56 protein-coding genes (2 of these 56 cut by a window edge) are annotated in these 54,143 nt (G+C 71.1%); 34 read left to right on the top strand and 22 right to left on the bottom strand.

The annotated features are described in order from the left end of the window. The 12 genes from glyA to ACIGEZ_RS21485 all read left to right on the top strand — a co-directional run. A protein-coding gene (glyA, locus tag ACIGEZ_RS21430; protein WP_399833346.1) for a serine hydroxymethyltransferase crosses the window boundary here: on the top strand, positions 1–1,094 show its 3' portion. Its footprint begins 172 nt before the window's first position; the window shows 1,094 of its 1,266 coding nt (coding positions 173–1,266); the start codon falls outside the window, past its left edge; it ends in the stop codon at positions 1,092–1,094. A gap of 107 nt (positions 1,095–1,201) precedes the next feature. Then, a complete protein-coding gene (locus ACIGEZ_RS21435; protein ID WP_399833348.1) occupies positions 1,202–2,548 on the top strand; it encodes an MraY family glycosyltransferase in 1,347 nt (448 codons plus the stop codon). A 262-nt stretch (positions 2,549–2,810) separates the two neighbouring features. Next, positions 2,811–3,224 carry a hypothetical protein gene (locus tag ACIGEZ_RS21440; RefSeq protein ID WP_399833350.1) on the top strand — a complete coding sequence of 138 codons (414 nt, stop codon included), beginning with the start codon at positions 2,811–2,813 and terminating at the stop codon, positions 3,222–3,224. A gap of 225 nt (positions 3,225–3,449) precedes the next feature. Beyond that, a complete protein-coding gene (gene atpB, locus ACIGEZ_RS21445; RefSeq protein ID WP_399833352.1) occupies positions 3,450–4,259 on the top strand; it encodes a F0F1 ATP synthase subunit A in 810 nt (269 codons plus the stop codon). Positions 4,260–4,348: 89 nt separating this feature from the next. Then, positions 4,349–4,582, top strand: a complete 234-nt coding sequence (atpE, locus tag ACIGEZ_RS21450) for an ATP synthase F0 subunit C (protein WP_010474382.1) — start codon at positions 4,349–4,351, stop codon at positions 4,580–4,582. Between the two features lie 41 nt (positions 4,583–4,623). Then, on the top strand, positions 4,624–5,169 hold the full coding sequence (locus ACIGEZ_RS21455; protein ID WP_399833354.1) for a F0F1 ATP synthase subunit B: 546 nt from the start codon (positions 4,624–4,626) through the stop codon (positions 5,167–5,169). Continuing rightward, positions 5,166–5,981 (top strand): F0F1 ATP synthase subunit delta, encoded by an 816-nt coding sequence (locus ACIGEZ_RS21460; protein ID WP_399833356.1) that lies wholly within the window; start codon positions 5,166–5,168, stop codon positions 5,979–5,981. The genes ACIGEZ_RS21455 and ACIGEZ_RS21460 overlap by 4 nt, the downstream gene beginning before the upstream one ends. Positions 5,982–6,112: 131 nt before the next feature. After that, positions 6,113–7,711 (top strand): F0F1 ATP synthase subunit alpha, encoded by a 1,599-nt coding sequence (atpA, locus tag ACIGEZ_RS21465; protein ID WP_399833358.1) that lies wholly within the window; start codon positions 6,113–6,115, stop codon positions 7,709–7,711. A gap of 20 nt (positions 7,712–7,731) precedes the next feature. After that, the gene (locus ACIGEZ_RS21470) at positions 7,732–8,649 is read left to right on the top strand and encodes a F0F1 ATP synthase subunit gamma (protein ID WP_399833360.1); all 918 of its coding nucleotides are present in this window, start codon (positions 7,732–7,734) and stop codon (positions 8,647–8,649) included. Further along, positions 8,649–10,088: a F0F1 ATP synthase subunit beta gene (gene atpD, locus ACIGEZ_RS21475; RefSeq protein ID WP_399833362.1), complete on the top strand. Its 1,440-nt coding sequence runs from the start codon at positions 8,649–8,651 to the stop codon at positions 10,086–10,088. Before ACIGEZ_RS21470 ends, atpD begins: the two co-directional genes overlap by 1 nt. Before the next feature lie 112 nt (positions 10,089–10,200). Then, complete coding sequence (locus ACIGEZ_RS21480; protein ID WP_399833364.1) at positions 10,201–10,575, top strand: F0F1 ATP synthase subunit epsilon; 375 nt, start codon at positions 10,201–10,203, stop codon at positions 10,573–10,575. A 143-nt stretch (positions 10,576–10,718) separates the two neighbouring features. Further along, the gene (locus ACIGEZ_RS21485; protein ID WP_399833366.1) at positions 10,719–11,165 is read left to right on the top strand and encodes a DUF2550 domain-containing protein; all 447 of its coding nucleotides are present in this window, start codon (positions 10,719–10,721) and stop codon (positions 11,163–11,165) included. 64 nt (positions 11,166–11,229) lie between these two features. Here ACIGEZ_RS21485 and ACIGEZ_RS21490 read toward each other — a convergent pair whose 3' ends face one another. The 3 genes from ACIGEZ_RS21490 to ACIGEZ_RS21500 all read right to left on the bottom strand — a co-directional run bounded on the left by ACIGEZ_RS21490 (position 11,230) and on the right by ACIGEZ_RS21500 (position 15,050). Then, entirely contained in the window at positions 11,230–13,080 is a 1,851-nt protein-coding gene (locus tag ACIGEZ_RS21490) for a glycosyl hydrolase family 18 protein (RefSeq protein ID WP_399833368.1), read from the bottom strand. 123 nt (positions 13,081–13,203) lie between these two features. Beyond that, on the bottom strand, positions 13,204–13,857 hold the full coding sequence (locus ACIGEZ_RS21495) for a response regulator (RefSeq protein WP_399833370.1): 654 nt from the start codon (positions 13,855–13,857) through the stop codon (positions 13,204–13,206). Beyond that, positions 13,854–15,050 (bottom strand): sensor histidine kinase, encoded by a 1,197-nt coding sequence (locus tag ACIGEZ_RS21500; RefSeq protein WP_399833372.1) that lies wholly within the window; start codon positions 15,048–15,050, stop codon positions 13,854–13,856. Before ACIGEZ_RS21500 ends, ACIGEZ_RS21495 begins: the two co-directional genes overlap by 4 nt. A 151-nt stretch (positions 15,051–15,201) precedes the next feature. Here ACIGEZ_RS21500 and ACIGEZ_RS21505 point away from each other — a divergent pair, with 151 nt between their 5' ends. Next, positions 15,202–15,828, top strand: a complete 627-nt coding sequence (locus tag ACIGEZ_RS21505; RefSeq protein ID WP_399833374.1) for a hypothetical protein — start codon at positions 15,202–15,204, stop codon at positions 15,826–15,828. Here ACIGEZ_RS21505 and ACIGEZ_RS21510 read toward each other — a convergent pair. From ACIGEZ_RS21510 to ACIGEZ_RS21520, 3 genes are read right to left on the bottom strand one after another with little or no spacing between them, the layout of a single operon-like run. Further along, entirely contained in the window at positions 15,748–16,320 is a 573-nt protein-coding gene (locus tag ACIGEZ_RS21510; protein WP_399833376.1) for a cob(I)yrinic acid a,c-diamide adenosyltransferase, read from the bottom strand. The genes ACIGEZ_RS21505 and ACIGEZ_RS21510 overlap by 81 nt on opposite strands. A gap of 13 nt (positions 16,321–16,333) precedes the next feature. Then, positions 16,334–17,083 carry an ABC transporter permease gene (locus ACIGEZ_RS21515; RefSeq protein WP_399833378.1) on the bottom strand — a complete coding sequence of 250 codons (750 nt, stop codon included), beginning with the start codon at positions 17,081–17,083 and terminating at the stop codon, positions 16,334–16,336. 25 nt (positions 17,084–17,108) lie between these two features. Beyond that, positions 17,109–17,882 carry an ABC transporter ATP-binding protein gene (locus ACIGEZ_RS21520; RefSeq protein ID WP_399833380.1) on the bottom strand — a complete coding sequence of 258 codons (774 nt, stop codon included), beginning with the start codon at positions 17,880–17,882 and terminating at the stop codon, positions 17,109–17,111. Positions 17,883–17,953: 71 nt separating this feature from the next. Here ACIGEZ_RS21520 and ACIGEZ_RS21525 point away from each other — a divergent pair, with 71 nt between their 5' ends. From ACIGEZ_RS21525 to ACIGEZ_RS21540, 4 genes are all read left to right on the top strand, one after another. Continuing rightward, entirely contained in the window at positions 17,954–18,592 is a 639-nt protein-coding gene (locus tag ACIGEZ_RS21525; protein WP_399833382.1) for a TetR/AcrR family transcriptional regulator, read from the top strand. Between the two features lie 168 nt (positions 18,593–18,760). Next, entirely contained in the window at positions 18,761–19,609 is an 849-nt protein-coding gene (locus ACIGEZ_RS21530) for a 3-hydroxyacyl-CoA dehydrogenase family protein (protein WP_399833384.1), read from the top strand. A 150-nt stretch (positions 19,610–19,759) separates the two neighbouring features. Further along, positions 19,760–20,083: an STAS domain-containing protein gene (locus ACIGEZ_RS21535; protein WP_352076221.1), complete on the top strand. Its 324-nt coding sequence runs from the start codon at positions 19,760–19,762 to the stop codon at positions 20,081–20,083. A gap of 223 nt (positions 20,084–20,306) precedes the next feature. After that, the gene (locus ACIGEZ_RS21540) at positions 20,307–22,877 is read left to right on the top strand and encodes an ATP-binding protein (protein WP_399833386.1); all 2,571 of its coding nucleotides are present in this window, start codon (positions 20,307–20,309) and stop codon (positions 22,875–22,877) included. A 62-nt stretch (positions 22,878–22,939) separates the two neighbouring features. Here ACIGEZ_RS21540 and nucS read toward each other — a convergent pair whose 3' ends face one another. Next, positions 22,940–23,620, bottom strand: a complete 681-nt coding sequence (gene nucS / locus ACIGEZ_RS21545) for an endonuclease NucS (protein WP_399833388.1) — start codon at positions 23,618–23,620, stop codon at positions 22,940–22,942. 241 nt (positions 23,621–23,861) lie between these two features. Here nucS and ACIGEZ_RS21550 point away from each other — a divergent pair, with 241 nt between their 5' ends. Further along, positions 23,862–24,254, top strand: coding sequence for an SCO5389 family protein (locus tag ACIGEZ_RS21550; RefSeq protein ID WP_132913375.1), 393 nt, complete (start codon positions 23,862–23,864; stop codon positions 24,252–24,254). 79 nt (positions 24,255–24,333) lie between these two features. Here the strand turns inward: ACIGEZ_RS21550 and ACIGEZ_RS21555 are convergent, their stop codons facing one another. Then, the gene (locus ACIGEZ_RS21555) at positions 24,334–25,368 is read right to left on the bottom strand and encodes an LLM class flavin-dependent oxidoreductase (RefSeq protein ID WP_399833390.1); all 1,035 of its coding nucleotides are present in this window, start codon (positions 25,366–25,368) and stop codon (positions 24,334–24,336) included. A gap of 212 nt (positions 25,369–25,580) precedes the next feature. Here ACIGEZ_RS21555 and ACIGEZ_RS21560 point away from each other — a divergent pair, with 212 nt between their 5' ends. Then, positions 25,581–25,907, top strand: a complete 327-nt coding sequence (locus ACIGEZ_RS21560) for an ATP/GTP-binding protein (protein ID WP_399833392.1) — start codon at positions 25,581–25,583, stop codon at positions 25,905–25,907. Positions 25,908–25,949: 42 nt separating this feature from the next. Here ACIGEZ_RS21560 and ACIGEZ_RS21565 read toward each other — a convergent pair whose 3' ends face one another. The 7 genes from ACIGEZ_RS21565 to mce all read right to left on the bottom strand — a co-directional run bounded on the left by ACIGEZ_RS21565 (position 25,950) and on the right by mce (position 35,881). Next, positions 25,950–26,759 (bottom strand): ABC transporter permease subunit, encoded by an 810-nt coding sequence (locus tag ACIGEZ_RS21565; RefSeq protein ID WP_399833394.1) that lies wholly within the window; start codon positions 26,757–26,759, stop codon positions 25,950–25,952. After that, positions 26,756–27,874 (bottom strand): ATP-binding cassette domain-containing protein, encoded by a 1,119-nt coding sequence (locus ACIGEZ_RS21570; protein WP_399833396.1) that lies wholly within the window; start codon positions 27,872–27,874, stop codon positions 26,756–26,758. Before ACIGEZ_RS21570 ends, ACIGEZ_RS21565 begins: the two co-directional genes overlap by 4 nt. Positions 27,875–28,062: 188 nt before the next feature. Beyond that, a complete protein-coding gene (locus ACIGEZ_RS21575) occupies positions 28,063–28,842 on the bottom strand; it encodes an ABC transporter permease (RefSeq protein ID WP_399833398.1) in 780 nt (259 codons plus the stop codon). Between the two features lie 3 nt (positions 28,843–28,845). Next, the gene (locus ACIGEZ_RS21580) at positions 28,846–29,817 is read right to left on the bottom strand and encodes an ABC transporter ATP-binding protein (protein ID WP_399833400.1); all 972 of its coding nucleotides are present in this window, start codon (positions 29,815–29,817) and stop codon (positions 28,846–28,848) included. A 75-nt stretch (positions 29,818–29,892) separates the two neighbouring features. Continuing rightward, complete coding sequence (locus tag ACIGEZ_RS21585; RefSeq protein WP_362524032.1) at positions 29,893–30,828, bottom strand: cellulose-binding protein; 936 nt, start codon at positions 30,826–30,828, stop codon at positions 29,893–29,895. 114 nt (positions 30,829–30,942) lie between these two features. Then, complete coding sequence (scy, locus tag ACIGEZ_RS21590) at positions 30,943–35,214, bottom strand: polarized growth protein Scy (protein WP_399833403.1); 4,272 nt, start codon at positions 35,212–35,214, stop codon at positions 30,943–30,945. Between the two features lie 214 nt (positions 35,215–35,428). Further along, the gene (gene mce / locus ACIGEZ_RS21595; RefSeq protein WP_399833405.1) at positions 35,429–35,881 is read right to left on the bottom strand and encodes a methylmalonyl-CoA epimerase; all 453 of its coding nucleotides are present in this window, start codon (positions 35,879–35,881) and stop codon (positions 35,429–35,431) included. Positions 35,882–36,018: 137 nt separating this feature from the next. Between mce and ACIGEZ_RS21600 the strand changes: the two genes are divergently transcribed. After that, on the top strand, positions 36,019–37,221 hold the full coding sequence (locus ACIGEZ_RS21600; protein ID WP_399833407.1) for an acetyl-CoA C-acetyltransferase: 1,203 nt from the start codon (positions 36,019–36,021) through the stop codon (positions 37,219–37,221). 24 nt (positions 37,222–37,245) lie between these two features. Beyond that, positions 37,246–38,202, top strand: a complete 957-nt coding sequence (meaB, locus tag ACIGEZ_RS21605) for a methylmalonyl Co-A mutase-associated GTPase MeaB (protein ID WP_399833409.1) — start codon at positions 37,246–37,248, stop codon at positions 38,200–38,202. A gap of 89 nt (positions 38,203–38,291) precedes the next feature. On the opposite strand, the gene ACIGEZ_RS21610 is transcribed toward meaB, so the two are convergent. From ACIGEZ_RS21610 to ACIGEZ_RS21625, 4 genes are all read right to left on the bottom strand, one after another. Then, positions 38,292–38,768: a MarR family winged helix-turn-helix transcriptional regulator gene (locus tag ACIGEZ_RS21610; RefSeq protein WP_399833411.1), complete on the bottom strand. Its 477-nt coding sequence runs from the start codon at positions 38,766–38,768 to the stop codon at positions 38,292–38,294. Between the two features lie 132 nt (positions 38,769–38,900). Then, positions 38,901–39,689: an AIM24 family protein gene (locus ACIGEZ_RS21615; RefSeq protein WP_399833737.1), complete on the bottom strand. Its 789-nt coding sequence runs from the start codon at positions 39,687–39,689 to the stop codon at positions 38,901–38,903. A gap of 8 nt (positions 39,690–39,697) precedes the next feature. Then, positions 39,698–40,348 (bottom strand): AIM24 family protein, encoded by a 651-nt coding sequence (locus tag ACIGEZ_RS21620; protein WP_399833413.1) that lies wholly within the window; start codon positions 40,346–40,348, stop codon positions 39,698–39,700. Beyond that, positions 40,348–40,980, bottom strand: a complete 633-nt coding sequence (locus tag ACIGEZ_RS21625; RefSeq protein ID WP_399833739.1) for an AIM24 family protein — start codon at positions 40,978–40,980, stop codon at positions 40,348–40,350. Before ACIGEZ_RS21625 ends, ACIGEZ_RS21620 begins: the two co-directional genes overlap by 1 nt. 113 nt (positions 40,981–41,093) lie before the next feature. On the opposite strand from ACIGEZ_RS21625, the gene ACIGEZ_RS21630 reads away from it, so the two are divergent. The 5 genes from ACIGEZ_RS21630 to ACIGEZ_RS21650 all read left to right on the top strand — a co-directional run bounded on the left by ACIGEZ_RS21630 (position 41,094) and on the right by ACIGEZ_RS21650 (position 43,883). Beyond that, positions 41,094–41,438 carry a DUF3817 domain-containing protein gene (locus tag ACIGEZ_RS21630; protein ID WP_399833415.1) on the top strand — a complete coding sequence of 115 codons (345 nt, stop codon included), beginning with the start codon at positions 41,094–41,096 and terminating at the stop codon, positions 41,436–41,438. Further along, complete coding sequence (locus ACIGEZ_RS21635) at positions 41,435–41,728, top strand: MTH1187 family thiamine-binding protein (RefSeq protein ID WP_399833417.1); 294 nt, start codon at positions 41,435–41,437, stop codon at positions 41,726–41,728. The genes ACIGEZ_RS21630 and ACIGEZ_RS21635 overlap by 4 nt, the downstream gene beginning before the upstream one ends. 153 nt (positions 41,729–41,881) lie before the next feature. Continuing rightward, positions 41,882–42,568 (top strand): hypothetical protein, encoded by a 687-nt coding sequence (locus ACIGEZ_RS21640; RefSeq protein WP_399833419.1) that lies wholly within the window; start codon positions 41,882–41,884, stop codon positions 42,566–42,568. Further along, complete coding sequence (locus tag ACIGEZ_RS21645) at positions 42,565–43,248, top strand: DUF4166 domain-containing protein (protein WP_399833421.1); 684 nt, start codon at positions 42,565–42,567, stop codon at positions 43,246–43,248. The genes ACIGEZ_RS21640 and ACIGEZ_RS21645 overlap by 4 nt, the downstream gene beginning before the upstream one ends. After that, positions 43,245–43,883, top strand: coding sequence for a TetR/AcrR family transcriptional regulator (locus ACIGEZ_RS21650; RefSeq protein ID WP_399833423.1), 639 nt, complete (start codon positions 43,245–43,247; stop codon positions 43,881–43,883). Before ACIGEZ_RS21645 ends, ACIGEZ_RS21650 begins: the two co-directional genes overlap by 4 nt. On the opposite strand, the gene ACIGEZ_RS21655 is transcribed toward ACIGEZ_RS21650, so the two are convergent. Then, positions 43,880–44,884 carry a DUF5937 family protein gene (locus ACIGEZ_RS21655; protein WP_399833425.1) on the bottom strand — a complete coding sequence of 335 codons (1,005 nt, stop codon included), beginning with the start codon at positions 44,882–44,884 and terminating at the stop codon, positions 43,880–43,882. The genes ACIGEZ_RS21650 and ACIGEZ_RS21655 overlap by 4 nt on opposite strands. An 80-nt stretch (positions 44,885–44,964) precedes the next feature. Between ACIGEZ_RS21655 and ACIGEZ_RS21660 the strand changes: the two genes are divergently transcribed. The 4 genes from ACIGEZ_RS21660 to ACIGEZ_RS21675 all read left to right on the top strand — a co-directional run bounded on the left by ACIGEZ_RS21660 (position 44,965) and on the right by ACIGEZ_RS21675 (position 49,037). After that, positions 44,965–46,335, top strand: coding sequence for an MFS transporter (locus ACIGEZ_RS21660; RefSeq protein WP_399833427.1), 1,371 nt, complete (start codon positions 44,965–44,967; stop codon positions 46,333–46,335). A gap of 9 nt (positions 46,336–46,344) precedes the next feature. Next, positions 46,345–46,854 carry a MarR family winged helix-turn-helix transcriptional regulator gene (locus tag ACIGEZ_RS21665; protein WP_399833429.1) on the top strand — a complete coding sequence of 170 codons (510 nt, stop codon included), beginning with the start codon at positions 46,345–46,347 and terminating at the stop codon, positions 46,852–46,854. A 66-nt stretch (positions 46,855–46,920) separates the two neighbouring features. Continuing rightward, on the top strand, positions 46,921–47,253 hold the full coding sequence (locus ACIGEZ_RS21670) for a DUF3817 domain-containing protein (RefSeq protein WP_399833431.1): 333 nt from the start codon (positions 46,921–46,923) through the stop codon (positions 47,251–47,253). 83 nt (positions 47,254–47,336) lie between these two features. Next, on the top strand, positions 47,337–49,037 hold the full coding sequence (locus ACIGEZ_RS21675) for a methylmalonyl-CoA mutase (protein WP_399833433.1): 1,701 nt from the start codon (positions 47,337–47,339) through the stop codon (positions 49,035–49,037). A gap of 21 nt (positions 49,038–49,058) precedes the next feature. Here the strand turns inward: ACIGEZ_RS21675 and ACIGEZ_RS21680 are convergent, their stop codons facing one another. Next, the gene (locus tag ACIGEZ_RS21680; protein WP_399833435.1) at positions 49,059–50,099 is read right to left on the bottom strand and encodes a GlxA family transcriptional regulator; all 1,041 of its coding nucleotides are present in this window, start codon (positions 50,097–50,099) and stop codon (positions 49,059–49,061) included. 52 nt (positions 50,100–50,151) lie between these two features. Here ACIGEZ_RS21680 and ACIGEZ_RS21685 point away from each other — a divergent pair, with 52 nt between their 5' ends. Then, a complete protein-coding gene (locus ACIGEZ_RS21685; protein WP_399833437.1) occupies positions 50,152–50,547 on the top strand; it encodes a cupin domain-containing protein in 396 nt (131 codons plus the stop codon). Between the two features lie 39 nt (positions 50,548–50,586). Here the strand turns inward: ACIGEZ_RS21685 and ACIGEZ_RS21690 are convergent, their stop codons facing one another. Then, positions 50,587–51,213, bottom strand: a complete 627-nt coding sequence (locus ACIGEZ_RS21690; RefSeq protein WP_399833439.1) for a TetR/AcrR family transcriptional regulator — start codon at positions 51,211–51,213, stop codon at positions 50,587–50,589. A gap of 264 nt (positions 51,214–51,477) precedes the next feature. Here ACIGEZ_RS21690 and ACIGEZ_RS21695 point away from each other — a divergent pair, with 264 nt between their 5' ends. From ACIGEZ_RS21695 to ACIGEZ_RS21705, 3 genes are all read left to right on the top strand, one after another. Next, positions 51,478–52,443: a tetratricopeptide repeat protein gene (locus ACIGEZ_RS21695; RefSeq protein WP_399833441.1), complete on the top strand. Its 966-nt coding sequence runs from the start codon at positions 51,478–51,480 to the stop codon at positions 52,441–52,443. A 592-nt stretch (positions 52,444–53,035) separates the two neighbouring features. Continuing rightward, the gene (locus ACIGEZ_RS21700; RefSeq protein WP_399833443.1) at positions 53,036–53,689 is read left to right on the top strand and encodes a DUF6230 family protein; all 654 of its coding nucleotides are present in this window, start codon (positions 53,036–53,038) and stop codon (positions 53,687–53,689) included. 125 nt (positions 53,690–53,814) lie between these two features. After that, a protein-coding gene (locus ACIGEZ_RS21705) for a DUF6114 domain-containing protein (RefSeq protein ID WP_399833445.1) crosses the window boundary here: on the top strand, positions 53,815–54,143 show its 5' portion. It continues 256 nt past the right edge of the window; 329 of the gene's 585 nt are visible here — the first part of the coding sequence; the start codon lies at positions 53,815–53,817; the stop codon falls past the right edge of the window.

Raw genomic sequence — 54,143 nt, forward strand, 5'->3', positions numbered from 1 at the left:
CCCTCGGCTCGCAGCTCGCCAACAAGTACGCCGAGGGCTATCCCGGCGCCCGTCACCACGGCGGCTGCGAGTACGCCGACGCCGTGGAGCGCATCGCCGTCGACCGGGCCACCTCGCTGTTCGGGGCCGAGCACGCGAACGTGCAGGCCCACTCGGGGTCCTCCGCCGTGCTCGCCGCGTACGCCGCGCTGCTGCGGCCCGGTGACACCGTGTTGGCCATGGGCCTCGCGTACGGCGGGCACCTCACGCACGGCTCGCCCGCGAACTTCTCCGGCCGCTGGTTCGACTTCGTCCCGTACGGCGTCGACGCCGAGACCGGGCTCGTCGACTACGAGCAGGTCGCCGCGCTCGCCCGGCACCACCGGCCGAAGGCGATCGTCTGCGGGTCCATCTCCTATCCCCGGCACCTCGACTACGGGATCTTCCGGGCCATCGCCGACGAGGTCGGCGCCTATCTCATCGCCGACGCCGCCCACCCCCTCGGCCTGGTCGCCGGCGGTGCGGCCCCGAACCCCGTCCCGTACGCCGACATCGTCTGCGCCACCACGCACAAGGTGCTGCGCGGCCCTCGCGGCGGGCTGATCCTGTGCGGGTCGGAGCTCGCCGAGCGGGTCGACCGGGCCGTGTTCCCGTTCACCCAGGGCGGTGCGCAGATGCACACCATCGCCGCCAAGGCCGTCGCCTTCGGGGAGGCGTCCACGCCGGCCTTCGCCACGTACGCCCATCAGGTGGTCGAGCACGCCCGGGTGCTCGCCGCGGCACTCGCCGCCGAGGGCTTCGCGCTGACCACCGGCGGCACCGACACCCACCTCATCACCGCCGACCCCGCGCCCCTCGGCGTCGACGGACGCGCCGCCCGCGCCCGGCTCGCGGCCGCCGGCCTGGTCCTCGACACCTGCGCGCTGCCGTACGGGGACGGGCGCGGCATCCGGCTCGGCACCGCCGCCGTCACCACGCAGGGGATGGGGTCGCCGGAGATGGCGAGAATTGCCGGACTGTTCACCGCCGCGCTGCGTGACGACGCGCGGGAGACGGCGAGGGTACGCGCCGAAGTACGCGAGCTTGCCGGGCGATTTCCCCCGTATGGCCGGTAAAGAGCGCCTTCCTGGAACCGTTCGGGGCCGACTTGTGTCCTCGACCATGGGGACGGCCCGGCTAGGGTGTGGGGCTGAGATGGCCAGCGATTCCTGTGGGGCAGCCCGTGCGTGATTACCTGCTGACGCTCTGTGTCACGGCCGCGGTGACCTATCTGCTGACCGGTCCGGTGCGGAAGTTCGCCATCGCGACCGGGGCGATGCCGGAGATCCGCGCCCGCGACGTACACCGAGAACCGACTCCGCGGCTCGGTGGCATCGCCATGTTCTTCGGGCTGTGCGCGGGACTGCTCGTCGCCGACCACCTGCAGAACCTCAACAGCGTCTTCGAGCTGTCCAACGAGCCCCGCGCGCTGCTCTCCGGCGCCGCCCTGATCTGGCTGATCGGTGTCCTCGACGACAAGTTCGAGCTGGACGCGCTGATCAAGCTCGGCGCGCAGATGATCTCCGCGGGCGTGATGGTCATGCAGGGTCTGACGATCCTGTGGCTGCCCATCCCCGGTGTCGGCACGGTCGCGCTCACCCAGTGGCAGGGCACCCTGCTCACGGTCGCCCTGGTCGTCCTCACCATCAACGCGGTGAACTTCGTCGACGGTCTCGACGGTCTCGCCGCCGGCATGGTCTGCATCGCCGCCGCGGCCTTCTTCCTCTACGCGTACCGGATCTGGTTCGGCTACACGATCGAGGCGGCAGCCCCCGCGACCCTGTTCGCCGCCATCCTGATGGGCATGTGCCTGGGCTTCCTGCCGCACAACATGCACCCGGCGCGGATCTTCATGGGCGACTCGGGCTCGATGCTGATCGGCCTGATCCTGGCCGCATCGGCCATCTCCATCACGGGCCAGGTCGACCCGGACGCGCTGAAGATCTTCGCGGGCTCCACCAAGGCGGCCACGCACGCGGCCCTGCCGGTCTTCATCCCGCTGGTGCTTCCGCTGACCATCATCGCGATCCCGATGGCGGACCTGGTCCTCGCGATCGTGCGCCGCACCTGGAAGGGGCAGTCGCCGTTCGCCGCGGACCGCGGGCACCTGCACCACCGGCTCCTGGAGATCGGGCACTCGCACAGCCGCGCGGTGCTGATCATGTACTTCTGGTCGGCGCTCATCGCCTTCGGCACCCTGGCCTACTCGGTGCACTCGACCTCGATGTGGATCGTGCTCGTCGTGGTCGCGCTGAGCGCGGTCGGCCTGGTGCTGCTCCTGCTGCCCCGGTTCACGCCGCGCGCCCCGCGCTGGGCCGAGGCGGTCGTGCCGCCGCGCTACCGGCGCCGCAAGGTCGCGCCCGTGCCGGCCGCCGAGCCGGCCGAGGCGGGCGCCCCGGACGAGCCGGCCGGGCCGGGCGAGTCGGTGGGCGAGGAGCCCGTCGCCGTGCCCGCGGGTGTCAACGGATCGACCGCCATCGGTCACCGTTCGCGCTTCTCCGACCGGAGTAAGGCCGGGGCGCGCGGTTGACGAATGCCGCATGCGGGGCCAATACCAGACAAGCCGCCTCGCTGTCGTGCACACACGCGCGCAGTAACTCTCAGGTGTGACAGTTGGCACACTCTCCGAGTAAAGACCTATTCAAATAGTTTGTGATACGGTTCACGAGACCCGGCGACAGTGCCGAAAGACCGTAGTGCGACGGTCTGTTGGCCCCGAGACCCACCTCGGACCGGGCTTACGCTCGTCCATGACGACACCATCGCCCCCTCCAGCAAGCGGAGACACCGCCATGCCGTCCAACGACGCACGCACCCTGCTGCACACCGCCGTACCCACCGCTGCCGCCGGCGCCATCGCCACCGTGGTCAGCGCTGTGGTCGTCGGTGGCAAGGGCGCTCTCGGCGCCGTTGTCGGAACCCTGGTCGTGATCCTCTTCATGGGCATCGGGCTGGTGGTTCTGCAGCGGACGGCGAAGAAGCTGCCACAGCTGTTCCAGGCCATGGGGCTGATGCTCTACACGGCCCAGCTGCTGGTGCTCTTCATCTTCCTGGCCTTGCTGAAGGACACCTCGGCGTTCGACTTCAAGGCCTTCGCCTTCACGCTGCTCGGCACGACCGTGGTCTGGGTCGCCGCCCAGGCACGCGCCTACATGAAGGCCAAGATCATGTACGTCGATCCCGGAAACTCGGGGCCGAAGCCGTGAAGGGTAGGGCCGGGATAAAGAGCCGTTCGGCTTCCTGCTATCGTCCGGTGCCAACTGCGGCACTGCGGGCGCGGGCATCCGAAGCGGCGCCTGTCCCAGCGCGAGGCTCGATGCCGAACCGCCGCCCCCTTATCCGTAAGACCAGTCCAGTGCCGACCCGCGGCTGCGTGCCGCGCCGACACAACGAGGTTGCCGTACCTATGCGCCACGCTGAAGGAGCCCGCGGTGAGTGCTGACCAGACGCTTGCCTTCGACCCGGATTGCCACATCTTCACCGGATGCGGCTTCCCGGCGCCGGGCCTGCACACGTTCATGTACGAGCCCGTCGCCACCTGGGGCAGCTTCGAACTCACGAAGCCGATGCTCCTCGCGATCCTCGGCTCGATCGTGGTCGTCGGCTTCTTCTGGGCCGCCTTCAACAAGCCGAAGCTGATCCCCGGCAAGATGCAGATGGTCGGCGAGGCCGGCTACGACTTCGTGCGCCGCGGCATCGTCTACGAGATCATCGGCAAGAAGGACGGCGAGAAGTACGTCCCGCTGATGGTGTCGCTGTTCTTCTTCGTCTGGATGCTCAACCTCTGGTCGATCATCCCGCTCGCCCAGTTCCCGGTCACCTCGCTGATCGCCTTCCCGGCGGCCCTCGCGCTGATCGTCTACGTCCTCTGGGTCTCGCTGACCTTCAAGAAGCACGGCTTCGTGGGCGGCTGGAAGAACATCGTCGGCTACGACAAGTCGCTCGGCCCGATCCTTCCCCTGGTCGTCGTCCTCGAGTTCTTCTCGAACCTGCTCATCAGGCCCTTCACGCACGCGGTCCGACTGTTCGCGAACATGTTCGCCGGTCACCTGCTGATCGTGATGTTCTCGCTGGCGACCTACTACCTCATGCACGGCCTCGGCTTCGTCTACGCCGGCGCCTCGTTCGTGATGGTCCTCGTGATGACCGCCTTCGAGCTCTTCATCCAGGCCGTCCAGGCGTACGTCTTCGTGCTCCTGGCTTGCAGCTACGTCCAGGGCGCGCTCTCCGAGCACCACTGAGCCGGCCCGGCAGCAGCACACACCCCCAAACCAACAGTCGTCCGGTGGCCAACCCCCACCGGGTCCTTGAAAGAGAAGGAAGAACCGGCATGTCCGCTCTCGAGACTCTCGCCGCCGTCAACGGAAACGTCGCCTCCATCGGCTACGGCCTCGCTGCCATCGGCCCCGGCGTCGGCGTCGGCATCATCTTCGGTAACGGCACCCAGGCCCTCGCCCGTCAGCCCGAGGCGGCCGGCCTGATCCGTACCAACCAGATCATGGGTTTCGCCTTCTGTGAGGCGCTTGCCCTCATCGGCATCGTCATGGGCTTCGTCTACAAGTAAGCCGGACCGACAGCCCGACCCTTTTTACGGAAGGCACTGATGTGAACGCTCTGCTTCTTGCGGAAGCGGCGGAGGAGCAGCCTCCGCTCATCCCGCATCTCGACGAGCTCGTCATCGGCCTGATCGCCTTCGTCATCGTCTTCGGCTTCCTCGCCAAGAAGCTCCTCCCGAACATCAACAAGGTTCTGGAGCAGCGCCGCGAGGCCATCGAGGGTGGCATCGAGAAGGCCGAGTCGGCCCAGATCGAGGCTCAGAGTGTGCTGGAGCAGTACAAGGCTCAGCTCGCCGAGGCCCGCCACGAAGCCGCGCGTCTCCGCCAGGAGGCGACGGAGCAGGGCACCGCGATCATCCAGGAGATGAAGGCGGAAGGCCAGCGGCAGCGCGAGGAGATCATCGCGGCCGGCCACACGCAGATCGCGGCCGACCGCAAGGCCGCGGCCACCTCGCTGCGTCAGGACGTGGGCAAGCTCGCCACCGACCTGGCCGGCAAGCTGGTCGGCGAGTCCCTCGAGGACACCGCCCGCCAGAGCCGCACGATCGACCGCTTCCTCGACGAGCTCGAGGAGAAGGCCGAGGCCGTCCGATGAACGGAGCGAGCCGCGAGGCACTGGGCGCCGCACGCGATGCCCTCGACGCGCTGACCGACAACACGTCGGTGGACGCGGCCAAGCTCGCGGGCGAGCTGGCGGCTGTCACCGCGCTGCTCCACCGCGAGGTGTCGCTGCGTCGGGTCCTGACCGATCCGGCGCAGGCCGGCGAGGCCAAGGCCGAGCTCGCCCAGCGACTCCTGACCGGTCAGGTGGGCGGCGAGACCGTCGACCTGGTCGCCGGAATGGTCCGCTCCCGCTGGTCGCAGTCCCGTGACCTGGTCGACGCGGTCGAGGAGCTGGCGGACATCGCCGACCTCACCGCAGCCCAGAAGGCGGGCGCCCTCGACAACGTCGAGGACGAGCTGTTCCGGTTCGGCCGGATCGTCTCCTCCAGCACCGAGCTCCGCTCGGCGCTGACGGACAAGACCGCCAAGGCCTCCGCCAAGGGCGAGCTGCTCGGCAGCCTGCTCGGCGGCAAGGCCAACCCCGCCACCGAGCGACTGGTCGTCCGTCTGGTGACCCAGCCCCGGGGACGTAGCCTGGAAGCGGGACTCGAGTCCCTGTCCAAGCTCGCCGCGGCGCGCCGGGACCGGATGGTCGCCGTCGTCACGTCGGCGGTGCCGCTGAACGATCAGCAGAAGCAGCGCCTCGGCGCCGTACTCGCCAAGCTGTACGGCCGCCCGATGCACCTGAACCTGGACGTGGACCCCTCGGTCCTCGGCGGGATCTCGGTGCGGGTCGGCGACGAGGTCATCGACGGGACCATCGCGGAGCGCCTCGACGAGGCGACCCGGCGACTGGCCGGCTGACGTCAGCCACAACTCAAGAAGCATGAACAGCGGCCCGGTTGGGCCGTGCAGAGATTGCAGAAGATTCCTGGGGGTCGGCCCCCAGACCCCCTAAGAAACTTCGGGCCCAACAAGGAGAGCAGGGAACCCAGATGGCGGAGCTCACGATCCGGCCGGAGGAGATCCGGGACGCGCTGGAGACCTTCGTCCAGTCGTACCAGCCGGACGCGGCCTCGCGCGAGGAGGTCGGCACGGTCAGCCTGGCCGGCGACGGCATCGCGAAGGTCGAGGGTCTTCCCTCGGCCATGGCGAACGAGCTGCTGAAGTTCGAGGACGGCACCCTCGGTCTCGCCCTCAACCTCGAGGAGCGCGAGATCGGCGCGATCGTCCTCGGCGAGTTCAGCGGTATCGAGGAGGGACAGTCGGTGCAGCGCACCGGCGAGGTCCTCTCCGTCGGTGTCGGCGAGGGATACCTGGGTCGCGTCGTCGACCCGCTCGGCAACCCGATCGACGGTCTCGGCGAGATCGAGACCGAGGGCCGCCGCGCCCTCGAGCTGCAGGCCCCGGGCGTTATGGCCCGTAAGTCGGTGCACGAGCCGATGGAGACCGGCTACAAGGCCGTCGACGCCATGACGCCGGTCGGCCGTGGTCAGCGTCAGCTGATCATCGGTGACCGTCAGACCGGCAAGACCGCTCTGTGCGTCGACACGATCATCAACCAGCGCGACAACTGGCGCTCGGGCGACGTGAACAAGCAGGTCCGCTGCATCTACGTCGCCGTCGGCCAGAAGGGCTCGACCATCGCGTCCGTGCGCGGCGCCCTGGAAGAGGCCGGTGCGCTCGAGTACACGACGATCGTCGCCGCCCCGGCGTCCGACCCGGCCGGCTTCAAGTACCTGGCGCCGTACACCGGCTCCGCCATCGGTCAGCACTGGATGTACCAGGGCAAGCACGTCCTGATCGTCTTCGACGACCTGTCGAAGCAGGCCGACGCCTACCGCGCCGTGTCGCTGCTGCTGCGCCGCCCGCCGGGCCGTGAGGCCTACCCGGGTGACGTCTTCTACCTGCACTCGCGTCTGCTCGAGCGCTGCGCGAAGCTCTCGGACGAGCTCGGTGCCGGTTCGATGACCGGTCTGCCGATCGTCGAGACCAAGGCGAACGACGTGTCGGCGTTCATCCCGACCAACGTCATCTCCATCACCGACGGCCAGTGCTTCCTGGAGTCCGACCTGTTCAACGCCGGCCAGCGTCCGGCCCTGAACGTCGGTATCTCGGTCTCGCGTGTCGGTGGCTCCGCCCAGCACAAGGCGATGAAGCAGATCTCCGGCCGTCTCCGCGTGGACCTGGCCCAGTTCCGTGAGCTCGAGGCGTTCGCCGCCTTCGGTTCCGACCTGGACGCCGCGTCGAAGGCGCAGCTGGAGCGTGGTCAGCGCATGGTCGAGCTGCTGAAGCAGGCTCAGTACCAGCCGATGCCCACCGAGAACCAGGTCGTCTCCGTCTGGGCCGGCACCACCGGCAAGATGGACGACGTCCCGGTGGTCGACATCCGCCGCTTCGAGGCCGAGATGCTGGCGTTCCTGCGCCAGAACCACTCGGGCCTCATGACCTCCATCCGTGAGGGCGGCAAGATGTCGGACGACACGCTGCAGTCCGTCGCCGACGCGATCGCGGAGTTCAAGAAGCAGTTCGAGACCTCTGACGGCAAGCTGCTCGGCGAGGACGCTTCTGCCGCCGTCAACGTCTCGAAGTGACGACGGAAGGGACCTGACTCATGGGAGCGCAGCTCCGGGTCTACAAGCGTCGCATCAAATCCGTCACCGCGACGAAGAAGATCACCAAGGCGATGGAGATGATCGCCGCCTCGCGTGTCGTCAAGGCACAGCGCAAGGTGCAGGCGTCGACCCCGTACGCGACCGAGCTCACCCGCGCGGTGACCGCGGTGGCCACGGGTGCGAACGACAAGCACCCGCTGACCACCGAGGCGGAGAACCCGGCCCGCGCCGCGGTTCTGCTCCTCTCCAGCGACCGCGGTCTGGCCGGCGCCTTCAACTCCAACGCCATCAAGGCGGCGGAGAAGCTCATCAAGGAGCTGGAGGGCAAGGGCCACGAGGTCGACGTCTACGTCGTCGGTCGTCGCGGTGTCGCGCACTTCAACTTCCGTGAGCGGAAGCTGAGCGACACGTGGACCGGCTTCACGGACGAGCCCACGTACGCGGACGCCAAGACCATCGCGGCGCCGCTGATCGAGGCGATCGAGAAGGACACGGCAGAGGGCGGTGTGGACGAGCTCCACATCATCTACACCGAGTTCGTCTCGATGATGACGCAGACGGCGGTCGAGGCCCGGCTGCTGCCCCTCAGCCTCGACGAGGTGGCGAAGGAGGCCGGCGAGCCGGACACGCTCCGCCCGCTGTACGACTTCGAGCCGTCGGCGGAGGACGTCCTCGACGCCCTGCTGCCGCGGTACGTCGAGAGCCGGATCTACAACGCGCTGCTGCAGTCGGCCGCTTCCAAGCACGCCGCCACGCGACGTGCGATGAAGTCGGCGACCGACAACGCGGGAGACTTGATCAACAACCTCTCCCGACTTGCCAACGCGGCCCGACAGGCCGAAATCACCCAGGAAATCAGCGAGATCGTCGGTGGCACCGCAGCCCTGGCCGACGCGACCGCGGGGAGTGACAAGTAATGACGACCACTGTTGAGACGGCCGCCGCCACGGGCCGCGTCGCCCGGGTCATCGGCCCGGTCGTCGACGTGGAGTTCCCCGTCGACGCGATGCCGGAGATCTACAACGCGCTGAACGTCGAGGTGCCGGACCCGTCCGGCGAGGGCACCAAGACGCTGACCCTCGAGGTCGCGCAGCACCTCGGTGACGGCATCGTCCGCACCATCTCCATGCAGCCCACCGACGGTCTGGTCCGCCAGGCCCCGGTGACCGACACGGGCGACGGCATCACGGTGCCGGTCGGCGACGTCACCAAGGGCAAGGTGTTCAACACCCTGGGCGAGGTCCTGAACGACGACCCGGCCACGGTCGCCGACGCCGACCGCTGGGCGATCCACCGCAAGGCCCCGGCCTTCGACCAGCTCGAGTCCAAGACCGAGATGTTCGAGACCGGCCTGAAGGTCGTCGACCTTCTCACCCCGTACGTCAAGGGTGGAAAGATCGGTCTGTTCGGTGGTGCCGGTGTCGGCAAGACCGTTCTGATCCAGGAAATGATCATGCGTGTGGCGAAGCTGCACGAGGGTGTGTCGGTCTTCGCGGGCGTCGGCGAGCGCACCCGTGAGGGCAACGACCTCATGGTCGAGATGGAGGAGGCCGGCGTTCTCGACAAGACCGCGCTGGTCTTCGGCCAGATGGACGAGCCCCCGGGCACCCGTCTGCGCGTCGCCCTGGCCGGTCTGACCATGGCGGAGTACTTCCGCGATGTGCAGAAGCAGGACGTGCTGTTCTTCATCGACAACATCTTCCGCTTCACCCAGGCCGGTTCCGAGGTGTCGACCCTGCTCGGCCGTATGCCCTCCGCGGTGGGCTACCAGCCGAACCTGGCCGACGAGATGGGTCTCCTCCAGGAGCGCATCACCTCGACCCGTGGTCACTCGATCACCTCGATGCAGGCGATCTACGTCCCCGCCGACGACCTCACCGACCCGGCGCCGGCGACCACCTTCGCCCACCTCGACGCGACGACGGTTCTCTCCCGTCCGATCTCCGAGAAGGGCATCTACCCGGCCGTGGACCCGCTGGACTCCACGTCCCGGATCCTGGACCCGCGTTACATCGCGCAGGACCACTACGACGCCGCCACGCGCGTCAAGGGCATCCTGCAGAAGTACAAGGACCTCCAGGACATCATCGCGATCCTCGGTATCGACGAGCTGAGCGAGGAGGACAAGCTCGTTGTCCACCGCGCCCGCCGTGTCGAGCGCTTCCTGTCCCAGAACACCCACGCGGCGAAGCAGTTCACCGGTGTGGACGGTTCGGACGTTCCGCTCGACGAGTCGATCGCCGCGTTCAACGCGATCTGCGACGGAGAGTACGACCACTTCCCGGAGCAGGCCTTCTTCATGTGTGGTGGTCTCGAGGACCTCAAGAAGAACGCCAAGGAGCTCGGCGTCTCCTGAGCCCCGTGCTCGCCTGAGGGGGGCGGGACCGTTCCCGCCCCCCTCTTCACGCCCTCTAGAATTGATCCCAACACCCGGCAGCACCGCCGGGTGGTGACCCGAGGAGCCACCCTTGGCTGCTGAGCTGCACGTCGAGCTGGTCGCAGCGGACCGGAGTGTCTGGTCCGGCGAGGCCACCCTGGTCATCGCGCGTACGACCTCCGGCGACATCGGCGTCATGCCCGGTCACCAGCCGCTGCTCGGTGTGCTGGAGTCGGGCCCCGTGACGATCCGTACGAGCGAGGGCGGCACTGTCGTGGCCGCCGTCCACGGCGGTTTCATCTCCTTCGCCGACGACAAGCTTTCTCTGCTCGCGGAGATCGCCGAGCTGGCGGACGAGATCGACGCCCAGCGCGCCGAGCGTGCGCTGGAGCGCGCGAAGACGGAGTCGGACGCCGCCGCCGAGCGGCGCGCCGAGGTCCGGCTGCGCGCGGTATCGGTCCGCTAGCGGACCGCGCCGAGAGCCAGCCCTCAGCCGCGGTACGGCTGGAATTTTCCAGACCGTGCCGCGGCTGAGGCGATGCAGATGCAAGTTGTATTCGGTCAGGCCGGTTCCACCGGTTACGGGACGCAGCGAGGAGGTCGGTGAAGATGTTCCTCGCTCTGCTCGTGTGCGGCCTGGTCGTCGCACTGGTGGTGATCGGGCTCTTCGTCTTCGGCTTGCGCCGCAGGCTGATCCAGCGGGCCGGCGGCACCTTCGACTGCTCCCTGCGCTGGAACATCCCCGAGACGCCGGACTCCACCGGCAAGGGCTGGGTGTACGGGGTGGCCCGCTACAGCGGTGACGAGATCGCCTGGTTCCGGGTCTTCTCGTACGCGCCCCGCCCCCGCCGCGTCCTGGAGCGCTCGGCCATCGAGGTCCTCGAGCGCCGGATGCCGGAGGGCGAGGAGGAGCTCGCGCTGCTCTCCGACTCGGTCATCCAGGGCTGTCTGCACCGGGGCACCCGGCTGGAGCTGGCGATGAGCGAGGACGCCCTGACCGGCTTCCTGGCCTGGCTGGAGGCGGCGCCGCCGGGCCAGAGAGTGAACGTGGCGTGACCGAACGCGAAACGTGACGGCGGGGACGGTGTGCTGCACCGTCCCCGCCGCGTTTTCCGTGGGGCTAGTTCAGCCCGCTGTTGATGGCTCCCACCAGCTCGCCGTTGCCGGTGTCGCCGCTGAACTCCCAGAAGAAGGCGCCGCCCAGGCCCTGGTTCTTGGCCCAGCTCATCTTCGAGGTGACGGTGGCCGGGGTGTCGTAGCTCCACCAGTTGGTGCCGCAGTGGGCGTACGCGGTGCCGGCGACGGTGCCGTTGGCCGGGCAGGAGTTCTTCAGGACCTTGTAGTCCTCGATGCCCTGCTCGTAGGTGCCGGCGGCGGGTCCGGTGGCGGTGCCGCCGGGGGCGGACTGGGTGACGCCGGTCCAGCCGCGGCCGTAGAAGCCGATGCCGAGCAGCAGCTTGGCGGCCGGGACGCCCTTGGCCTTGTACTTGGCGATCGCCTCGGCGGAGTTGAAGCCCGCCTGCGGGATGCCGGCGTACGAGGTGAGCGGGGAGTGCGGGGCCGTCGGGCCCTGCGCCGCCCAGGCGCCGAAGAAGTCGTACGTCATCACGTTGAACCAGTTCATGTACTGCGCCGCGCCCGCGTAGTCGGTGGCGTCGATCTTGCCGCCGGAGGAGGCGTCGGCCGTGACGGCCGCGGTGACGAGCGCGCTGCTGCCGAACTTGGCGCGCATGGCCTGCATCATGTTCTTGAAGGCGGCCGGGCCACTGGTGTCACAGGACAGACCGCAGGCGTTCGGGTACTCCCAGTCGAGGTCGATGCCGTCGAAGACGTCGGCCCAGCGCGGGTCCTCCACCAGGTCGTAGCAGGACTGCGCGAACGCGGTCGGGTTCTGCACGGCCTGGCCGAAGCCGCCTGACCAGGTCCAGCCGCCGAAGGACCAGATGACCTTGATGTTGGGGTAGGCCTTCTTCAGCTTGCGCAGCTGGTTGAAGTTGCCGCGCAGCGGCTGGTCCCAGGTGTCGGCGACGCCGTCGACGGACTGGTCGGCGGTGTAGGCCTTGTCGTAGTCGGCGTAGGAGTCGCCGATGGTGCACTTGCCGCCGGTGACGTTGCCGAAGGCGTAGTTGATGTGGGTGATCTTCGCCGCGGAGCCCGAGGTCACGATGTTCTTGACGTGGTAGTTGCGGCCGTAGACGCCCCAGTTGGTGAAGTAGCCCATCTTCACGGTGGCGCCGGGGTTGGGGTTGCCCCCGCCGCCGCCCGTGGTGCGGACGCTCACGGCGCCGCTGGCGGGGCCGGTCTGGTCGATGGTGTCGCGGGCGACGACCGTGTAGCTGTAGTCGGTGCCGGCGGTGAGCCCGCTGTTGGTGTACGTGAGTCCGGTGACCGTGGCGATCGTCGCGCCGTCCCGCTTGACGTCGTAGTTCTTGATGCCCTTGTCGTCAGTGGCGGCGGTCCAGGTCAGCTTGACCGAGGTGTCGGTGACGGCGGAGGCGACGGGGGTGCCGGGCGCCGAGGGCGCACTGTCACCGGGCTGGGTGGAGCCGTCGCAGGAGCCGCCGTTGACCTTGCAGCCGCTCGGGGCGCCGGATCCGGTGCCGTTGAAGCCGAAGGAGACGGTGGCGCCGGGGGCGAGGGTGCCGTTCCAGCCGACGTTCTTGGCGGTCCAGTGGGTTCCGGAGCTGGTGACGGTGGCGTCCCAGGCGGAGGTGACCGCGGTGCCGGAGGGGTAGTCCCACTCGACGGTCCAGGAGGAGAGGGGGGTGGTTCCGGTGTTCTTCACCGTCCACTTGCCCTCGAAGCCGGTGCCCCAGTCGGAGACCTTGGTGTACGTGGCGGTGGCGGAGGCGGCGGCCTCGGCGGGTGCGGCGAGGCCGATCATCGCGGCCAGGGGCAGGACGAGGGCGGTCAGACCGGCGGCGGCCCGGTGTCTGAACCCTGCTCTGCGCGTCGGTGCTTGAGTGCTCAACGGTGCTCCTCAAGTTGCGGACGACATGGGGTGGGGGTGGTCCGAAGGTGCGCGCGCCCCGCGAGCGTAGAAAGGTCTGGACCAGCCGTCAAGAGGTCCAGACCAACGTTGGAACCCGGCCCGTCAGATTCCCAACTCCTGTGCCAGCACAGCCGCTTGGACCCGGCTGCGCAGCTCCAGCTTCCCCAGCACCTTGCTGACGTGCGTCTTCACCGTCGCCTCCGCCATGTCGAGCCGTGCCGCGATCTCCGCGTTCGACAGGCCCGAACCCAGCGCCGACAGCACCTCGCGCTCCCGGGGCGTCAGCCGGTCGACGACCGAGGGATCGGCACCGCCCGGCGCCCGCACCGGACGGCGCGGCGCCGCGAACTCCGCGATCAGCCGGCGGGTCACCGCGGGGGCGATCAGACCCTCGCCGCGCGCCACCGTCCGCACCCCCTCGATCAGCTCCTTCGCCTCCGTGTTCTTCAGCAGGAAGCCCGCCGCCCCCGCCCGCAGCGCCCCGAACACGTACTCGTCGAGGTCGAAGGTGGTCAGGACGAGCACATCGGCCAGACCCTCGGACACCACGTGCCGGGTCGCCGTCACCCCGTCCATCCGCGGCATCTGCACATCCATCAGGACCAGGTCGGGCCGCAGTTCGCGGGCCAGCTCGACGGCCCGCTCACCGTCCGCGGCCTCGCCCACCACCTCGATGTCCGGCGCACTGCCGAGAATCAGCACGAGCCCGGCGCGTACCGCGCTCTGGTCCTCGGCGACCACGATCCGGATCGTCATGCCTCCGGTGTCCTCTCCTCGGCGGGCAGCTCGGCCCGCACCCGCCAGATCTTCGTCCCGTCCCGGTCCGGGACGGGCCCTGCCTCGAACTCCCCGCCGAGCAGTGCCACCCGCTCGCGCATCCCGACCAGGCCGGCCCCCGAGCCGGGCGCACGCGGTCCCGGCCGGTCACCGAACGGGCTGGTCACCCGTACCGTCAGCGCCCGAGCGTTCCTGGCCAGGAACACCCTGACCGCACCGGCCGGGGCATGCTTGAGCGCGTTCGTCAGCGACTCCTGCACGATCCGGTACGCGGCGAGCTCGACGGGCGCAGGAAGCGGCTCGCCGCTCTCCCGGCGGGTGTCGTCGAGCGTGAACGTGAGCCCGCTGGACGCCCCGTTGGCCCCTGCCTGGGCGACCAGTGCGTCCAGCCCGGCCAGCGTGGGTGCGGCCGCCGGCTCGGCGTCGCCGCTGCTGTCCCGCAGCAGGCCGATCAGCCGCCGCATCTCGGCCAGGCCCTCCACGCTGTTCTCCCGGATCACCGTCAGCGCCTGCCGGGTGGTCGCCTCGTCGTCGAGCGAGAGCGCCGCCGTGGAGTGGATCGCGATCGCCGAGAGGTGGTTGGCGACCATGTCGTGCAGCTCGCGGGCCATCCGGGCGCGCTCGGCGACCACCGCCTGCGCCCGGTCCATCTCGGCGAGCAGCGCCGTCTGCTCGGCGCGCAGCCGCGCCGCCTCCGCGGCCTCCCGGTGGTTGCGCACGACGGCGCCGGTCACGGCGGGAAGGAACGAGACCATGCCGCTGACCACGCCGACGAGCAGCGCGATCGCGTCCTGCCACCACAGCAGCAGCCCGATCGTGCCGCCGACGGTGATCAGACCGGTCGTGTACGGGATGCGCCGGGCGGAGGAGGGCGATCCGTACACCACGGCCGCGTAGACCACGTCCGTGAACATCAGCACGGTGACGAGATTGCCGTGGGTGAACTGGTCCCCGACGATCGCGAGGGTGCCGACGGTCAGCGCGAACTGGGGCCTGGTGCGGCGCAGCGCCTCCATCGACGCCATCACGAAGAGCGGGACCAGCGTCGCCCAGCGCTGCGGGAGGACGGCGTCCGTCTTGGTGAACAGTCCGAACGACCACAGGAGCAGGCCGCAGGCCAGTCCGGCGGCGGCGATGAACAGGTCGTCGCGATGGGGTCGGGGGAGTCGCACGTCCTCATCCAACACGCTGCCCGGGGAGCGGACGTCCCCGCCGGGGCCGAGGTGTGCCTCCGTCGAAGGATGTAGACGTGGTTCCTCACCGGCGACGACGTTTCCGGCCGCCGCCCACGGAAGCCTGGAAGGGAACCGAAAGGGGACTGCCGTGATCGTCACGCTGATCGTGATCTGCGAGGTCGGCTTCTGGGTCCTGCTGGCCGCGGGACTCGCCACGCGCTACCTGCTCAGGATGCCGCGCACCGGCCTCGCCCTGCTGCTCTGCGAGCCGCTGCTGGAAGTCGTGCTCCTCGTCGTCACCGCGATCGACCTGAAGAACGGGGCCGACCCCAGCTGGAAGCACGGGCTGGCCGCGCTCTACATCGGCTACACCGTCGGCCATGGCCACCGCACCGTGAAGTGGCTCGACGGGCACGCCGCGCACCGCTTCGGCGGCGCGCCGCCGCCCGCGAGGCCCCCGCGCTACGGCATGGCCCGCGCCCGGCACGAGGGCAGGATCTGGCTGGGCTCGGTGACCGCGGCGGCCGTCGCGTCCGTACTGCTGCTCCTCGCCATCGGGTACGTCGGCGACGACGGGAACACCGACTCGCTGAGCGGCTGGATCCTCGTCGCCTGGCGGACGGCCGGCATCCACGGCCTGATCGCGCTCAGCTACGCGATCCGGCCGAAGAAGGCCCCGGCGGGCGAGCCGGAGTCAGCGGTCCCCGCCCGGGACCCACAGGACGTCCCCGACCTCCTTGTTCGCCGTCCTGGCAAGGATGAAGAGCAGGTCTGACAGCCGGTTCAGGTACGTGGCGGTCAGCGGGTTCATCGTCTCCCCGTGCACCTCCATGGCCGCCCACGTCGACCGCTCCGCGCGCCGGACCACCGTGCACGCCTGGTGCAGCAGCGCAGCGCCGGGCGTGCCGCCGGGCAGGATGAAGGAGCGGAGCTTGTCGAGCTGCTCCAGGAAGCCGTCGCAGTCCGCCTCCAGCTTGTCGATGTACGACTGCTCGACGCGCAGCGGCGGGTACTTCGGGTCCTCGACCACCGGGGTGGACAGGTCCGCGCCCACGTCGAACAGGTCGTTCTGGACGCGGACGAGGACCTTCACCACGTCCTCGCCGAGCTGCCCGAGCGCGATGGCCGTGCCGATGACGGCGTTGGCCTCGTTGGCGTCGGCGTAGGCCGAGATCCGCAGATCGGTCTTGGCGGTCCGGCTCATGTCGCCGAGGGCGGTGGTGCCCTTGTCGCCGGTACGGGTGTAGATGCGCGTCAGATTGACCATGGCACCAGCGTAGTTACGCCCCGGCCTTCCGGAAGGTCCGTGTGCCCACCGTCACGGCGAGCGCCGTGAGCCCGAGGGCGACCACGACCCCGTACAGCATCGTCGTGGTCGCGTACCGCCCGACGTACGCGTCCCGGACGGCGTCCACCAGGTAGCGGAAGGGCATCAGGTGCGAGAGCACGTCGAGCCAGCCGGGGGCGAGGGCCATCGGCAGCATCAGCCCGGACAGCAGCATCGAGGGCATCGCGAGCGTGTTGATCGCGGGGCCGAACTCCTGCGGGCTGCGCAGCTTCAGCGCCAGTGAGTACGAGAGGGAGGCGAGCGCGAAGGTCAGCAGGGCGACGAAGGCGAAGCCGGTCAGGATGCCGCCGAGCGGCGCCCTGAGTCCCATGAGCAGGGCGGCGAGCACCACCAGGACGGCCTGGAAGACGAAGAGCGCGGCGTCGCGCAGGACCCGGCCGAGCAGCAGCGCGAGCCGGCTGACCGGGGTCACGCGCATCCGTTCGAGGACGCCCCAGTTCTTCTCCATGATGACGGCGAAGCCGGCGAAGGAGGCGCCGAACAGCCCGAGCTGGAGGAGCAGTCCGGGGACGAGGACCTGCCAGGAGTCGCCCGGTTGGCCGAGCGGCAGGCCGGTGAGCAGCGGGCCGAAGAAGAGCAGGTAGAGCAGCGGCATCAGGGCGCCGAAGAAGATCTGGAAGGGCGAGCGCAGGGTCTGCCGGGCGTAGCGCCCGAAGAGGACGGCGGTCTCGTGCCACAGCATGGCGGGGGCTCCTCTGAGTCTGTCGTCAGACGGCGACGGGGGTCCGGTCGGCGGGCGCGGGGCCGCGTCCGGTGATGGCGAGGAAGGCGTCCTGGAGGGTGCTCGCGCCGTGCGCGGCCTTGAGCGCGGCCGGGGTGCCCTCGGCGACGACGACGCCCTCGTCCACGATCACCAGGCGGTCGGCGAGGGCGTCGGCCTCGTCGAGGTAGTGGGTGGTGAGCACGACGGTGGTGCCGTACTCGTCGCGCAGCCGCCGCACCAGCGCCCACAGGTCGGCGCGGCTGCCGGGGTCGAGGCCGGTCGTCGGCTCGTCGAGGAAGAGCAGCTCGGGGCGGTGGGTCAGGCCGAGCGCGAGGTCGAGCCTGCGCCGCTGGCCGCCGGAGAGTGCGGTGGTCCTGCGGTCGAGGAGACCGGTGAGCCCGAGGTCCTCGGCGAGCTCGCCGGCGCGGGCGGCCGCGCGCGGGCGGGAGAGCCCGTAGAGCCGTCCCTGGAGGACGAGTTCGGAGCGCACGGTCTCCTGCGGGTCGACGCCGCCGGCCTGGGCGACGTACCCGATCCGGCGCCGTACGCCGACGGGGTCGCGGAGCAGGTCGTGGCCGGCGACGGTGGCGGCGCCGCCGGTGGGCGGCAGCAGGGTGCTCAGCATGCGCAGCGTGGTGGTCTTGCCGGCGCCGTTGGGGCCGAGGAAGCCGAGGATCTCGCCCGGGCGCACGGTGAGGTCGATCCCGCGGACCGCCTCGACCTCGCCTTTGGGCGTGCGGAAGGTCCGGGCGAGCCCGGAGGTGCTGATGATTGGCATAGCGACTACAAAAACAGAGACTCTGAAATTGTGCAACGTCCCCAAAAATCCACGCCCCCTAGAATCAGGGCATGGCTGAGGGGCTCAGGGAGCGCAAGAAGCGTCAGACGAAACAGCGGATCTCGGACATCGCGACCGGGCTCTTCCTCGAACGCGGCTTCGCGGCCGTGACGGTGGCGGAGATCGCCGAGGCCGCCGACGTCTCCGTCAACACCGTCTACAACTACTTCCCGGCCAAGGAGGACCTCTTCCTCGACCGGATGGAGGGCATCACCCACCGCCTCGCCCGCATGATCCGCGGCCGCGACGCCGGGGAGTCCGCCACCCGGGCCGTCCTGCGCGAGATCCGCGGCCACGTCACCGCCGTCTCGCCCGCGTACGGCCTGATGGACGGCTTCGACGCCTTCATGCGGGTGATCGAGGACGCCCCCACCCTCAAGGCCCGGCTCTTCTACCTCCAGACCGAGGTCCGCGAGGCCACCGTCACGGCCCTGCGCGAGGACACCGGCGCCCCCGCCGGCGACCCGATGCCGCTGCTCGTCGGCGGCCAGATCACCTGGATCCAGGACACCGTCGTCGCCTTCATCACCAGCCGGATGACCACCGGCGGCAAGGCCGCCGAGGTCTCCCGCGAAGCCCTCGACCTGCTCGACGACATCGAGGACCTGCTCGGCGAGAAGGTCCTCGACTACGCCGTACGGACGGACTGAGCCGTCCGGCGCCACCGTGTCGGCCACCTGGCGGGTGTCGCGAGTGTGACGTCCGTCAAACCGGGCGTGACGCGCATTACTTCACGGTCACATGGCGCCCCGCGCCCGCTAATCTCCGCCGAAGAGCCAGAAGTCAACGTCAGTTAAAGGCATCGAGGGGTGGAACACGTGGCCAGGAAGCTCGCCGTCATCGGGGCCGGACTCATGGGGTCCGGCATCGCGCAGGTCTCGGCCCAGGCAGGCTGGGACGTCGTCCTGCGTGACGTCACCGACGCCGCGCTGACCCGGGGCACCGACGCCATCAAGACCTCCTACGACCGCTTCGTCGCCAAGGGCAAGCTCGACGCCGCCGACGCCGAGGCCGCGCTCGGCCGGATCACCGCCACCACCGAGCTGGACGCGGTCGCCGACGCCGACATCGTCGTCGAGGCGGTCTTCGAGAAGCTCGAGGTCAAGCACGAGATCTTCCGCTCCCTCGACAAGGTCGCCAAGGACGGCGCCGTCCTCGCCTCCAACACCTCCGCCATCCCGATCACCAAGATCGCCGCGGTGACGGAGCGCCCGGAGGCCGTGGTCGGCACCCACTTCTTCTCGCCGGTCCCGATGATGCAGCTCTGCGAGCTCGTCCGCGGCTACAAGACCAGCGACGAAACCCTCGCCACCGCACGCGAGTTCGCCGAGTCCGTCGGCAAGACCTGCATCGTCGTCAACCGCGACGTGGCCGGCTTCGTCACCACCCGCCTCATCTCGGCGCTCGTCGTCGAGGCCGCCAAGCTGTACGGGTCGGGCGTGGCCACCGCCGAGGACATCGACATCGCCTGCAAGCTCGGATTCGGGCACGCCATGGGCCCGCTCACCACCACCGACCTCACCGGCGTCGACATCCTCGTCAACGCCACGAGCAACATCTACACCGAGACCCAGGACGAGAAGTTCGCCCCGCCGGAGCTGATGCGCCGGATGGTGGACGCGGGTGACATCGGGCGCAAGAGCGGGCAGGGCTTCTACACGTACTGATTCCGCACGGGGGTCCGACCACCCCCTGCGTCCGCACCCCATGGGGTGAATTTCGATATCGGTTCGCTTACAAGGCGCAACGCTTCTGCCGATGCGGCAGTCAGTCGTTGCGAAGACGGGCATACGACGGAGCACTCCCGGGGAGCGCATATGCACATCAGGGGCGACCACACCGAGCTGGTCGTCGGGGGCCGCCTCGACGTCCGCAGCGCGGCGGACGCCCGAACGGTCCTGCACTCGGCCGTCGACGACGGAGTCGGCGACCTGGTGCTCGACCTGACCGGCCTCGACTCCTGGGACGCCACCGGGCTCGGGGTCATCATGGGCGCCCACCGCAGGGCAGGCCGTTGCGGCCGCCGTCTGGTGCTGCGCGGGGTGCCGCCCCAGATGCAGCGCCTCCTCGTGGCCACCCGGCTGCACCGGATCCTCGCCATCGAGGGCGGCCTCGCCGCCGAATCGTTGCCTCGCGTGTGAGACGGCGCGCGAGACCACGCGCCGGAGACGAGACGGGAGGCACACGAGTGACCCCGGAACCCTCCCGCCACCTGTGAAGCCGCTGTGAGAGCCAGGCGTCACACGCAATCCTCACAAGACCGTGACGTCTTGGTCTCCACCGCACCCCGCCTGTTCCCGGACACCGGACAACCGTCTAGGGTCGGCTCGCCTGCACATCGCCCGCCGCTTGGGAGCTTGGACCATGGACCCGATCAACCGGGGACCGGAGGAGTACGGTCACGACACCGAGGGCGACGACGCACGCCCCGGACACGCCGTACCCGCACCCGCGTCCACCACCCCCGCCCGGGTCCGCACGGCCCGCCTCGTCTCCGGCGGCCTGCTGCTCACCGTCAACCCCGTCGACGGCAGCGAGATCGAGGTCTGCCCGCCCGGCGAGCAGCCCCCGGCCCCCAGACGCCGCACCGCCCAGGAACGCGTCGAGGCCGCCCGCGCCGCCACCCCGCCCGTACCGCCGGGCCCGCCGGCCCCCGCCCTCCCGCTGCTCGAACGCCAGGAACAGCGCGAACAACTGGTCCAGCACCTCACCCGCGGCCGCTCCGCCCGGCTCACCGGCCCCGCCGGCTCCGGCCGCAGCACCCTCCTCGACGCCGTCGCCACCGACTGCGCCGACATCGCCCCCGACGGCGTCGTCCGGCTCTCCGGCCACCACCGCACCCCCACCGAGCTGCTGTACGAGCTCTTCCACACCGTCCAGTACGCCCCCGGGTTCCGGCCCGACCGCGAGGAACTCCTCATCGAGGTCCGCCGCATCGGCGCCATCGTCCTCGTCGACGACCTGGAGTTCGGTGGTGCAGCCCTCGACGAGCTGCTGGCCGCCACCCCCGACTGCGCGTTCCTCTTCGCCGTCACCCCCGCCGCCCCCGCCGCCTCGCCCGAGGCCGCCCTCGAAGAGGTCGCCCTCACCGGCCTCGGCCGCGCCGCCGCCGTCGAACTCCTGGAGAACGCCGTCGGCCGCGACCTCACCGAGGACGAGGCCAACTGGGCGGGCGACCTCTGGTTCGAGTCCGAGGGACTGCCGCTCCGCTTCGTCCAGGCCGGCGCCCTGCTCCGGCAGCGCGACCGGATGCGGGTCGGCCCCGCCGAGTTCGACGCCTTCGGCGCCCTGGAGGAGGCCTTCGGCCCGAGCGGCGCCCCCGCACCCGCGCCCGACGCCCCGCGCGACGCGGTGCCCACCGCCGACGACCCCGACGTCGAGGTCCGCGACATACCGCTGCCCAGCCTCGGCGAGGGCGCCGCCCCGGCCTCCCTGCTCGCCTCCCGGCTCAGCCGCGCCGCCCAGGACACCCTCCGCTTCGCCGTCGCCCTCGGCGGCGAGGTGCCCCACCAAGCCCACCTGCCCGCCCTCGTCGGCGACACCCACGCCGACGCGGCCCTCGGCGAACTCATGGCCTGCGGACTGCTCTCCCCGGTCGGCACCCGCTACCGCCTCGCCGCCGGCGTCCTCACCCAGCTGCTCGCCCAGGGGTACGAGGCGGACGCCACCGGCCGCGCCCTCGGCGTCGCCCAGCACTACGCCTGGTGGGCCGGACACCCCTCCGTCACCCCCGAACGGGCCACCGCCGAGGCCGACGCCCTGCTCGCCGCCCTCGCCGCGGTCATCCCCGGCGCCACGGCCGAGCACCACGAGGCCGCCGTGCTCCTCGCCCGCGCCGCCGCGCCCGCCTTCGCCGCGGGCCTGCACTGGGGCGCCTGGGAGCGGGCCCTGCGCGGCGGCCAGGAGGCCGCCCGGCTGGCCGGCGAGGTCGCCGACGAGGCCTACTTCCACCACGAGTTGGGCATCCTCGCGCTCTGCGCCGGCAGCCCGCAGCGGGCCCGCGCCGAGCTGGAGGCCTCCATCGGCCTGCGCGGCGCCCTCGCCGACAAGCGCGGCACCGTCGCCGGCCGCCGGGCCCTCGCGCTCGTCGCCGACCTCACCGGCGCGGCCACCCCGGCCGAGCCGGCCGCCCTGGCACCCGCGCCCGGGCCGGCCGCCCGCCGCGAAGGGCCCGCCTCGCCGGCCCGCGGCATCCCGGTGACCACGCCGCTCGCCGCCAAGCCCGCCTTCCCGGCGCTCGCCAAGCCCACCGCTCCCGGCGCGCCCACCCCGCCCACCGCGTTCACCCCGGCCTCGCTCGCCGCCTTCGCCGACGACGACCCCACCGTGGTCGTCACCCCCGAAGCGGACCGGCCCGGACTGCGCAGGGGCATCCTCACCGGGGCCCGCCGCAACCTGGCCGCCGTCGGCGCGGGCGCGCTGCTCGTCGCCGTCCTCGGCACCGTGGTGACCCTCGGCGCCGGCTCCGGCAACGACGAGAACCCCGGCACCGACCGGGTGACCTCCGACAGCACCGCCGACCAGGGCGGCATCGAGGACGGCACCGGCGGCGAGGACGAGCCGGCCGAGGACGAGACCGGCAAGCCCTCGGACCCGGCCTCCCCGCAGCCCACCGGCACGGCGACCCCGGCCGCCACCGGCTCCGCTGGCGGCCCCGCCCACCCGTCCGGCTCCCCGTCCGCGACGGGCACCGCGACCCCGGGCAGGCCGACGGCCACGACGCCACCGCCGCGCCCGACGACGACGCCGACGAAGACCAAGCCGCCGACGGAGCCGCCGACCCCGTCGACGACGACCCCGTCGACGACGCCCTCCACCACCCCTCCGACGACGCCCCCCACCACGGCGCCGACCGGCACGGACAGCCCCAGCAACTCCGCCTCCGCCTCCCGCTCCGAGTCGGCGCCCGCCACCACGGACGAGACCCCGGCCTGACCCGCGTACGACAAAGGCCCGGGCGCGCGTCTCGCGCACCCGGGCCTGCTGCGTACCGCTCCTCAGAACAAGCGCAGCTTGTCGTCCTCGATCCCGCGCAGGGCGTCGTAGTCGAGCACCACGCAGTCGATCCCGCGGTCGGTGGCGAGCACCCGCGCCTGCGGCTTGATCTCCTGGGCCGCGAAGATGCCCTTCACCGGCGCGAGGTGCGGGTCGCGGTTGAGCAGCTCCAGGTATCGGGTCAGCTGCTCGACGCCGTCGATCTCGCCGCGCCGCTTGATCTCCACCGCGACCGTCGCCCCGTCGGAGTCCCGGCACAGGATGTCCACCGGGCCGATCGCCGTCGGGTACTCGCGGCGGACCAGCGTCCAGCCCTCGCCCAGCGTCTCGATGCGATCGGCGAGCAGCTCCTGCAGATGCGCCTCGACGCCGTCCTTGATCAGACCCGGGTCGACACCCAGTTCGTGCGAGGAGTCGTGGAGGATCTCCTCCATCGTGATGATCAGTTTCTCGCCCGCTTTGTTGATCACGGTCCAGATGCCCGCCTCACCGTCCGTTCCGTCGGCGCCTTCCTTCAGTGTGCACGGCGGCGACATCCAATTGAGCGGTTTGTACGCCCGGTCGTCCGCGTGGATGGAGACGCTGCCGTCGGCCTTGACCAGGATCAGACGGGGTGCGGAGGGCAGGTGGGCGGTGAGCCGGCCCGCGTAGTCCACGGAACAACGGGCAATGACGAGACGCATGGTCCGCAACGCTACAAGACGGACGCTCTTCCGCGCGATTCGGGCCGTAACGCCCGCCGGGCGCACTCCCAACACCCGTCACTTATTGGCCGGTTGTGTGCCCAATCTCCTGGTGCGGGCAGGACCGCGCGCTTAACGTGGAAGACAGGAGGTCGTCGCCCGTGCACGCTGCGTGCGCGTCGCTCCGGCCTCTGACCCTGCCCGCAAGACCCCGCCCGTCGGGGTCGCGAGAGGAGAACCCATGTCGCTCGACGTCTCACCGGCGCTGTTGGAACAGGCCGAGCGAGGCGAGGTCGACGAAGCCGACTTCGTCGACTGCGTCCGGACCTCCCTGCCCTACGCATGGGAGATGATCAGTTCTCTGGTGGCACAGCTGAAGGTCGACGGCGGCGAGTTCGCCGACAACCAGACGCCGCCGCCGAACGAGCAGGCACGCGGTCAGCTGCTGCGTGCACTCGCGAGCGATGCCATCCGCGGTGCGCTGCAGCGGCACTTCGGGGTGCGTCTCGCCTTCCAGAACTGCCACCGGGTGGCGGTCTTCCCGCTCGACCCGTCGGTGGACGAGCGGCTCGCCCGCTTCACGTCCATCCGGGGGCAGCTTCTCAACCAGTCGCCCGAACTGCGCGACTGCTGACAAGGCCTGGTGCTGCCGCTCCGCATCGCGGGAGAGCGAAAGATGCCGGGCGGCAGCACGGTCCCCCTACCGTGACCCCTCACACCAACAGCGGCAGCACCTCGGTGCCGAGCCGCCGTACGTTCTCCTCGGTGGCGGCCAGGTCGCCCGAGCCCTCCGAGAGGAGCGCGAAGCGGGTGATGCCCGTGCGCTCGGCGGTCGCCGCGAGCCGGTCCGCCGCGAGCCGCGGGGTGCCCACCGGGTGCAGCCCGCACAGCAGCTCCGTGTACGCCACCGGGTCGCGCATCGAGCGGTGCCGGCCGTCCACCGTGACGTGGGCGTCGAGCCCCTGCTTCAGCCAGCCGGGCATCGCCTTCAGCAGGGCCTCCGCCGCGTGCGCCGTACGGTCCGCGAGCTGGACCACGCCCGCCGAGACATGGCCGGTGCCGATCCGGGCGATCTCGTCCGGGGTGCGCCCGGCCTCCCGCGCGCACCGCTCCCAGGCGGACACCATCTCGGCCTTCTCCTCGTCCCCGCAGTGCATGCCGAGCAGCATCGGCAGCCCCCGCTCGGCCGCGAGCCGCACGCTCTTCGGCGAGGTGCAGGCGACCACCACCTCCGGGGCGGCCGGCCCGCCGATCAGCTCGCCGGGGCCCGGCACGACCGCCACCTCGCGGAAAGCGAATCGTTCCCCCTGGGCCCCCACCCGGGGTTCGGTCAGCCAGCGCAGCAGCAGATCGAGCGACTCCGGGAAGCCCTTCTCGTACGCCGGGAGTCCCGAGCCGAACACCTCCAGGTCGATCCACGGCCCGCCGCGGCCCACCCCAAGGGTGAATCTTCCGCCGGAGGTCACATGGAGCAGGGCCGCCTGCTCGCCCAGCGCGACCGGGTGCGCGCTCGGCAGCACGCTGACCGCCGTGCCGACCCGGATCCGGCGGGTGCGCCCGAGGAGCAGCGCGGCCAGGGTGACGGCCGACGGGCAGACCCCGTACGGCACGAAGTGGTGCTCGGCCAGCCAGACGGAGTCCAGCCCCGCCTCCTCGGCGACCTCGGCGGTCCGGACCGCCCGGTGCAGTGCCTCCCCTTGGCCCTGCCCAGGGAACTGGGCGGCCAGGACGAACGTACCCACGCGCATCGCCTTCTGCCTCCTTGCGGCCGACGCGTTCTCCCCGTACGACTTCCCCTCGTACCGGCAACAACGTCTGACACGTGCCAAAGGCAACGGGCGTTCATGAAGTTCTTGCGATTTTCGGCTGATCCCCCGCAGGCGGGTTCGGAGCGACCCGGTCGCGGCCCGTACGCTTGACGGAACCGTCCGTGGCCCCGTCCCCCCTGTGAGGTGTCGAAGTGTCCCCGCGCCACAACCGCCCCCGTGGCGGCGCGAAGCCCGATGACCAGGGCGACTCGGGAGAGCGGTACGGCGGTGCGCAGCGCACCGAGAGCTGGCAGGGGGAGGAGTGGTGCGTCCGCCATGTCGCCGGCGCGAGCTCGCCCGGCAAGCGCTACCGCTGTCCCGGCTGCGACCAGGAGATCCCCTCCGGCGCCCCGCACGTGGTGGCCTGGCCGGAGTACGGCGGAGTGGAGGACCGGCGCCACTGGCACAAGGCCTGCTGGAACGCCAAGGACCGCCGCACCAGTCGGGTGCAGCGGTCCCGTAACGCGCCTCGGTACTGAGCGGCCCTACGGCCGCTGCGGCCCGGTCCGCCCAGACCGGCTCTAGACGTCCCGGCTGTTCAGCAGCGCGAAGGCGCCGCCGAGTGCCGCGGCCGCCAGGACGCCCATGATCCACACCGGGTCCCAGCCCGACGGGCCGTCCATGGTCACCGCCGACCTGCCCGCGTACAACGAGATCAGCTGGCTCGGGATCGCGTAGTCGAGCAGCCACTCGCGCACCTTGGTGAGCGACTCCGAGAACATGAACATGGCCGCCACCAGCGGCAGCAGCAGCACGCCGATCATGATGGTGATCGCGCCGGCCGAGTGCCGGATGACCGCGCCGATGCCCAGCGAGAGCAGCCCGAGCAGCGCGAGGTAGAGGCCCACGCCGACCGTGGCCCGCAGCCACTCCCCGCCCGTCGGCTCGGCGGCGTCGACCATCCCCACCTGTGTCAGCGCGACGACGGTCGCGGTCACCGTGGTGACGACGAAGACCAGCAGGAAGAACACGATCGCCTTCGCCGCGAGGACGCGGCCACGGCTCGGGCAGGCGGTCAGCGTGGTGCGGATCATGCCCGTGCCGTACTCGGACGCGATCGTCAGCACGCCGAGCGTGATCACACAGATCGAGCCGAGCAGCACGCCGAAGAAGCCCAGGCCGAGCGCGGTCTCGCCCTCGGTGGACACCTCCGAGGTCGACACGATCGCGGCGACGCCCAGACCGATGCCGAGCATCAGCAGCACCATGACCCCCAGCGTCCACATCGTGGAGCGCAGCGAGCGGATCTTGGTCCACTCCGAGGCGAGCGCGTCACCGAGGTGCGCCTTGCGGACCTCGATGGGGGAGACGTACGAGTACGGGGTCGTCATCGGGCGTCCTCGGGGTTCCGGCCCTGCTGGGGGTTCTGCGGGTGCTGCGGGTCGTGCTGGGCGGCGTACGGGTTCTGTCCGGGCGGCGGCGGGGCGTACCAGCCCTGCTGCGGCACCTCGGGCACCGCGTACCCGGCCGGCTGCTGCGGCATGTGGTGCGGGTGGTGCTGCGGCGCCTGGAGGTGGGCGAGCTGGTCGTCGGTGGAGCGGTAGTCCACGGCGCCCTGCGTCATCCGCATGTACGCCTCCTCCAGGGAGGCCTGGTGCGGGGAGAGCTCCCACAGGCGGACGTCCGCCTCGTGGGCCAGGTCGCTGATCCGGGGCAGCGCGAGCCCCGTCACGCGCAGCGCGCCGTCCGGCTCGGACAGGACGCCGGCGCCGGCCTCGGTGAGCACCGCGGTCAGCTTCTCGCGCTGCTGCGGCTCGGTGTGCGGGGTGCGCACCCGGGCGAAGTCCGCGGAGTTCGCCGAGATGAAGTCCTTCACGCTCATGTCCGCGAGCAGCTGCCCGCGGCCGATCACGATCAGGTGGTCCGCCGTCAGCGCCATCTCGCTCATGAGGTGGCTGGAGACGAACACGGTCCGGCCCTCGGAGGCCAGCTTCTTCATCAGGTTGCGCACCCAGAGGATGCCCTCGGGGTCGAGCCCGTTGACCGGCTCGTCGAAGAGCAGCACCTGCGGGTCGCCGAGCAGCGCCGCCGCGATGCCGAGCCGCTGGCCCATGCCGAGCGAGAAGCCCTTGGAGCGCCGCTTGGCGACCTCCTGGAGGCCCACCACGCCGAGCACCTCGTCGACCCGCTGCGCCGGGATGCCGGCGAGCTGGGCGAGCGACAGGAGGTGGTTGCGGGCGCTGCGTCCGCCGTGCACCGCCTTCGCGTCGAGCAGCGCGCCGACCTGGCGGGGCGCGTTGGGGAGCTGCCGGAAGGGGTGCCCGCCGATCGTCACGTGCCCGGACGTCGGCCGGTCGAGGCCGAGGATCATGCGCATGGTCGTCGACTTGCCCGAACCGTTGGGCCCCAGGAAGCCCGTGACATGCCCGGGCCTCACCTGGAAGGAAAGGTTGTACACGGCCGTCTTGGCGCCGTAGCGCTTCGTCAGGCCGACTGCCTCGATCATTCTCCAGCCCCATCGACAGGTCGGGTCGTCCTCGGGGCGTGGCGGCCGCAGGCCGGAGCCCCCCGTATGAGCTAGGAGCTTATCCAGCCGTTGACGGTTCCGCCGAAGCGGAATCGTGATCGTCGATTGGATCCAGTATCCGATCAGGGTCGGATCAGCGCGGGATCAGGATCGGATACCGGATCCGATCACGCGTCGCGCTTCTTCATCACCAGGTAGCCGCCGGCCAGCGCGGCCAGCACCCAGAGCACCATGATGCCGAGCCCGCCCCACGGGCCGTACGGCGCCTTCTCCGAGCCCAGGGCGTCCGGCACGACCTGCATGATCTTGGAGCCCGCCTGGTCGGGGAAGTAGCGGGCGACCTCCTTGGCCTTCGGCACGGCCGACAGGATCTGCGAGATCAGGAAGAAGAACGGCACCAGGATGCCGAGCGACAGCATCGACGAGCGCAGCATCGTCGCCACACCCATGGAGAAGATCGCGATCAGGCCCATGTAGAGGCCGCCGCCGACCACCGCCCGCAGCACGTTGTCCGCACCGATCGTGGTCCGGTGCTCACCGAGCAGCGCCTGGCCGAGGAAGAAGGACAGGAAGCTCGTCACCAGACCGACCAGCAGGGCCAGCCCGCCGGCCACCGCGATCTTCGAGAACAGGAAGGTGGCCCTTTGCGGCACGGCGGCCAGCGAGGTGCGGATCATGCCCGAGGAGTACTCGGTGCCGACCACCAGGACGCCGAAGACCACCATCGCCAGCTGGCCGAGAACCATCCCCGAGAAACTGACGAACGTCGGGTCGAAGGTGGCCCGCTCCACCTCGGAGAGGTCGTCGAAGGTCGACTTGAGCAGCGCGGACAGGGCCGCGCCCATCGCCACCGTCACGACGAGCGCGCTCGCCAGCGTCCACACGGTCGACGAGACCGTCCGGATCTTGGTCCACTCCGACTGCAGGACCGCGGATGCCGCTGCCATCGATCAGGCTCCCTCGAAGCTCTCGCCCCAGCGGGGCCCGGGGGCGTCGTCGCCGGCGCCGTGTACGTCCGTCCCGTGCGCGTGGTACTCCACGACACCCGCCGTCATCTGCATGAACGCTTCTTCGAGCGAGGCCCGCTGGGAGCTCAGCTCGTGCAGCACGATCTGGTTGGCCGCGGCCAGCTCGCCCAGCTTCTCCGTCGTCGCCCCGTCCACCTCGAGCGTCCCGCCGCCCGCCTCGACGGCGACGAATCCGTTCGCGTGGAGCAGGTCCCGCAGCCGTTCCTGCTGCGGCGAGCGCAGTCGTACGTAACTCCGGGAATTCTGCTGGATGAAATCCGCCATCGACGTGTCCGCCAGCAGCTTTCCCTGTCCGATGACGATGAGGTGATCAGCCGTCAGAGCCATTTCACTCATCAGATGGCTGGAAACGAAGATCGTCCGGCCCTCCGCCGCAAGGGCCTTCATCAGATTGCGGATCCAGTGAATTCCCTCGGGGTCCAGACCATTGACGGGTTCGTCGAACATCAGGATCTCGGGATCACCGAGCAGCGCGGAGGCGATTCCGAGCCGCTGCCCCATACCGAGCGAGAAGCCCTTCGACTTCTTCTTCGCGACGGGCGTCAGACCCACCAGATCGAGCACCTCGCCGACCCGGCGCTCCGGAATGCGGTTGGACTGCGCGAGGCACAGCAGGTTGTTGTACGCGGAGCGGCCGCCGTGCATCGCCTTCGCGTCGAGCAGCGCCCCGATGTACTTCAGCGGCTCCTGTAGCTCGCGGTAGTGCTTGCCGTCGATCCGGACCGTCCCGCTGGTCGGGTTGTCCAGGTCCAGCATCATCCGCATCGTCGTCGACTTGCCCGCCCCGTTGGGCCCCAGGAAGCCGGTGATCACCCCCGGCCGCACGCTGAAGCTGAGATGGTCGACCGCGGTCTTCGTCCCGAAGCGCTTGGTGAGGCCCTCAAGCTCGATCATGCGTCCCAACCTAAGGGCACGAAAAACCCCCCGCCACCGGAATGACGGAGGGTTTTGCGGAGCGCGACGTACCTGTTACCGGGACTGCTGCGCCGGGACTCCGGCGGTCCGCTCGTCGTCGATCGGCGAGCCGGCCGCGGCCACCGCGGCACCGGTCAGCGTGGCCAGCATCTCGCGGACGTTGGTCAGCTGCGCGTTGATGGAGTCGCGGCGGTTCGTCAGCGCCGCCAGCTCGCGCTCCGATTCCGAGCGGATCCGGTCGGCCTTGGCGTTCGCGTCGGCCACGATGTCCTCGGCCTGGCGCTGCGCGGTCTCCACCGTCTGGCGGGCCCGGCGCTCCGCGTCCGTACGCAGCTTCTCGGCCTCCAGGCGCAGCTGCTCGGCGCGGTGCTCGATCTCGGCCAGGCGCTTCTCCGCCTTCGCCTGACGCGAGGCCAGGTCGCGCTCCGACTGCTCGCGGCGCTTGGCCAGGTTGGTCTCGAAGTCCGCGGCGGCCTGAGCGGCCTTGGCGCGGGTCTCCTCGAAGAGGGCGTCCGCCTCCTCGCGCTTCGACTGCGCGTCCTTCTGGGCCTCCGCACGCAGCGAGTTGGCCTCGCCCTGTGCCTTCTCGACGATCCGGACGCCCTCGTCCTCGGCCTTCGCCTTGCGCTCGGCCGCGAACGACTCGGCGTCGTTGCGCACCTGCTGGGCGGCCGACTCGGCCAGCTCGCGGTGCTGCTCGGCGGCGCGACGGGCCTCCTCGCGCAGGTCCTTCGCCTCCTCCTCGGCGAGCCGGAGGATCTTCTCGACCCGGGCACCGAGACCGGCGTACGACGGTTCGGCGTCGGTGACCTGGGCCTGGGCGTTCTGAGTCTCGAGGTGAAGTTCCTCGATGCGCTTTTCCAGAGAGGTGATTCGGGCCAGAGCACTGTCACGGTCGGCGACGAGCTTGGTAATGCGGTCGTCCACCTGACCGCGGTCGTAACCACGCCGCACGAGCTCGAAGCCGAAGGGGGAGGAAGTGTCGCTCATGGGGTTCCTGTCGAATGAGACCGGTGAGGTGTTAGGGGGAATCCTAGGGGTCGAAGCGGCGTGTCATCGAGCGTATGCCCGTTTGATCTGGAGAATGTCCAGCCTTTTGAGTGGCTAGCTCTCGGAAGACTTGCCACTCGAACGGGTGGCTCCGGCGGAAGCGCCCGCCTTGACGCCATCCGCACCGGCGGACTTCGCCCCTCCGCCTGGAGTCTCGAAAGACTCCAACGCTTCGAGGACGTCCTGGACACGGGAGATCTCGGCATTGATGTCCTCGCGCCTGCGCACCAGGACATCGAGTTCGCGCTTGCCCTCCGAGACGGTCTCCTCGGCCTCCTGCTCGGCCTCCGCCTTGATCTTCTGAGCCTCCGCGACGAGCGACGCCTTCTTCTGCTCGGCCTCCTTCAGGAGCGCCTCCGCCCTCTTCACCGCGGCGATACGGACCTTGCTCGCCTCCGAACTCGCCTCCGCGACCAGCTCCTTGGCCTTCTCCTCGGCCTCCGCACGCTGCTCGGTCGCCGCCTTCACCAGCTTGTCCACGCGCTCGCCGGCCGTCTTCATCTGCTCGGCCGTCTCGCGCCGCGCCCGCTCGTGCAGCTCCTCGATCTCGCCCTCGATCCGGCCCCGCAGCTCCTCCGCCCGCTCCCTTATGGCAGTGGCGTCGCTGCGCGCACCGACCAGGAGCTCGTCCGCGTCCGTACGGGCCTTCTCGACCAGCGAGTTGCCCTCGATGGTCGCCTCGGCGACGATCCGGTCGGCCTCCTTGCGGGCGGCGCCGACCATCGTGTCCGCCTGCGTCTCCGCCTCGGTGGTGGCGCGCAGCGCCTCCTCCTGGGCCTTGGCCATGAGCTGGTCGGCCTGCTCGGCCGCGTCCGCGCGCCGCTTCGCCCCGGCCTCCCGGGCCTCGTCGAGCGTACGGTCCGCCTCGGCGCGCGCCTCGGAACGCATCTCCTCGGCCGCCGCCTCGGCGTCCGCCTTGACCCGTGCCGCCTCCGCGGCGATCCGCTCGGCCTCGGCCGTCGCCTCGCCGATGAGGGTGTCGGCCTGCTCGGCGGCGTCCGCGCGCCGCTTGTCGGCGGCCTGCCGGGCCTCGTCCAGGACCTGCTCGCCCTCGGCACGGGCCGCGGCCCGCAGCGCCTCGGCCTCGGCCTCGCCGTCGGCCTTGACCTGCTCGGCCTCCGCGCGCAGCCGCTCGGCGTCGCGCTCGGTGCTCTCCATGAGCTCGACGGCCTCTGCGGTGATCCGCTCGGCCTGCGTGGTGGCTTCGCCGATGAGGGTGTCGGCCTGCTCGGCGGCGTCCGCGCGCCGCTTGTCGGCGGCCTGCCGGGCCTCGTCCAGGATCCGGTCGGCGTCCTCGAGCGCGGCCGTGCGCAGCGCCTGGGCGTGAGCCTCGCCGTCCACCTTGACCTGCTCGGCCTCCGTGCGCAGCCGCTCGGCGTCGCGCTCGGTGCTCTCCATGAGCTCGACGGCCTCTGCGGTGATCCGCTCGGCCTGCGTGGTGGCCTCGCCGATGAGGGTGTCGGCCTGCTCGGCCGCGTCCGCGCGCCGCTTGTCGGCGGCCTGACGGGCCTCGTCGAGGGTCTGCCCGGCCTCCGCGGCGATCCGGTCGGCCTCCGCACGGGCCTCGCCGACGACCGTCTCCGCCTGGGCGGCCGCCTCGGAACGGATCCGGTTGGCGTCGTCCCGGGCGTCCGCGCGGGTGCGGGACGCGTCCTGCTCGGCCGCGGCCAGCGCGTCCGTCGCCTCGGTGCGTACCCGCTGTGCGTACTCGGCGGTGTCCGCGCGCAGCTTCTCCGCTTCCGCCAGGGCCTCCGTGACCGTCCGCTCGGCCAGCGCCTTCGCCGCGTCGGTCTCCTCCTGGGCGCGTTCGCGGGTGCGGTTGGCGTCCTCGGTGGCCCGCTCCCGCTCCTCGTACGCGTCGGAGCGGACCCGGTCCGCCTCCTCCTGCGCCTCGGTGCGGGTGCGCTCGGCGGCGTGCTCGGCCGCGCTGCGCAGCCCGGCGATCTCCTGCTCGGCCGTCTCGCGCAGGCCGGAGACGGAGTCCCGTACCTCCTGCGCGGTCTGCTCGGCGGCGGTCACCATCTCGGTGGCCCGCGCGTCGGCCTCCTCGACCAGCCGGTGCGCCTCGGTCTGCGCCTCCTCGACCCGCTTGCGGGCGGAGGCGAGGAGCTCCTCGCTCTGCTCGCGGGCGAGTTCGCGCTCCCGGCCGGCCTCGGAACGGGCCGACTCCAGCGTCTCGTCGGCCTCCCGGCGCCGCCGGTTGGCCTCCTCCTGCGCGGCGCCGAGCGCCTCCGCCGCCTCGGCGGCGACCCGCTCGGCCGCGGCCCCGGCCTCGGCCCGTACCCGGTCGGCGGTCTCCTGCGCCTCCGACTTGAGGCGCTCGGCCTCCGCCTCGGCCTCCGAGGTCAGCCGCTGCGCGGCCGCCTCCGCCTCCGAACGCGAGGCCGACGCGTCCGCCGACGCCTCCGCACGCAGCCGCTCGGCCTCCTGCTCGGCCTGCGCCTGGAGCGTACGGATCCGCTCGGCGGCCTCCGCGCGCAGCCGCTCGGTCTCCTCGGCGGCCTCGCGCCGGATCCGCTCGCCCTCGGCCCGCGCGTCGGTCAGCTCCTCGCCGGCCGCGGACAGCTTGGCCTCGGCCTCGGTGTGCAGCCGGGTCAGCTCCTCGGCGGCCTCCGCCTGCCGGGCCGCGGCGGCCCGCTCGGCCTCCTCGCGCAGCGCGGTGGCGGCCGTCTCGGCGGCCTCCCTGACCGACTCGGCCTGCTCCTCGGCCTCGCCGCGCATCCGCTCGGCCTCGGCGCGGGTGCGCTCCAGGGTCTCCTCGGCCTGGGTGCGCAGGGTCTGCGCCCGCTCCATGGCCTCGCCGCGGACCCGCTCGCTCTCGGCGTTGGCGCTGCCGCGCATCTCGTCGGCGTCCGTACGGGACTTGGTCAGCAGCTCCTCGGCGGTTTTGGCCGCCTCCTCGATCTGCTGGACGGCCTCGCGCCGGGCCTCGCCGCGGATCTTCTCGCCCTCGGCGATCGCCTCGGCCCGCAGCTGCTCGGCCTCGCCGCGCAGCCGGCGCGCCTCCTCCTGCAACTCGACGGTCTTGGCGCGGTACTCCTTGGTGTCGTCCTTCGCCGAGCCGAGCAGTTCGTCGGCCTGCTCCTCGGCCCGCGAGCGCAGCCGGTCGGCCTCGGTCTCGGCCTCCCGGCGGATCCGCTCGGCCTCCTCGGCCGCCTTGCGGGTGGTCTCCTGGGCGTCCTGGGACGCCTTGTTCAGGACCTCCTCGGCGGTACGGGCGGCCTTGGCGAGCGCGGCGGCGGAGTCCTCGGCCGCCACGGTACGGGCCTTCTCCGCGGCTTCCGAGACCAGCTTCTCGGCCTCGGCGGTGGCCTCGCGCAGCTTCTCCTCGGCCTGCTCCTTGAGGGCCTCGGCGTCCTTGGTGGCCTCGCCGACGAGTCGCGCGATCTCGGCCTTCGCGGTCCGGGTGCGCTGCTCGTTGACGGAGTCGGCGGAGGCGAGCTGCCTGGCCGCCGCTTCCTTGGCCTCGGTCAGGGTCCGCTCGGCCTCCGCGCGGGCCTCGCGCAGCTTCTCCTCGGCCTCGTGCATGCGCTGCTCGGCGCCGCGGGACAGCTCGGCGACCTCGCGGCGGGCCTGCTCGGTCTCGGCCGTGGTGGAGGAGCGCAGCTGCTCGGCGTGGCTGGTGGCCTCCTGCGCCTGGCTGGAGGCGGCGGTGAGGAGCCGCTCGGCGTCCTTGCGGGCGCGCAGCAGAATCGCTTCGGCCTCGGCACGGGCGGCCTCCGCCTCTGCACCCACCCGGCGGCGGGTCTCCTCGGCGACCCGGGCGGCCTCGGCGCGCGCGGCGGCGAGCGACTGGTCGGCCTCGGCGCGGGACTCCTCCAGGAGCCGGCGGGCCTGCGACTCGGTGCGGGCCCGCAGCTGTTCGGCCCAGGCCACGTTCTCGTTGACGTGCGACTCGACGGTCTGGCGGCGTTCGCTCAGCTCCTGGTCGAGCTGCTGGCGGCGCTGGACGGCCTCGGTGTGCAGCTCCGCCTGGAGGCGGGCCTGCTGCTCGGCGTGCTCCTGGAGGATCCGCTGGGTCTGGGCCCGGGCGTCGCGCAGCTCGCGCTCGGCGTCCTGGCGCAGCTGCTCGGCCTGCGCCTGGGCGTTGCGCAGCAGCTGTTCGGCCTGGTAGCCGATGTCCGCGCTGTCGTAGGCGGGCCGGGTCGCGATGGTGCGCCGGGCCTCGTGGAGCTTGGCGCGCAACACCTCGACCTGGTAACCGAGGTCCTCGGCGTGCTGGACGGCCTTCTCCCGCTCGGTCTTCAGCCGTTCCATCTCGGCTTCGAACCGCGAGAGATGGTCGTCTTCAGCTCGCTGGCTCTCCTGGCGTTCGTAGCCCCGCACTGCGCGGTCCCATCCTTCCCCGAGCTCTTCGAGCAGGGGAGACCCCAACCCTGATCGCAACTCCAGCGATCACGCCCTCACGGCCGAGGACGGATCCCCGGGGAATCGTGACAGATCGGACGACCCCGACATCCCGACTTCGGCGCCGTGCGGACACGGCTCCGACCGGCCCCGGCCCGGAGTCGCCCACTCTACCGGGCCAGGAATCCGGAGGTCAGTGCTCCGCTGAGGAGTGGTCAGCCGAGGGCTCCGCCGAAGTGACCAGTTCCGTCAGGACGCCGTGGCAGTCCTTGGGGTGCAGGAAGGTGATCCGGGAGCCCATGGAGCCGATCCGGGGCTCGTCGTAGAGGACCCGCACACCCTTCGAACGGATGGCCTCGGCGTCCCCGTCGACGTCCGCGGTGCCGAAGGCGATGTGGTGCACGCCCTCGCCGTTCTTGGCGAGCCACTTGCCCACCGCCGAGTCCTCCCGGGTGGGCTCGAGGAGCTGGAGGTAGGAGGCCCCGCCGTCCGAGGTCTCGTTGATCTTGAGCATGGCCTCCCGGACGCCCTGCTCCTCGTTGACCTCGGTGTGGAAGACCTCGAAGCCGTACGTCGCCCGGTAGAACTCGACGGTGGCGTCGAGGTCCCGGCAGGCGATTCCGATGTGGTCGATACGCGTCAGCATGCCCCCAGTGCAGCGCCGGGAGGATGGTTACGCAACGTGCGCGCCGTCACACCGGCAGGCCGGTGACCCGGTGCGGCACCGCTCAGTACATTGGCGGTAAACCCTCGTTCACTCCTCATCCCAAGGGGCTGTGCCTCATGTCTGGAACGACCGGTACCACCTCAGTGATCGTCGCGGGCGCCCGCACGCCCATGGGTCGCCTGCTCGGCTCGCTCAAGTCCTTCTCGGGCGCCGACCTCGGCGGTTTCGCGATCAAGGCCGCCCTGGACCGCGCGGGCATCGGCGGCGACCAGGTGCAGTACGTGATCATGGGCCAGGTGCTCCAGGCGGGTGCCGGGCAGATCCCCGCCCGCCAGGCCGCCGTCAAGGCCGGCATCCCCATGAGCGTCCCCGCCCTCACCATCAACAAGGTGTGTCTCTCGGGTCTCGACGCCATCGCGCTCGCGGACCAGCTGATCCGCGCGGGCGAGTTCGACGTGGTCGTGGCCGGCGGCCAGGAGTCCATGACCAACGCCCCGCACCTGCTGCCGAAGTCCCGCGAGGGCTACAAGTACGGCGCCATCGAGATGCTCGACGCCATGGCGTACGACGGTCTGACGGACGCCTTCGAGAACATCGCCATGGGCGAGTCCACCGAGAAGCACAACACCCGCCTGGGCATCAAGCGAGAGGTCCAGGACGAGATCGCCGCGCTCTCGCACCAGCGCGCCGCCGCCGCCCAGAAGAACGGCATCTTCGAGGCCGAGATCACCCCGGTCGAGATCCCGCAGCGCAAGGGGGAGCCGGTCGTCTTCGCCAAGGACGAGGGCATCCGCGCCGAGACCACCGCCGAGTCGCTCGGCAAGCTCCGCCCGGCCTTCGCCAAGGACGGCACCATCACCGCCGGCACCTCCTCGCAGATCTCCGACGGCGCCGCCGCCGTGGTCGTCATGAGCAAGGCCAAGGCCCAGGAGCTGGGCCTCGAGTGGATCGCCGAGATCGGCGCCCACGGCAACGTGGCGGGCCCGGACAACTCGCTGCAGTCGCAGCCGTCCAACGCGATCCTGCACGCCCTCAAGAAGGAGGGCCTGGGCGTCGAGGACCTCGACCTCATCGAGATCAACGAGGCCTTCGCCGCGGTCGCCCACCAGTCAATGAAGGACCTCGGCGTCACCCCTGAAAAGGTGAACGTCAACGGTGGCGCCATCGCGCTCGGCCACCCCATCGGCATGTCCGGCGCCCGCGTGGTGCTGCACCTGGCCCTGGAGCTCAAGCGCCGCGGCGGCGGCGTCGGCGCGGCCGCGCTGTGCGGCGGCGGCGGCCAGGGCGACGCCCTGATCGTTCGCGTCCCCGGCAAGTAAGCACCGACCCAAGGAGCAGCGCAGATGGTGGACGTCCCCGCACTGGTCGCCCAGGCACGGGAGGGCCGGCCGCGTGCCGTGGCCCGGCTGATCTCGCTCGTGGAGGGGGCGTCCCCGCAGCTGCGCGAGGTGATGGCCGCGCTCGCCCCGCTGACGGGCGGCGCGTACGTGGTGGGCCTGACCGGCTCGCCCGGCGTCGGCAAGTCGACGTCGACCTCGGCGCTGGTGTCCGCGTACCGCCGGGCGGGCAAGCGGGTCGGCGTCCTGGCCGTCGACCCGTCCTCGCCGTTCAGCGGGGGCGCGCTGCTCGGCGACCGGGTGCGGATGTCGGAGCACGCCTCCGACCCGGGCGTCTACATCCGCTCCATGGCCACCCGCGGCCACCTGGGCGGCCTCGCCTGGTCCGCCCCGCAGGCGATCCGCGTCCTGGACGCGGCCGGCTGCGACGTGGTCCTGGTGGAGACGGTCGGCGTCGGCCAGTCCGAGGTGGAGATCGCCTCCCAGGCCGACACCTCGGTGGTGCTGCTCGCCCCGGGCATGGGCGACGGCATCCAGGCCGCCAAGGCGGGCATCCTGGAGATCGGCGACGTGTACGTGGTGAACAAGGCCGACCGCGACGGCGCCGACGCCACCGCCCGCGAGCTCAACCACATGCTGGGCCTGGGCGAGGCCCGCGGTCCGGGCGACTGGCGTCCGCCGATCGTGAAGACGGTCGCGGCCCGCGGCGAGGGGATCGACGAGGTCGTGGAGGCGCTGGAGAAGCACCGCGCCTGGATGGAGGAGCACGGCGTGCTCGCCGAGCGCCGCCGGGCCCGTGCGGCGCGCGAGGTGGAGACCATCGCGGTCACCGCCCTGCGCGAGCGGATCGGCGACCTGCACGGCGATCGCCGGCTGGACGCGCTGGCCGAGCGGATCACGGCCGGCGAGCTCGACCCGTACGCGGCATCCGACGAGCTGATCGCGAGCCTGACGGGCCGCTGAGCGGGCGCGGGAGACGGTCGGACGGACACGGGAAGGCCCGGCACCCCTCGGGGTGCCGGGCCTTCCCGTGTCGCGCCGACGTGTGGTGCCTATGGTTTGCCGCGGCGCCCCCGCAGCTGGTCGGCGACCGGCTTGAGCGACTCGTGCAGGTCACCGAGAGCCTCGGGGCTCAGCAGGTCGATGAAGTGCTTGCGCACCGACTCCACATGGTGCGGCGCCACCTTGCGCATGGTGTCCATGCCGTGGTCGGTCAGCACGGCGTACAGCCCGCGCCGGTCCGACTCGCAGTTCTCCCGCCGGACGAGGCCGGCGTTCTCCATCCGGGTGATCTGGTGCGACAGCCGGCTCTTGGACTGGAGTGTCGCCGCGGCCAGATCGCTCATCCGCAGCCGCCGCTCCGCCGACTCGGAGAGATTCACCAGGATCTCGTAGTCGTTGTAGGTCAGGCCGAAGGGCTGGAGGTCCTTCTCCATCTGGTACGTCAGCATCCTGTTGACGTCGAGGTACGTGCGCCAGGCGCACTGCTCGGCATCGGTGAGCCAGGGGGTGGCCGTCTCGGTCTCCATATATGGATTCTACCTAAGAAGTTGAAAACTGGACGAAGTGGGAAGGTGTGACGCCGGGCACCCGGGCCTGGCCCCCGGGCCCCGGCGGACGGGTGCAGACGTTCGAGGGCGTCACACTCCGCAGACTACCGCTCACAGGCCGAAGCGACGCTGGAGGTCTCCGAGCTGTCCGGGAAGGCGCGGTACCGAACCGAGCGGTCCCTGGCCGGAACCATGCGCTCCGGCGCCGCCGGGAACACCCGGCTGCGCGCCCGGCTCGCCGATCGCGCGGTCCGGCATCAGCAGCTCCGTCGACTGGAGCAGTACCGTACCCGCTCCGACGAACTCGAACTGGTGCTCCTCGCCCGAGGTGCCGCCGATGCCCGTCAGGGCCCTGACACCGCCCATCACACCGGTCATGTAGCCGTGATCGTAGTGGTGGCACGGCGAGGGGCAGTCCGCCCAGCCGACCAGTGCCTGCGGGTCGACCCGGAGCGGGGGCTCCATGAAGACCACCGGGCCGTTCGAGGCGGCGACGAACTTGCCGGTGCCGATGAGCGTGACGAAGCCCGGCACGATCGACTGCTTCAGCGCCAGCGTCGGCTGATACGCGAGCAGATTTCCCGAACGGATTGTCAGGTTGCCCTCGTCCAGGTCGAAGGAGTTCACGTCGAAGGCCCGGTCGGCGAGCAGCATCTTGCCGCTGCCCTCGGCCACCACCCAGTCGCTCGCGTGCAGCGGCGAGTGGAAGGACGTACGGACCAGCCGGTCGAGCCGGCCGTGCCCGATGCCGTTGAACTCGATCTGCCCGTAATAGGCGATCATCTTGCCCTTCTGCAGGAACCACTGGGAGCCCTTGAGCTCCACGCAGAAGGTGTACGCGTTGACGTTGTCGTCGCTCGGGAGGGTGTGGGGGTCGAGCACCGACGGGCCCCCGGTCATCGAGGTGTTCACAGCTTCTCCTCCGACGCCTGCACGTACACCGCACCGCTGCCGCTCAGCTCCAGCTGGAACGCCTCGCCCGAGCCGCGCCCCACCATGTCGCGCCAGCCGAGCGCGGTGGAGAGCTTGTTGCGTACGTCGCCGTGGTGGGCGACGTACGCCTGCGGGTCGACGTGGACCGGCCGCCCCGGGGCGATGGGCAGCTCGATGACCCCGCCGTGCGCCATCACGGCCACCGAGCCGTGGCCGCGCAGGGTCGTGGTGAACAGGCCCTGGCCGGTGACCTGGCCGCGGACCATGCCCATGACGCCGCCCTGGGAGCCCATGAACATCGTGCCCTGCTCCAGGGCGCCGTCGAAGGCGAGCAGCCGGTCGGCCTCGACGTAGAGGGTGTCGCCGGTCAGTGCGATGACCTGGATGTGATGGCCGCCGTGGCCGAACATCACGGTGCCGTTGCCCTCGACCGTCATCAGAGGGGTCGCCTCACCGGCCACCCGGCGGCCGATCATCGACATCAGCCCGCCCTGGCCGCCGGTCAGGTTCGGCGTGAAAGTGACGTCGCCGCGGTACGCGAGCATCGCGCCCCGCTGGCTGAACAGTCGCTGCCCCGGAACCACCGTGGCCTCGACCATCTTGGAGTTGATCTCGCGGAACGGCATCAGACGTCGCCCCCGATCGTGTTCCGCTCGCTCGGCTGCACGTACACGAGACCGTCGCCCTCGAAGCGGATCTGGAACGCCTCGCCGCCACCCTCGCCCATGAACGTGCGGAAGGTCACACCGGACTGGAAGTGCTGCTGGAGGTTGCCCTGGTGGGCGATGTACGCGCCGGGGTCGACCGACAGCGGGTACTGCGGGGTCACCCGGAGCACCACCGCGGGCCCGTCGGACATGATCGCCGCCTGCCCCGTGCCCTCGACGGTCGTGGTGAACAGGCCGTTGCCCGTCGCCCCGCCGCGCAGCCCGGTGAACGTGGTGCCGGTGCGCAGGCCCGCGTCGGTGCACAGCAGGTTGCTGGCCTCGACGTAGAGCTTGTCGCCGTGCAGGGAGACGAGGTTGATCTCGGAGGCGCGGTCGGCGAACCAGCAGGTGCCCTGTCCGCGTACCTCCATCACCTCCATCTGCTCGCCGGTGAGCCGGCGCGTCACCATGCCGCGGATGCCCTCACCGCCGCCGGACATCTTCTTGAAGGCCATCTGGCCGTCGTAGGCCACCATGGAGCCGTTTTTGGCCTTGACGGCGTCGCCGGTCATGGAGACGGCGAGCACTTTGCTGCCTTGGAGTCGGAACATTGCCACGAAGGGAAGGTACTGGCCCCCCGGATAAAGAGACAGCAAAGTCGCCGTGCACAATGGAACGGCCCTTGTGCATCCGTTCACAAGATCGAACGAAGGTGACCCCTCCCGTGGACATCAAGACCGCCTCCTCCCTGCACCGGCTCCGGCTCGTCTCCGCACCCGAGGCCGTGTCGTTCCTGCTGCTCCTGGTCTGCTCGGTGCTGAAGCGGACCACGGACTTCAACGCGGTGCCGGTGATGGGCGCGGTGCACGGCGTGCTGTTCATCCTCTACGTGCTGTTCTGGCTGGACGCCTGGAACCGCACCAAGTGGAGCTTCGGCACGGCCGCCCTCTACTTCGTCCTCTCCGTGCTGCCGCTCGGCGGCTTCCTCGCCGAGCGCAAGCTCAAGCGCGAGGCCGAGGCCGCCGTGATCGCCTCCCGCGCCCGCCGCGAAGGCGTGGTCAACGCATGATCGTTGCGTTCTCGGTGACCCCCCTGGGCGTGGGCGAGGAGGTCGGCGCGTACGTCGCCGACGCCGTCCGGGTGGTGCGCGAGTCGGGCCTGCCGAACCGCACCGACGCCATGTTCACCACCATCGAGGGCGAGTGGGACGAGGTCATGGACGTCGTCAAGCGCGCCGTCGCCGCGGTGGAGGCGCGCGCCCCGCGCGTCTCGGTCGTCCTGAAGGCCGACATCCGCCCCGGCGTGACGGACGGCCTCACCTCGAAGGTCGCCACGGTGGAGCGGCACCTCGGGGACTGAACCCCGGTCACGTTCCGAGTGAAGCCCCCGGTCCCGGGCAGGACCGGGGGCTTCGTCGCGCTCTGCCGGGCCGGGACTTGAGCGAGTGCTCAAACGTGGGATACGGTCTGCTTGAGCGGTTGCTCAAGATGCCGCTCGACCAGGGGGAAGGGCATGGGGCTCTACATCGAGGCGCGGGTCCGCACCGACCAGGACACGCTCTGGGAGCGGACCCAGGAGCCGGCGCAGCATCAGCGCTGGGACCTGCGGTTCACCGAGATCGCGTACCTCCCGGGCGCCGAGGGCGCACCCCGGCGGTTCCGGTACGCCACGCGCGTGCTGCCCTTCCTGGTCGTCGCCGGCACCGGTGTCTCCGCGGGGGAGCGCCACCGGGCCGGCGGCGACCGGGTCTCCGCCCTCCGCTTCGCCTCGCCGCACCCGCTGTCGCTGCTCGCCGAGGGCAGCGGCTACTGGCGTTACGTGCCGGGCGCGGACGGCATCCGCTTCCTCACCGGCTACGACTACCGGCCGCGCTGGGGGCGCTTCGGCCGCCTCGCCGACCGGCTGGTCTTCCGCCCGCTGATGGGGTGGGCGACGGCCTGGTCCTTCGACCGGCTGCGGCTGTGGTGCGAGTACGGGGTCACCCCCGAGCGCGCCCGCGCCCACTGGCTCCTCGAACTCGCGGCCCGGGCCGCGCTGGTCGCGGTGTGCGCCGCACATCCCGTGACCCTGGCCATCGCCTGCGCGGCCGCCCTCCTCGTACCGCCGTCGCCGCGCACTCCGGCCGCGCGCCGCTGTCTGCGCACCCCGCCCGCAAGGACCCGCCCGCCGCGGCTCCTCGCCACCCTGGAGAGGCCATGACCTCCATCTTCCGTACGGCCATGGGGGACGCCGCCTTCGAGCGGTTGCACCCGGAGCTGCGGCGGCGCTTCTCCGTCGGGCTCGCGAGCGGCGAGCTCTGCGTGGGGCGGGGCGTCATGGACCGGATCTGGCACGGGCGGGCCTTCGTCCGGCCGTTCCTCGCGCTCGGCGGGCTGCGCAACATCCTGCTGCCGCGCACCGGCCGCGACGTGCCGTTCACCATCGAGAACGTGCCGTACCTCGACTCGTACGGCCGCGAGACCGTCACCTTCGTCCGGACCTTCGCGCTGCCCGGCGGGCCGCGCCGCTTCGACGCGACGATGGTGCACAGCCCCGAGCGCGACTGCGTCCTCGACTACCTCGGCACCCACCAGCACCTCGCCAGCGACCTGCACCTGTCCGCAGAGCCGGACGGCTCGCTGCTCATCCGCTCCGGCGAACACCGCTTCCGCGAGGGCCCGGTCGACCTCCGCGTGCCCGACCTCGTCGGCGGCGAGGCCGAGGTGCGCGAGTCCTTCGACGAGCGCACCGGGCGCTTCCGGATCCGGGTGCGGGTCGTCAACCGGTACGCGGGGCCGCTCTTCGGGTACGAGGGGTCCTTCACGGCCGAGTACGCCGACGTGCGCTCCTGCGGCGTCCGGCCCGGGCTGCGGCCCGTCCGCGAGGAGGTGCGGGTGTGAGCGCGGAGGACACCCGGCACAAGCTCCTGGAGGGCGCCCTGCGCACCCTCGTCGAGCAGGGCATCGCCAAGACCTCGGCCCGCTCCGTCGCCGCGACCGCGGGCATCAACCAGGCGTTGATCTTCTACCACTTCGGCACGCTGGACGACCTGCTCGCCGCGGCCTGCCGGCACGGCGCCGAACAGCGGGTCGCGCATTACCGCGAGCGTCTCCTCGGGGTGCGGAGCCTGTCCGAACTCCTCGCGTTCGGGCGGGAGATGCACACCGAGGAACGCGAGGCCGGCCATGTCGCCGTACTCGCCCAGCTGCTCGCCGGGGCGCACGCCCATCCGCGGCTCGCCCCCGCCACCGCCGCGGGGCTCGACCTGTGGATCGCCGAGATCGAGCAGGTGCTCCGGCGGGTCCTCGCAGGCGGCCCGCTCGACGGCCTCGCCGACCCGGCCGGCCTCGCCCGCGCCGTCGCCGCCTCCTTCGTCGGGATGGAGCTGTACGAAGGAGTCGACCCGGCCGGTGCCGGTGCCGCCCTCGACGCGCTCGAACACCTGGGTGCGCTGGTCGCGGCGCTCGACGAGCTGAGCCCGGTGGCGCAGAAGGCGGTGCGGTACGCGCTGCGGCGCACGAGCCGCACCCTCTAGGGGGTGTCCGCCTCCGGCTGCGACCCCGCCAGGGCGATCCCCAGCGGTGTCCGCTCGTACAGCACCTGGTGGCCGTAGCGGCGCGAGGCCAGCAGGCCGGCCGCGCGCAGCACCGACAGGTGCGCGGACACCGAGGACGGCGCGAGGGCGAGCCGGTGGGCGAGCGCCGTCGTGCCGGCCGGCTCGTCGAGCGCACACAGCACATCGGCCCTGGCCCGGCCGAGCAGCCGTGCCAGCGCGTCCGGCGTACGGTCGCCCGCGTCGGTCCACAGCCCGCCGATGCCACGCGCCGGATACGCCACCGCCGGCTGCCAGGGCGGGTCGAAGCCGCTCACCACGTCCGGCCAGGTGAACACCGACGGCACGAGCACCAGACCCCGGCCCTCAAGGGCCCGTCTGTGCTCGCCGTGGTAGGCGACGGTGAGGGTCGCCGTCGCCTCCGCCCAGTCGAACGCCGGGTGCAGCTCCGTCAGCAGCCGCTCCAGACCGCCCTCCGCGAGCCGCCGCGAGTGGTACGCCACGTCCGCCTCCAGCAGGGCGCGCAGCCGCGGCCAGTCGGGCTCGATCAGCGCCGCCCAGGCCTGCTCCAGGAGATCCGCGACCCACTGCACCGCACCCGCGGGATCGGCCAGCATCCGCCGCCCCTCCGCCGTGTCGGCCGCCCCCGGCGTCTCGGCGAGGGCGCGCCGGAAGTCGTCCAGCGCGAGGGCCGGATCGGTCGCGCGGACCGCCGCGATCTCCTCCTCGAAACCGGCGGCCGGCCCGATCGGCGGGGGATAGAGGGAGTCCGGGCTGTGCCCGTGCAGCGGCATCAGCAGGTGCAGCGGCCTGAGATCCACCCCGGCCGCCGCGCCGGCGATCCGCCGCATCCACGGCAGATGGTAGCCCTGCTGCCGCGGCCGCGCGAGCACCCGCACGGCACAGTGCGTCTCCCACAGCGGCGAGATCGCGAACCGGATGCGCAGCGGATCGGCCTCACCGAAGTGCAGGTGGTACGGCATGAGCGCGGCCCCCCTCACGGAACATTCGGCTGGAGCCGAAAGTCTAGGGCGGCGCGGCAGCGGCGGGCACGCTGCCTGCCATGCCCACGAACGACCCCCGGGCGCCCGAAACGGCGCCCGCGCCCACCCGTGCCCCGGGGCCTTCGGCCCCTCAGGGGGCCACCGCCCCGGGTGTCACCGCCACCGGCCAGGCCCCGGTCCCGGCCCTGGCCGGGAGCCGCGCCCCCGCACCCGACCCCGCAGCCACCGGCTACCGCGCCGTCTTCGCCGTGCGCGAGTTCCGGTTCGTCTTCGTCGCCCACCTCTTCTCCCTCCTCGGGGTCGTCGTCAGCGAGCTCGCGCTCACCGTGCTCGTCTACGACCTCACCCGCTCCCCGCTCCTGTCCTCCCTCACCTTCGCCCTCGGCTTCCTCCCCTATCTCCTCGGCGGCACCCTCCTCGCGGGGATCGCCGACCGCCACCCACCCCGCCGGGTGCTCGTCGTCTGCGACCTGGTGTGCGCCGCCTGCGTCGGGCTGATGGTCGTGCCCGCCACCCCGGTGGCCGGGCTGCTCGTGCTGCGCTGTGCCGTGGCCGCCGTCGCGCCCGTGTTCCAGGGGACCCGGATCGCGACCCTCGCCGACATCCTCGGCGAGGGCGAGCTGTTCGTCCTCGGCCGCTCGCTGCTGCGGATCGTCTCCCAGAGCGCCCTGCTCGCCGGCTTCGGCGTCGGCGGCCTGCTGCTCACCGCGCTCGCCCCGCGCGGCGCCATCGCCGTGACCGCCGGCACCTTCCTCGCCTCCGCAGCTCTGCTGCGCCACGGCACCGTCCGCCGGCCCGCCCGCTCCGCCGGGAAGCGGGAGGGGATCGGCGGGACCTGGGGCGTCCTGCGCGACCGCCGGATCCGGGCGCTGATGCTGTTGTTCTGGGTGCCGCCGCTGTTCGTCGTCGTCCCCGAGGCGCTCGCCGCCCCCTACGCCGACGAGATCGGCGCCTCCACCGCCGCGCTCGGCCTGCTGATGTGCGCCATGCCCGCCGGCACCGTCCTCGGCGAGCTCTTCGCCGGCTCCGCCCTCGGCGCGGCCACCCGCTCCCGGATCGTCTGCCCGCTGCTCCTGACCGGCTTCCTGCCCTTCCTGCTCTACGCGCTCCGCCCGGGCCTCGCCGTCGCCGCCCTCGCCCTCTTCCTGGCCGGGGCGGCGGGCGCGTACACCCTCGGGCTCGACGCCTGGTTCGTCGCCGCCGTCCCCGAGGAACAGCGCGGCAGGACCATGACCCTGATGACCGCGGGCATGATGACCGTCCAGGGCATCGGCATGGCAGGTGCCGGTCTCGCCGCCGAGTTCGCCCCCGTCCACGCGGTGGTCGTCGGCACCGGCGTGCTCGCCTCGCTGTGCCTGCTCGGGCTCGTCGCGGAAGTGCGGGCGACCGAAAGGCGAGACGCGGCTGACCGTCATATGACCAGTGGGTAAGGTCGACGCGTGCCGAAGCCGCTCAGTCTCCCGTTCGACCCCATCGCCCGCGCCGACGAACTCTGGCAGCGGCGCTGGGGCCCGGTGCCGTCGATGGCCGCGATCACCTCGATCATGCGGGCCCACCAGATCCTGCTGGCCGAGGTCGACGCCGTGGTCAAGCCGTACGGGCTGACCTTCGCCCGCTACGAGGCGCTGGTCCTGCTCACCTTCTCCAAGGCCGGCGAACTGCCCATGTCCAAGATCGGCGAGCGGCTGATGGTCCACCCGACGTCCGTGACGAACACGGTGGACCGGCTCGTGAAGTCCGGGCTCGTCGACAAGCGGCCCAACCCCAACGACGGCCGCGGGACGCTCGCGTCGATCACCGACAAGGGCCGCGAGGTGGTCGAGGCCGCCACCCGCGACCTGATGGAGATGGACTTCGGGCTCGGTGTGTACGACTCCGAGGAGTGTGCCGAGATCTTCGCGATGCTCCGCCCGCTGCGGGTCGCGGCGCACGACTTCGACGAGGGCTGAGCGGGCCCGGATCCGGGCAGGGACCCGGGGGAAGATCGCCCGGAACGTGTCGTTACGCTCGTAGCCATGAAATCCAGCGTGCTGACCCGCTACCGCGTCATGGCGTACGTGACCGCGGTCATGCTCCTCATCCTGTGCGCGTGCATGGTCGCCAAGTACGGCTTCGACACGGGCGAGGACCTGACCTTCGCGGTCTCCCAGGCCCACGGTGTCCTGTACATCATCTACCTGATCTTCGCCTTCGACCTGGGCTCCAAGGCCAAGTGGCCGTTCGGCAAGCTGCTGTGGGTGTTGGTCTCCGGGACCATTCCGACCGCCGCCTTCTTCGTCGAGCGCAAGATCGTCCGCGAGACGCTTCCGCTGGTCAGCGGCGCGCAGCCGGCTCCCGCCAAGGCCTGAATCGCGCCCCGGCGTGCACCCCCGCACAGATGTGCGGGGGTTTGCCATCGACATTTACTAGGACGTCCTAGTAAATTCGAAGCATGGACGCTGACGCCATCGAGGAAGGCCGCCGTCGCTGGCAGGCCCGTTACGACAAGGCCCGCAAGCGCGACGCCGACTTCACCACGCTCTCCGGGGACCCGGTGGAGCCCGTCTACGGGCCCCGCCCCGGCGACGCCTACGAGGGGTTCGAGCGCATCGGCTGGCCCGGTGAGTACCCCTTCACCCGTGGCCTGCACCCGACCGGATACCGCGGCCGGACCTGGACCATCCGCCAGTTCGCCGGCTTCGGCAACGCCGAGCAGACCAACGAGCGCTACAAGATGATCCTGGCCGCCGGCGGCGGCGGGCTCTCGGTCGCCTTCGACATGCCGACCCTCATGGGCCGCGACTCCGACGACCCGCGCTCGCTCGGCGAGGTCGGCCACTGCGGTGTCGCCATCGACTCCGCCGCCGACATGGAGGTCCTGTTCAAGGACATCCCGCTCGGCGACGTCACCACGTCCATGACCATCTCCGGCCCGGCCGTCCCGGTCTTCTGCATGTACCTGGTCGCCGCCGAGCGCCAGGGCGTCGACCCCGCCGTCCTCAACGGCACGCTGCAGACCGACATCTTCAAGGAGTACATCGCGCAGAAGGAGTGGCTCTTCCAGCCCGAGCCGCACCTGCGCCTGATCGGCGACCTGATGGAGCACTGCGCGGCGGGCATCCCCGCGTACAAGCCGCTCTCGGTCTCCGGCTACCACATCCGCGAGGCCGGCGCGACGGCCGCGCAGGAGCTCGCGTACACCCTCGCGGACGGCTTCGGCTACGTGGAGCTCGGCCTCTCCCGCGGCCTGGACGTCGACGTCTTCGCGCCCGGTCTCTCCTTCTTTTTCGACGCGCACCTCGACTTCTTCGAGGAGATCGCCAAGTTCCGCGCCGCCCGCCGGATCTGGGCCCGCTGGATGAAGGAGGTCTACGGCGCCAAGACCGACAAGGCGCAGTGGCTCCGCTTCCACACCCAGACCGCCGGTGTCTCGCTCACCGCGCAGCAGCCGTACAACAACGTCGTCCGCACCGCGGTCGAGGCCCTCGCGGCCGTCCTCGGCGGCACCAACTCGCTGCACACCAACGCCCTCGACGAGACCCTCGCCCTGCCCAGCGAGCAGGCCGCCGAGATCGCCCTGCGCACCCAGCAGGTGCTCATGGAGGAGACCGGCGTGGCCAACGTGGCCGACCCGCTGGGCGGCTCCTGGTTCATCGAGCAGCTCACCGACCGGATCGAGGCCGACGCCGAGAAGATCTTCGACCAGATCAAGGAGCGCGGCCGCCGGGCCCACCCGGACGGGCAGCACCCGATCGGTCCGATCACCTCCGGCATCCTGCGCGGGATCGAGGACGGCTGGTTCACCGGCGAGATCGCCGAGTCCGCGTTCCAGTACCAGCAGTCCCTGGAGAAGGGCGACAAGCGGGTCGTCGGCGTCAACGTGCACCACGGCTCGGTCACCGGCGACCTGGAGATCCTGCGGGTCAGCCACGAGGTCGAGTGGGAGCAGGTCCGGGTGCTCGGCGAGCGCAAGGGCCGCCGCGACGACGCGAAGGTCAAGGCCTGCCTGGACGCGATGCTGGCCGCGGCCCGGGACGGCTCCAACATGATCGGCCCGATGCTGGACGCCGTACGGGCGGAGGCCACGCTCGGCGAGATCTGCGACGTGCTGCGCGACGAGTGGGGCATCTACACGGAGCCCGCCGGCTTCTAGCCGCCCGCACGTCCCCAGGTGTCAGGGCGCCCCCGCACGCTTGGCGCGGGGGCGCCCTGCCCGCGTCCCGGGGTCCGGGGCCGGGCCGAACCGCCGCTTGTACGCCGACGGAGTGATGCCGGTCTTACGGCGCATCAGCGTGCGCAGATGGGCCGCGGTACCGATCCCGCTGCGCCGCGCGACCACCTCGAAACGGGACTCGCCTCGCTCGATCAGCCGGCAGGCCAGGGCGAGTCGTTCCCCCGTGAGCCAGGCCAACGGAGTCGTGCCCAGTTGCGCCCGGAACCGGCGATGCAGCGTCGCCGGACTGACCGCCGCACGCGCCGCGAGGTCGGACACCGTGAGCGGTGAGTCCAGCCGTTCCTGGGCCCAGGCCAGGACAGGCGCCAGGGACTCGTCCGGCAGGTCGGGCATGGGGCGCTCCACGAACTGCCGCTGCCCACCGTCCCGGTGCGCCGCGAAGACCAGCCGCCGGCTCACCGCGTTGGCGATCTCCGCGCCGTGGTCGCGTCGGACCACATGCAAGCCGAGATCGAGCGCGGCCGCGCTCCCCGCGGCGGTGAGGATGTCACCGTCGTCCACGAACAGCACGTCCGATTCGAGCCGGACAGCGGGGAAGCGGGCCCGGAAGGAATCCGCCCACTGCCAGTGCGCGGTGGCCCGGCGCCCGTCGAGGACCCCGGCCTCGGCCAGTGTGAAGGCGCCGCTGCAGAAGCCGACCAGGCGCGCGCCGCGTGCGTGCGCCCTCCGGACGGCATCGAGCACGGCGGGACGGCGGGGCACCTCGATGTCCGGGCGGTTGGGGACGATCAGGGTGTCCGCCTCGTCGGCCGCTTCCAGACCGGCGACACCCGCGAGCGTGAAGAATCCGTCGCGCATCAGGGTGCGGGGCTCGGGGGAGCAGAGCATGAAGTCGTAGAGATCACGGCCGATCTCCGGTCTGCGCAGACCGAAGACCTCGGTCGCGCAGCCGAGCTCGAAGGGGTTCGAGTTGTCGTCCACGATCACGACGACCCGGTGTACGCCCGCCGCGTGAACCGAGTGCGAGGATTCTTTCGTCATGTGCGATTCCTAGCACTCACGGCGTCCGGGCGAAACGGCCCAGGATGAGCCCATGAGCAGCGAACCCATCCCCCTCGGCAAGGCACTTGCCTCCTTCGACGCCCTGTGGAGCCCCCGCATCGTCACGCGCGTCAACGACTACGACGTCCGGATCGCCAAGGTCGAGGGCGAACACGTCTGGCACGCCCACGACGACACCGACGAGTTCTTCCTGGTGCTCGACGGCGAGCTGCACATCTCCTTGCGCGAGGCCGACGGGGAGCGCACGGTCCTGCTGCCACGGGGGGCGGTCTTCACCGTCCCCCGGGGCACCGAGCACAAGCCGTACGCTCCGTCCGGCGCCGCGATCCTCATGTTCGAGCCCACCGGGACACCGACCGTGGGCGATCGTCACGACGAGATCCCGGACCACGTGGACGCGACGACCGGGCACGCGCTCGGCACCTGAGCCGGCGGGGCTTCGGGCGTGCGCCCCTTCCCCTGGCGTCTACAGTTCGGCCGCCGCCGCGATGCCGCCGAGCAGCAGTGCCGTGAGCCGCTGCACCCATGCCGTGTCCACCGGCTCCGCGCTCACCAGGGCGCGGTGCACCACCGCGCCCGCGACCACGTCGAAGATGAGGTCGTCGATGGCCTCGACGGTCGCCGGGTCGCGCCGCTCCGGGAGCTCGCCGCGCTCCTGGGCGCGCTGCCGGCCCTCCAGGACGAGGCGCTTCTGGCGGTCCACGATCGAGGCGCGGATGCGTTGGCGCAGCGGCTCGTCGCGGGTGGACTCGGCGACCACCGCCATGAGGGCGGTCTTGGTCTCGGGCCGTTCGAGGAGCGCGGCGAACTGCAGGACCACGTTCTCGATGTCGGCCCGGAGGGAACCCATGTCGGGCAGTTCGAGTTCGTCGAAGAGGACGGCGACGGCGTCGACGACGAGCTCGTTCTTGTTGCCCCAGCGCCGGTAGAGGGTGGTCTTGGCCACTCCCGCCCGGGTCGCGACGTCGCCCATGGTCAGCTTGGACCAGCCCAGCTCCACCAGGGCCGCGCGGGTCGCCTCCAGGATGGCCGTGTCGGCCTCGGCGGAACGCGGTCGTCCGGTTCGGGTTCGGGAGCTGGTGCGCTTACACATGGACGTCGACCATACCCGCCGGTAGGTATTGCGCCAGGGGCCGGTGATGTGAGGCAGTTCACCACGTGACTCTCCCCGCGTCCGGGGCTATCCAGTTACGCTACGACCTGTAGCGAAAGGCTTTGAGCGGTCTCCTCGCGACAACCACCGGCGCCGGGTGGGGACCCGGCGCAGACGAACAGGTAACCGTGTCGTCCCACCCGCGGACGGCACGGTTCAGCCATGGCTTACCGGTTACGTGCGCGGAAGGGGGAGGATGTACTCATGCAGCCCCGAAACATGTCCATGAGCGGCGTCGTCGACCTCGCCGCGGTGAAGGCGGCCGGCGAGGCCAAGGCGAAGGCGGAGCAGGCGCGCGCCGAGTCCGCCCGGCAGGGCGGGACGCCGGCCGTCGCCCCCTCCGCCCTGGTGATCGACGTCGACGAGGCGGGCTTCGAGCGCGATGTGCTCCAGCGCTCCGCCGAGGTCCCGGTCGTCATCGACTTCTGGGCCGAGTGGTGTGAGCCGTGCAAGCAGCTCGGCCCGCTTCTGGAGCGGCTCGCCGTCGAGTACAGCGGCCGCTTCCTGCTCGCCCGGGTCGACGTCGACGCCAACCAGATGCTGATGCAGCAGTTCGGCATCCAGGGAATTCCGGCCGTTTTCGCGGTCGTCGCCGGTCAGGCGCTGCCCCTCTTCCAGGGCGCGGCCCCCGAGGCGCAGATCCGCCAGACCCTCGACCAGCTGGTCCAGGTCGCCGAGGAGCGCTTCGGCCTCACCGGTATCCCGGTGGACCCGGACGCCGCGCAGGGCGAACCGGCCGAGGTGCCGGCCGGCCCGTACGACGCGCTGCTGGAGGCCGCCATGTCCGCGCTCGACGCGGGCGACATGGCCGGTGCCGTCCAGGCGTACAAGAACGTGCTCGCGGACGACCCGGGTCACCCGGAGGCCAAGCTGGGGCTCGCCCAGGCCGAGCTGCTCGCCCGGGTGCAGTCGCTCGACCCGGCCGAGGTGCGCAAGAACGCGGCCGACAACCCGGCCGACGTCACCGCGCAGATCGCCGCCGCCGACCTCGATCTGGTGGGCGGTCACGTCCAGGACGCCTTCGGCCGGCTCATCGACGCCGTGCGCCGCACGGCGGGCGAGGACCGGGACGCGGCGCGGGTCCGGCTGCTCGAGCTGTTCGAGGTGATCGGCTCCGACGACCCGCGGGTGACGGCGGCCCGGCAGGCCCTGGCGAGCGCCCTGTTCTGAGCCGTACGCCGGGCCCCGCACGGGGACGATTTGGCGACACGGTGACATTCGGCGGCCGCGCTTTACCAAAACTTGGTAATCGCGGCCGCTGTTACTTGCAGTAAATCGAACCTGGATTTCTGTCCGGATTTCTCCAGCCTCATCATCCTTTGTGGCATCACGCGGCGGCACCCTGCGTTGCCGTCCGGTACCGGCCTGTCGTGCCGTGGTTATCAGGCCGTTACTAGCCAGTAACGAACCCCCTTGTGCGGGCGCCCGTAATGGACCACGATCGGCGACGCTCGGTCCGATACCGCACCAGCCCCGGCAACCGCCGGCTGCGCGCGGCGAGGGTCCCCACCGGGCGGGCCGGCGGCACTGTCGCCGGTCGTGGACAGGGGGGTTCCTGCCCTCACCGGCAGGGCCTGTCCAATCCGGCCGCGCGCACGGCGTGGCCAGTGGTTGTCGCTCGGGGGTGATCGCCGGTGATTCGGACGCGCGTCGTGCCGCCTGAGCCCTCGGCGCTCTCCTTCCCGAGGACGTAGCACTTCTCCCATCCCAGGACGGGCCCTGGGCCCATCCGGAGATGTACGTCCGAGAAGGAGGAATTCTCATGAAGTCCCAGGTTCGTGGCGGGACCAGATGGAAGCGGTTCGCCGTCGTCATGGTGCCGAGCGTGGCCGCGACGGCCGCCATCGGTGTCGGCCTGGCCCAGGGCGCGCTCGCCGCGTCGTTCAGCATCTCTGGCCAGGATTTCAAGGTTCGCGCCGACAGCCTCGTCGGTAAGGACTTCGTCCAGTACGGCAGTGTCGACGGTGGCAAGACCCTCGACGGCAAGGACTTCGCGGAGCCGGTCGCCGTGTCCGGCTTCTCCGAGGCCTGGATCACCAACATGTGCCAGTCCGTCGTGACGCCGAACGTCCCGTTCGTCGGCGACGTGACGCTGGTGCTGAAGGCGGGCACGGAGGACAAGAAGCCGGTCTACGCGAAGGGCATCTACCTGGATGTCGCGGAGCTGAAGGCCGACGCCGAGTTCGGCAACATCGACATCGGCGTCGCGGCCGGCGCCCTGCCCAAGTCTCAGGGCAAGCCGGGCATCCAGCCGAACACCAAGGCCAACCCGTACGGCTTCGGCCAGCGGGCCGAGGACGCGAAGCTCACCGACGTCAGGCAGAAGGCGTGGGCGACCACCGCCGCGACCTTCAAGCTGCCGAACCTCGACCTCTCGCTGCACCGTGGCAAGGGCGCCGGGGTCGAGTGCTACTGATGCCGAGGTCCCTCCGGGACTGACGCCTCGGGGTGCGGGGCCGTCGCGTGCGGCCCCCACCCGCTTCGGCAGCCTGCCTTCTTCACCAATCTTTTCAGCAACACCGCTTCCAGGGAGCTGTTTCCATGAGCGCCGAGTCCACTGCTTCCAGCGGAGTCCCCAAGGAGAACCGGTTCAAGGTCTGGCGGCAGACCCGGCCCTTCTGGGCGGGCCTCTTCACCATGATCGGCGGTGTACCGATCGCCTATCTCCCGTACGGGGACATGCGACTCGGCAACATCACGCTCGCCATGCAGACCACGGCCGGAGCCGGTGCCCTGATCATCGGCCTCCTGCTCATCACCCTCGGCCTCACGATGTGGTTCCAGCCCCTCGTCCGGGTCTTCGCCGGCGTCGCGGCGATCGTGCTCGCGCTGGTCTCCATCCCCGTGTCGAACTTCGGCGGTCTGGTCGT

Origin of the sequence: Streptomyces sp. NPDC085481 (assembly GCF_044541845.1) — a bacterium.
Lineage (GTDB): Bacteria > Actinomycetota > Actinomycetes > Streptomycetales > Streptomycetaceae > Streptomyces.

Excerpts from the sequence above, each read along its gene's own strand:
- ACIGEZ_RS21515 (WP_399833378.1), bottom strand. The coding sequence starts at position 17,083 with ATGCTGTGGCACGAGACCGCCGTCCTCTTCGGGCGCTACGCCCGGCAG.
- ACIGEZ_RS21625 (WP_399833739.1), bottom strand. The coding sequence starts at position 40,980 with ATGTTCCGACTCCAAGGCAGCAAAGTGCTCGCCGTCTCCATGACCGGC.
- ACIGEZ_RS21610 (WP_399833411.1), bottom strand. The coding sequence starts at position 38,768 with ATGGAGACCGAGACGGCCACCCCCTGGCTCACCGATGCCGAGCAGTGC.
- ACIGEZ_RS21535 (WP_352076221.1), top strand. The coding sequence starts at position 19,760 with ATGCACATCAGGGGCGACCACACCGAGCTGGTCGTCGGGGGCCGCCTC.
- mce (WP_399833405.1), bottom strand. The coding sequence starts at position 35,881 with ATGCTGACGCGTATCGACCACATCGGAATCGCCTGCCGGGACCTCGAC.
- ACIGEZ_RS21585 (WP_362524032.1), bottom strand. The coding sequence starts at position 30,828 with ATGAGCGACACTTCCTCCCCCTTCGGCTTCGAGCTCGTGCGGCGTGGT.
- ACIGEZ_RS21685 (WP_399833437.1), top strand. The coding sequence starts at position 50,152 with ATGAGCAGCGAACCCATCCCCCTCGGCAAGGCACTTGCCTCCTTCGAC.
- meaB (WP_399833409.1), top strand. The coding sequence starts at position 37,246 with ATGGTGGACGTCCCCGCACTGGTCGCCCAGGCACGGGAGGGCCGGCCG.
- nucS (WP_399833388.1), bottom strand. The coding sequence starts at position 23,620 with ATGCGTCTCGTCATTGCCCGTTGTTCCGTGGACTACGCGGGCCGGCTC.
- ACIGEZ_RS21645 (WP_399833421.1), top strand. The coding sequence starts at position 42,565 with ATGACCTCCATCTTCCGTACGGCCATGGGGGACGCCGCCTTCGAGCGG.
- ACIGEZ_RS21620 (WP_399833413.1), bottom strand. The coding sequence starts at position 40,348 with ATGCCGTTCCGCGAGATCAACTCCAAGATGGTCGAGGCCACGGTGGTT.
- ACIGEZ_RS21640 (WP_399833419.1), top strand. The coding sequence starts at position 41,882 with ATGGGGCTCTACATCGAGGCGCGGGTCCGCACCGACCAGGACACGCTC.
- ACIGEZ_RS21655 (WP_399833425.1), bottom strand. The coding sequence starts at position 44,884 with ATGCCGTACCACCTGCACTTCGGTGAGGCCGATCCGCTGCGCATCCGG.
- ACIGEZ_RS21675 (WP_399833433.1), top strand. The coding sequence starts at position 47,337 with ATGGACGCTGACGCCATCGAGGAAGGCCGCCGTCGCTGGCAGGCCCGT.
- ACIGEZ_RS21440 (WP_399833350.1), top strand. The coding sequence starts at position 2,811 with ATGCCGTCCAACGACGCACGCACCCTGCTGCACACCGCCGTACCCACC.
- ACIGEZ_RS21680 (WP_399833435.1), bottom strand. The coding sequence starts at position 50,099 with ATGACGAAAGAATCCTCGCACTCGGTTCACGCGGCGGGCGTACACCGG.
- ACIGEZ_RS21615 (WP_399833737.1), bottom strand. The coding sequence starts at position 39,689 with ATGACCGGGGGCCCGTCGGTGCTCGACCCCCACACCCTCCCGAGCGAC.
- atpD (WP_399833362.1), top strand. The coding sequence starts at position 8,649 with ATGACGACCACTGTTGAGACGGCCGCCGCCACGGGCCGCGTCGCCCGG.
- ACIGEZ_RS21460 (WP_399833356.1), top strand. The coding sequence starts at position 5,166 with ATGAACGGAGCGAGCCGCGAGGCACTGGGCGCCGCACGCGATGCCCTC.
- ACIGEZ_RS21660 (WP_399833427.1), top strand. The coding sequence starts at position 44,965 with ATGCCCACGAACGACCCCCGGGCGCCCGAAACGGCGCCCGCGCCCACC.
- ACIGEZ_RS21555 (WP_399833390.1), bottom strand. The coding sequence starts at position 25,368 with ATGCGCGTGGGTACGTTCGTCCTGGCCGCCCAGTTCCCTGGGCAGGGC.
- ACIGEZ_RS21495 (WP_399833370.1), bottom strand. The coding sequence starts at position 13,857 with ATGACGATCCGGATCGTGGTCGCCGAGGACCAGAGCGCGGTACGCGCC.
- atpE (WP_010474382.1), top strand. The coding sequence starts at position 4,349 with ATGTCCGCTCTCGAGACTCTCGCCGCCGTCAACGGAAACGTCGCCTCC.
- ACIGEZ_RS21690 (WP_399833439.1), bottom strand. The coding sequence starts at position 51,213 with ATGTGTAAGCGCACCAGCTCCCGAACCCGAACCGGACGACCGCGTTCC.
- ACIGEZ_RS21520 (WP_399833380.1), bottom strand. The coding sequence starts at position 17,882 with ATGCCAATCATCAGCACCTCCGGGCTCGCCCGGACCTTCCGCACGCCC.
- ACIGEZ_RS21695 (WP_399833441.1), top strand. The coding sequence starts at position 51,478 with ATGCAGCCCCGAAACATGTCCATGAGCGGCGTCGTCGACCTCGCCGCG.
- ACIGEZ_RS21540 (WP_399833386.1), top strand. The coding sequence starts at position 20,307 with ATGGACCCGATCAACCGGGGACCGGAGGAGTACGGTCACGACACCGAG.
- ACIGEZ_RS21580 (WP_399833400.1), bottom strand. The coding sequence starts at position 29,817 with ATGATCGAGCTTGAGGGCCTCACCAAGCGCTTCGGGACGAAGACCGCG.
- atpA (WP_399833358.1), top strand. The coding sequence starts at position 6,113 with ATGGCGGAGCTCACGATCCGGCCGGAGGAGATCCGGGACGCGCTGGAG.
- ACIGEZ_RS21565 (WP_399833394.1), bottom strand. The coding sequence starts at position 26,759 with ATGACGACCCCGTACTCGTACGTCTCCCCCATCGAGGTCCGCAAGGCG.
- ACIGEZ_RS21550 (WP_132913375.1), top strand. The coding sequence starts at position 23,862 with ATGTCGCTCGACGTCTCACCGGCGCTGTTGGAACAGGCCGAGCGAGGC.
- ACIGEZ_RS21700 (WP_399833443.1), top strand. The coding sequence starts at position 53,036 with ATGAAGTCCCAGGTTCGTGGCGGGACCAGATGGAAGCGGTTCGCCGTC.
- ACIGEZ_RS21670 (WP_399833431.1), top strand. The coding sequence starts at position 46,921 with ATGAAATCCAGCGTGCTGACCCGCTACCGCGTCATGGCGTACGTGACC.
- ACIGEZ_RS21525 (WP_399833382.1), top strand. The coding sequence starts at position 17,954 with ATGGCTGAGGGGCTCAGGGAGCGCAAGAAGCGTCAGACGAAACAGCGG.
- ACIGEZ_RS21635 (WP_399833417.1), top strand. The coding sequence starts at position 41,435 with ATGATCGTTGCGTTCTCGGTGACCCCCCTGGGCGTGGGCGAGGAGGTC.
- ACIGEZ_RS21570 (WP_399833396.1), bottom strand. The coding sequence starts at position 27,874 with ATGATCGAGGCAGTCGGCCTGACGAAGCGCTACGGCGCCAAGACGGCC.
- ACIGEZ_RS21470 (WP_399833360.1), top strand. The coding sequence starts at position 7,732 with ATGGGAGCGCAGCTCCGGGTCTACAAGCGTCGCATCAAATCCGTCACC.
- ACIGEZ_RS21510 (WP_399833376.1), bottom strand. The coding sequence starts at position 16,320 with ATGGTCAATCTGACGCGCATCTACACCCGTACCGGCGACAAGGGCACC.
- ACIGEZ_RS21600 (WP_399833407.1), top strand. The coding sequence starts at position 36,019 with ATGTCTGGAACGACCGGTACCACCTCAGTGATCGTCGCGGGCGCCCGC.
- ACIGEZ_RS21485 (WP_399833366.1), top strand. The coding sequence starts at position 10,719 with ATGTTCCTCGCTCTGCTCGTGTGCGGCCTGGTCGTCGCACTGGTGGTG.
- ACIGEZ_RS21575 (WP_399833398.1), bottom strand. The coding sequence starts at position 28,842 with ATGGCAGCGGCATCCGCGGTCCTGCAGTCGGAGTGGACCAAGATCCGG.